Annotated in this window: 53 protein-coding genes and 2 pseudogenes (1 of these 55 cut by a window edge); 31 read left to right on the top strand and 24 right to left on the bottom strand. The window is 73.0% G+C overall.

Annotated features, from left to right (window positions below; genetic code table 11):
• A protein-coding gene (locus ABD331_RS44960; protein WP_344489568.1) for an FRG domain-containing protein crosses the window boundary here: on the top strand, nt 1-482 show its 3' portion. 373 nt of this gene lie to the left of the window's left edge; the window shows 482 of its 855 coding nt (coding positions 374-855); its start codon lies off the left edge, out of view; it ends in the stop codon at nt 480-482.
• Between the two features lie 40 nt (nt 483-522).
• Here the strand turns inward: ABD331_RS44960 and ABD331_RS44955 are convergent, their stop codons facing one another.
• Nucleotides 523-972, bottom strand: coding sequence for a hypothetical protein (locus tag ABD331_RS44955; protein WP_344489565.1), 450 nt, complete (start codon nt 970-972; stop codon nt 523-525).
• A gap of 141 nt (nt 973-1113) precedes the next feature.
• On the opposite strand from ABD331_RS44955, the gene ABD331_RS44950 reads away from it, so the two are divergent.
• Nucleotides 1114-2091, top strand: a complete 978-nt coding sequence (locus ABD331_RS44950) for a GlxA family transcriptional regulator (RefSeq protein ID WP_344489562.1) — start codon at nt 1114-1116, stop codon at nt 2089-2091.
• On the top strand, nt 2088-2699 hold the full coding sequence (locus ABD331_RS44945; RefSeq protein ID WP_344489559.1) for a DJ-1/PfpI family protein: 612 nt from the start codon (nt 2088-2090) through the stop codon (nt 2697-2699). The genes ABD331_RS44950 and ABD331_RS44945 overlap by 4 nt, the downstream gene beginning before the upstream one ends.
• On the opposite strand, the gene ABD331_RS44940 is transcribed toward ABD331_RS44945, so the two are convergent.
• Nucleotides 2700-3131, bottom strand: a complete 432-nt coding sequence (locus ABD331_RS44940; RefSeq protein WP_344489556.1) for a MarR family winged helix-turn-helix transcriptional regulator — start codon at nt 3129-3131, stop codon at nt 2700-2702.
• 29 nt (nt 3132-3160) lie between these two features.
• Between ABD331_RS44940 and ABD331_RS44935 the strand changes: the two genes are divergently transcribed.
• The 3 genes from ABD331_RS44935 (at nt 3161) to ABD331_RS44925 (ending at nt 7245) form a co-directional block, all read left to right on the top strand.
• Nucleotides 3161-3568 carry an NUDIX hydrolase gene (locus ABD331_RS44935; RefSeq protein WP_344489553.1) on the top strand — a complete coding sequence of 136 codons (408 nt, stop codon included), beginning with the start codon at nt 3161-3163 and terminating at the stop codon, nt 3566-3568.
• A gap of 68 nt (nt 3569-3636) precedes the next feature.
• Nucleotides 3637-4455: an SAM-dependent methyltransferase gene (locus ABD331_RS44930; protein WP_344489550.1), complete on the top strand. Its 819-nt coding sequence runs from the start codon at nt 3637-3639 to the stop codon at nt 4453-4455.
• Nucleotides 4456-4545: 90 nt separating this feature from the next.
• Complete coding sequence (locus tag ABD331_RS44925) at nt 4546-7245, top strand: S8 family serine peptidase (protein ID WP_344489547.1); 2700 nt, start codon at nt 4546-4548, stop codon at nt 7243-7245.
• A gap of 49 nt (nt 7246-7294) precedes the next feature.
• Here ABD331_RS44925 and ABD331_RS44920 read toward each other — a convergent pair whose 3' ends face one another.
• Nucleotides 7295-7636, bottom strand: coding sequence for an STAS domain-containing protein (locus ABD331_RS44920; RefSeq protein WP_344489545.1), 342 nt, complete (start codon nt 7634-7636; stop codon nt 7295-7297).
• Between the two features lie 103 nt (nt 7637-7739).
• On the opposite strand from ABD331_RS44920, the gene ABD331_RS44915 reads away from it, so the two are divergent.
• Complete coding sequence (locus ABD331_RS44915) at nt 7740-8219, top strand: MarR family winged helix-turn-helix transcriptional regulator (protein WP_425566205.1); 480 nt, start codon at nt 7740-7742, stop codon at nt 8217-8219.
• A gap of 70 nt (nt 8220-8289) precedes the next feature.
• Here ABD331_RS44915 and ABD331_RS44910 read toward each other — a convergent pair whose 3' ends face one another.
• On the bottom strand, nt 8290-9756 hold the full coding sequence (locus tag ABD331_RS44910; RefSeq protein ID WP_344489539.1) for a serine/threonine-protein kinase: 1467 nt from the start codon (nt 9754-9756) through the stop codon (nt 8290-8292).
• Nucleotides 9757-9848: 92 nt separating this feature from the next.
• Here ABD331_RS44910 and ABD331_RS44905 point away from each other — a divergent pair, with 92 nt between their 5' ends.
• The 3 genes from ABD331_RS44905 to ABD331_RS44895 all read left to right on the top strand — a co-directional run bounded on the left by ABD331_RS44905 (nt 9849) and on the right by ABD331_RS44895 (nt 12118).
• Nucleotides 9849-10580, top strand: a complete 732-nt coding sequence (locus tag ABD331_RS44905) for an FHA domain-containing protein (protein WP_344489536.1) — start codon at nt 9849-9851, stop codon at nt 10578-10580.
• A gap of 102 nt (nt 10581-10682) precedes the next feature.
• A complete protein-coding gene (locus ABD331_RS44900; RefSeq protein WP_344489533.1) occupies nt 10683-11423 on the top strand; it encodes a phosphatase PAP2 family protein in 741 nt (246 codons plus the stop codon).
• An 11-nt stretch (nt 11424-11434) separates the two neighbouring features.
• A complete protein-coding gene (locus ABD331_RS44895) occupies nt 11435-12118 on the top strand; it encodes a phosphatase PAP2 family protein (protein WP_344489529.1) in 684 nt (227 codons plus the stop codon).
• On the opposite strand, the gene ABD331_RS44890 is transcribed toward ABD331_RS44895, so the two are convergent.
• The 4 genes from ABD331_RS44890 to ABD331_RS44875 form a co-directional block, all read right to left on the bottom strand.
• Nucleotides 12119-14344: a xanthine dehydrogenase family protein molybdopterin-binding subunit gene (locus tag ABD331_RS44890; protein WP_344489526.1), complete on the bottom strand. Its 2226-nt coding sequence runs from the start codon at nt 14342-14344 to the stop codon at nt 12119-12121.
• A 40-nt stretch (nt 14345-14384) separates the two neighbouring features.
• Complete coding sequence (locus ABD331_RS44885) at nt 14385-15389, bottom strand: FAD binding domain-containing protein (RefSeq protein ID WP_344489523.1); 1005 nt, start codon at nt 15387-15389, stop codon at nt 14385-14387.
• A 3-nt stretch (nt 15390-15392) separates the two neighbouring features.
• Nucleotides 15393-15872: a (2Fe-2S)-binding protein gene (locus ABD331_RS44880; RefSeq protein WP_344489520.1), complete on the bottom strand. Its 480-nt coding sequence runs from the start codon at nt 15870-15872 to the stop codon at nt 15393-15395.
• Between the two features lie 72 nt (nt 15873-15944).
• Nucleotides 15945-16406 carry a hypothetical protein gene (locus ABD331_RS44875; protein ID WP_344489517.1) on the bottom strand — a complete coding sequence of 154 codons (462 nt, stop codon included), beginning with the start codon at nt 16404-16406 and terminating at the stop codon, nt 15945-15947.
• A 223-nt stretch (nt 16407-16629) separates the two neighbouring features.
• Here ABD331_RS44875 and ABD331_RS44870 point away from each other — a divergent pair, with 223 nt between their 5' ends.
• Genes ABD331_RS44870 through ABD331_RS44860 form a run of 3 tightly spaced genes read left to right on the top strand, consistent with a single transcriptional unit; the run spans nt 16630 to nt 19846 of the window.
• Nucleotides 16630-18300 carry a purple acid phosphatase family protein gene (locus tag ABD331_RS44870; protein ID WP_344489514.1) on the top strand — a complete coding sequence of 557 codons (1671 nt, stop codon included), beginning with the start codon at nt 16630-16632 and terminating at the stop codon, nt 18298-18300.
• A gap of 59 nt (nt 18301-18359) precedes the next feature.
• Nucleotides 18360-19001, top strand: a complete 642-nt coding sequence (locus ABD331_RS44865; protein WP_344489511.1) for a hypothetical protein — start codon at nt 18360-18362, stop codon at nt 18999-19001.
• Nucleotides 18998-19846 carry a nickel/cobalt transporter gene (locus ABD331_RS44860; protein ID WP_344489508.1) on the top strand — a complete coding sequence of 283 codons (849 nt, stop codon included), beginning with the start codon at nt 18998-19000 and terminating at the stop codon, nt 19844-19846. The genes ABD331_RS44865 and ABD331_RS44860 overlap by 4 nt, the downstream gene beginning before the upstream one ends.
• 7 nt (nt 19847-19853) lie before the next feature.
• On the opposite strand, the gene ABD331_RS44855 is transcribed toward ABD331_RS44860, so the two are convergent.
• Nucleotides 19854-20816 (bottom strand): NAD(P)-dependent alcohol dehydrogenase, encoded by a 963-nt coding sequence (locus tag ABD331_RS44855; protein ID WP_344489505.1) that lies wholly within the window; start codon nt 20814-20816, stop codon nt 19854-19856.
• A 20-nt stretch (nt 20817-20836) separates the two neighbouring features.
• Nucleotides 20837-22300 carry an IclR family transcriptional regulator domain-containing protein gene (locus ABD331_RS44850; protein WP_344489500.1) on the bottom strand — a complete coding sequence of 488 codons (1464 nt, stop codon included), beginning with the start codon at nt 22298-22300 and terminating at the stop codon, nt 20837-20839.
• 180 nt (nt 22301-22480) lie between these two features.
• On the opposite strand from ABD331_RS44850, the gene ABD331_RS44845 reads away from it, so the two are divergent.
• Genes ABD331_RS44845 through ABD331_RS44805 form a run of 9 tightly spaced genes read left to right on the top strand, consistent with a single transcriptional unit; the run spans nt 22481 to nt 31099 of the window.
• Nucleotides 22481-23260 (top strand): CoA transferase subunit A, encoded by a 780-nt coding sequence (locus ABD331_RS44845; RefSeq protein ID WP_344489498.1) that lies wholly within the window; start codon nt 22481-22483, stop codon nt 23258-23260.
• Nucleotides 23257-23886: a CoA transferase subunit B gene (locus ABD331_RS44840; RefSeq protein WP_344489494.1), complete on the top strand. Its 630-nt coding sequence runs from the start codon at nt 23257-23259 to the stop codon at nt 23884-23886. Before ABD331_RS44845 ends, ABD331_RS44840 begins: the two co-directional genes overlap by 4 nt.
• Nucleotides 23883-25031 (top strand): thiolase family protein, encoded by a 1149-nt coding sequence (locus ABD331_RS44835; RefSeq protein WP_344489491.1) that lies wholly within the window; start codon nt 23883-23885, stop codon nt 25029-25031. Before ABD331_RS44840 ends, ABD331_RS44835 begins: the two co-directional genes overlap by 4 nt.
• A 4-nt stretch (nt 25032-25035) precedes the next feature.
• On the top strand, nt 25036-25776 hold the full coding sequence (pcaH, locus tag ABD331_RS44830; protein WP_344489488.1) for a protocatechuate 3,4-dioxygenase subunit beta: 741 nt from the start codon (nt 25036-25038) through the stop codon (nt 25774-25776).
• Complete coding sequence (gene pcaG, locus ABD331_RS44825; RefSeq protein ID WP_344489485.1) at nt 25773-26297, top strand: protocatechuate 3,4-dioxygenase subunit alpha; 525 nt, start codon at nt 25773-25775, stop codon at nt 26295-26297. The genes pcaH and pcaG overlap by 4 nt, the downstream gene beginning before the upstream one ends.
• Nucleotides 26284-27831, top strand: coding sequence for a lyase family protein (locus tag ABD331_RS44820; protein ID WP_344489481.1), 1548 nt, complete (start codon nt 26284-26286; stop codon nt 27829-27831). Before pcaG ends, ABD331_RS44820 begins: the two co-directional genes overlap by 14 nt.
• Nucleotides 27831-28925 carry a bifunctional 3-oxoadipate enol-lactonase/4-carboxymuconolactone decarboxylase PcaDC gene (gene pcaDC, locus ABD331_RS44815; RefSeq protein WP_344489478.1) on the top strand — a complete coding sequence of 365 codons (1095 nt, stop codon included), beginning with the start codon at nt 27831-27833 and terminating at the stop codon, nt 28923-28925. The genes ABD331_RS44820 and pcaDC overlap by 1 nt, the downstream gene beginning before the upstream one ends.
• The gene (locus ABD331_RS44810) at nt 28922-30382 is read left to right on the top strand and encodes an aldehyde dehydrogenase family protein (protein WP_344489475.1); all 1461 of its coding nucleotides are present in this window, start codon (nt 28922-28924) and stop codon (nt 30380-30382) included. Before pcaDC ends, ABD331_RS44810 begins: the two co-directional genes overlap by 4 nt.
• Before the next feature lie 42 nt (nt 30383-30424).
• Nucleotides 30425-31099, top strand: a complete 675-nt coding sequence (locus tag ABD331_RS44805; protein ID WP_148437532.1) for a TetR/AcrR family transcriptional regulator — start codon at nt 30425-30427, stop codon at nt 31097-31099.
• Here ABD331_RS44805 and ABD331_RS44800 read toward each other — a convergent pair.
• Both ABD331_RS44800 and ABD331_RS44795 read right to left on the bottom strand, forming a co-directional pair.
• The gene (locus tag ABD331_RS44800; RefSeq protein ID WP_344489468.1) at nt 31077-32198 is read right to left on the bottom strand and encodes an acyltransferase family protein; all 1122 of its coding nucleotides are present in this window, start codon (nt 32196-32198) and stop codon (nt 31077-31079) included. The two genes, ABD331_RS44805 and ABD331_RS44800, sit on opposite strands and share 23 nt — an antisense overlap.
• A 93-nt stretch (nt 32199-32291) precedes the next feature.
• A complete protein-coding gene (locus tag ABD331_RS44795; RefSeq protein ID WP_344489465.1) occupies nt 32292-32864 on the bottom strand; it encodes a TetR family transcriptional regulator in 573 nt (190 codons plus the stop codon).
• A gap of 36 nt (nt 32865-32900) precedes the next feature.
• Here ABD331_RS44795 and ABD331_RS44790 point away from each other — a divergent pair, with 36 nt between their 5' ends.
• Nucleotides 32901-33800, top strand: coding sequence for an SDR family NAD(P)-dependent oxidoreductase (locus ABD331_RS44790; protein WP_344489462.1), 900 nt, complete (start codon nt 32901-32903; stop codon nt 33798-33800).
• Here the strand turns inward: ABD331_RS44790 and ABD331_RS44785 are convergent.
• On the bottom strand, nt 33792-34439 hold the full coding sequence (locus tag ABD331_RS44785) for a hypothetical protein (RefSeq protein ID WP_344489459.1): 648 nt from the start codon (nt 34437-34439) through the stop codon (nt 33792-33794). The genes ABD331_RS44790 and ABD331_RS44785 overlap by 9 nt on opposite strands.
• A 147-nt stretch (nt 34440-34586) precedes the next feature.
• On the opposite strand from ABD331_RS44785, the pseudogene ABD331_RS44780 reads away from it, so the two are divergent.
• The 3 genes and pseudogenes from ABD331_RS44780 to ABD331_RS44770 all read left to right on the top strand — a co-directional run.
• Nucleotides 34587-34703 (top strand): annotated as a pseudogene (locus tag ABD331_RS44780) (helix-turn-helix domain-containing protein); the annotation flags it as partial.
• A gap of 15 nt (nt 34704-34718) precedes the next feature.
• Nucleotides 34719-34955, top strand: a pseudogene (locus tag ABD331_RS44775) (zinc ribbon domain-containing protein); the annotation flags it as partial.
• A 71-nt stretch (nt 34956-35026) separates the two neighbouring features.
• On the top strand, nt 35027-38164 hold the full coding sequence (locus tag ABD331_RS44770; RefSeq protein ID WP_344489456.1) for a helix-turn-helix transcriptional regulator: 3138 nt from the start codon (nt 35027-35029) through the stop codon (nt 38162-38164).
• A 113-nt stretch (nt 38165-38277) separates the two neighbouring features.
• On the opposite strand, the gene ABD331_RS44765 is transcribed toward ABD331_RS44770, so the two are convergent.
• Complete coding sequence (locus ABD331_RS44765) at nt 38278-38772, bottom strand: alpha/beta fold hydrolase (protein WP_344489453.1); 495 nt, start codon at nt 38770-38772, stop codon at nt 38278-38280.
• A 291-nt stretch (nt 38773-39063) separates the two neighbouring features.
• Between ABD331_RS44765 and ABD331_RS44760 the strand changes: the two genes are divergently transcribed.
• The 3 genes from ABD331_RS44760 (at nt 39064) to ABD331_RS44750 (ending at nt 42006) form a co-directional block, all read left to right on the top strand.
• A complete protein-coding gene (locus ABD331_RS44760) occupies nt 39064-40503 on the top strand; it encodes an FAD-dependent monooxygenase (RefSeq protein WP_344489449.1) in 1440 nt (479 codons plus the stop codon).
• A gap of 52 nt (nt 40504-40555) precedes the next feature.
• Entirely contained in the window at nt 40556-41071 is a 516-nt protein-coding gene (locus tag ABD331_RS44755) for a hypothetical protein (RefSeq protein WP_344489446.1), read from the top strand.
• 110 nt (nt 41072-41181) lie between these two features.
• Nucleotides 41182-42006, top strand: coding sequence for a hypothetical protein (locus ABD331_RS44750; protein WP_344489443.1), 825 nt, complete (start codon nt 41182-41184; stop codon nt 42004-42006).
• A gap of 73 nt (nt 42007-42079) precedes the next feature.
• Here ABD331_RS44750 and ABD331_RS44745 read toward each other — a convergent pair whose 3' ends face one another.
• From ABD331_RS44745 to ABD331_RS44700, 10 genes are all read right to left on the bottom strand, one after another.
• The gene (locus tag ABD331_RS44745; protein WP_344489440.1) at nt 42080-42955 is read right to left on the bottom strand and encodes a carbohydrate ABC transporter permease; all 876 of its coding nucleotides are present in this window, start codon (nt 42953-42955) and stop codon (nt 42080-42082) included.
• Nucleotides 42952-43878, bottom strand: coding sequence for a carbohydrate ABC transporter permease (locus ABD331_RS44740; protein ID WP_344489437.1), 927 nt, complete (start codon nt 43876-43878; stop codon nt 42952-42954). Before ABD331_RS44740 ends, ABD331_RS44745 begins: the two co-directional genes overlap by 4 nt.
• 16 nt (nt 43879-43894) lie before the next feature.
• A complete protein-coding gene (locus ABD331_RS44735; RefSeq protein ID WP_344489433.1) occupies nt 43895-45202 on the bottom strand; it encodes an ABC transporter substrate-binding protein in 1308 nt (435 codons plus the stop codon).
• 19 nt (nt 45203-45221) lie between these two features.
• Nucleotides 45222-47459, bottom strand: coding sequence for a glycoside hydrolase family 36 protein (locus ABD331_RS44730; RefSeq protein ID WP_344489430.1), 2238 nt, complete (start codon nt 47457-47459; stop codon nt 45222-45224).
• Nucleotides 47460-47751: 292 nt separating this feature from the next.
• Nucleotides 47752-48807 (bottom strand): LacI family DNA-binding transcriptional regulator, encoded by a 1056-nt coding sequence (locus ABD331_RS44725; protein WP_344489427.1) that lies wholly within the window; start codon nt 48805-48807, stop codon nt 47752-47754.
• 158 nt (nt 48808-48965) lie between these two features.
• A complete protein-coding gene (locus tag ABD331_RS44720; protein WP_344489424.1) occupies nt 48966-50525 on the bottom strand; it encodes an acyl-CoA synthetase in 1560 nt (519 codons plus the stop codon).
• An 11-nt stretch (nt 50526-50536) separates the two neighbouring features.
• Complete coding sequence (locus ABD331_RS44715; RefSeq protein WP_344489421.1) at nt 50537-51871, bottom strand: MFS transporter; 1335 nt, start codon at nt 51869-51871, stop codon at nt 50537-50539.
• Nucleotides 51872-51907: 36 nt separating this feature from the next.
• On the bottom strand, nt 51908-52366 hold the full coding sequence (locus ABD331_RS44710) for a MaoC family dehydratase (protein WP_344489418.1): 459 nt from the start codon (nt 52364-52366) through the stop codon (nt 51908-51910).
• Nucleotides 52363-53235: an amidohydrolase family protein gene (locus ABD331_RS44705; RefSeq protein ID WP_344489415.1), complete on the bottom strand. Its 873-nt coding sequence runs from the start codon at nt 53233-53235 to the stop codon at nt 52363-52365. The genes ABD331_RS44710 and ABD331_RS44705 overlap by 4 nt, the downstream gene beginning before the upstream one ends.
• Nucleotides 53232-54134 (bottom strand): SDR family oxidoreductase, encoded by a 903-nt coding sequence (locus ABD331_RS44700; protein ID WP_344489412.1) that lies wholly within the window; start codon nt 54132-54134, stop codon nt 53232-53234. The genes ABD331_RS44705 and ABD331_RS44700 overlap by 4 nt, the downstream gene beginning before the upstream one ends.
• Before the next feature lie 94 nt (nt 54135-54228).
• On the opposite strand from ABD331_RS44700, the gene ABD331_RS44695 reads away from it, so the two are divergent.
• Both ABD331_RS44695 and ABD331_RS44690 read left to right on the top strand, forming a co-directional pair.
• Complete coding sequence (locus ABD331_RS44695; RefSeq protein WP_344489409.1) at nt 54229-55071, top strand: PaaX family transcriptional regulator; 843 nt, start codon at nt 54229-54231, stop codon at nt 55069-55071.
• Between the two features lie 91 nt (nt 55072-55162).
• Nucleotides 55163-55687 carry a proteasome activator gene (locus tag ABD331_RS44690; protein ID WP_344489406.1) on the top strand — a complete coding sequence of 175 codons (525 nt, stop codon included), beginning with the start codon at nt 55163-55165 and terminating at the stop codon, nt 55685-55687.
• The last annotated feature ends 90 nt before the right edge of the window (nt 55688-55777 follow it).

Below are 55777 nucleotides of genomic sequence, written 5' to 3'. Positions count from 1 at the left end.
GCGCGGCCGCCCACGAGTTGCTGCCCGAGCCGCTCAGCAAGCTGCTGGCCGCCGAGGGCGCGCTGCTGTTCACCACCGAGATGCTCGCCAAGGTCGCGGCCGATCTGCCCTGCCTCGACGAGCTGGGCGGCGACCGGCCGTTCCTGACCTTCTTCGAGCCGCCGTCGCTGGACGAGCGGGTGGTCAACCAGTCGTCGGTGCTGTCGGTGCTCTCCGATCCGAGGTTCCAGCTTGAGCAGTGGCTGGAGGAGCATCCGGGGGCGGCGCGGGCCTGGCTGATCCCGTCCGAGGTCAAGGCCGAGATCAGGCAGCGGCTGGACCAGGCGAACATCACCGAGCGCGTCCTGCTGCCGGGGCTGGACGGGCTGGCCGACTGGCTGCGGCGCTACTACTCGCCCGGCTCGATCGAGGACGGGAGCGCGGGCGCGTCGATGGCGGGCCAGGAGGAACGCCACCGCCAGGACGGCCGCATGGCGGGCTGACACCCCCGGGCCCAGGTCGCGGGGGACGGACCGCGCCAGGTTACGCCCCTTCCGCGGCACCAGGACGCACGATCATCAGCACCACGACGACCGTCCACAACACGTTGTAGATCCCGGCCAGCATGGACAGGGCACGCAGCCGATCACGCTCGCCCGGCGTGGCGAGGGCGTCGCGCTGGCGCGGGTAGATCTGCACGGCCAGCAGCAAGCCCGCCGCCGCGGTGAGGACCATGGCGAGGACGACCCACACCTCGCCGGTACGGCCCTGCACGGAGGCCAGCACGATGCCGGCCGCGGGCACGACCAGCCCGGCGATGCTGTAGCCGCGGGTGATGCGGTGCAGCGCGGCGGCGACGGCGCGGCTGCGCTCCCGGCCGGGGCCGGAGCCGGTGACCGGCACGTATCGCGGGAACAGGCTGGTCGCGATGGCGGAGCCGCCTACGAACACGATGCCGGCGACCACGTGGATGGACAGCAGCAGAGACTCCACGACGTTCTCCCTTCAAAAACCAAACCTTCAGGCGAACTGAAGCTTAACATCAAACCTTCAGGTCACCTGAAGCAGAGGATGGCGCGATCTGTGGGGTAGCGGTCGTTGACGCCATGAGGCGGCGGCCAGCAGGGTGGAGGGGTGAGTCAGCGCCGCATCGTCTTCGTCGTCTACGACGCCTTCCAGTCCCTCGACCTGACCGGCCCCTACGAGGTGTTCCAGCAGGCCGGACGGCGGTCGGGCCGCTACGCGTGCGAGATCGTCGCGCCCGAGCCAGGCCCCGTCCACACGGGCAGCGGCCTGCCCGTGCACGCCGGGCACGGCATCGGCACGCTGCCGCCCGACGGGGTGGACACGCTGGTCGTGGCAGGCGGCAGCGGCGTCTACGCGGCCAGGCAGGATCCGGCGCTGGTCGGCTGGGTAGCCGAGGCGGGCGCCGCGGCCCGGCGGGTGACGTCGGTGTGCACGGGGGCGTTCCTGCTGGCCGCCGCCGGTCTGCTCGACGGCCGCAGGGTCACCACCCATTGGGCCCGCGCGCAGCGGCTGGCCGAGGAGCATCCGGCCGTGACGGTGGACAGCGAGCCGATCTTCATCAGGGACGGGCGCGTGTGGTCCTCGGCGGGCGTCACCGCCGGCATGGACCTCGCCCTCGCGCTCGTGGAGGACGACCTCGGCCAGGAGGTGGCGCTCGACGTGGCCCGCCACCTGGTGCTGTTCTTGCGCAGACCGGGCAACCAGTCACAGTTCAGCGTGGCGCTGTGGTCCGCGCAGCCGTCCACCGACCCGATCCGCGCCGCCGTGGCGGCCATCCACGCCGACCCCGGCGCGCGGCACGACATCCAGGACCTCGCCGCGCACGCCGGGCTCAGCCCGCGCCACCTGCAGCGCCGCTTCACCGCCGAGCTCGGCGTCCCGCCCGGCTCGTACGTCGAGCGGGTCCGCGTCGAGGCGGCCCAGCGCGCGCTGGCGTCCGGCGACGAACCCGTCGAGGTCATCGCCCGCCGCTGCGGCTTCGGCACCGCCGAGACGCTGCGCCGCACGTTCCACCGTCGCGTCGGCGTCGCGCCGTCCGACTACCGCGACCGATTCCACGCCAACGCCCGAGGAGGCGCCACGTGACCACGTACGGACTGCTCATCTTCGACGACGCCGAGGAGCTCGACTTCGCCGGCCCCTGGGAGGTCTTCACCCTGTCGGCGGCGCTGCGCGGCGGCGGCGACAGCGCGGTGCTGATCGCCGAGCGTGCGCCCGCGCCCGTGCGCTGCGCGAAGGGCATGCGGGTGCTGCCCGACCACGGGCTCGACGACCACCCGCCCCTGGACGTGCTGCTCGTGCCCGGCGGCGGAGGCGCCAGGAAGGTGCAGATGCACAACCCCGTCGTCACCGGCTGGGTGGCCGGGGCGGCGGAGCGGGCGAGCTGGGTGATGAGCGTGTGCACCGGCGCGTTCGTGCTGCACGCGGCCGGGCCAGCGCGCGGGCGGCGGGTGGCCACGCACTGGCAGCTCGAGGAGGAGCTGGAGGGGCGGGGGGACGTCACCGTCGTGCGGGACGCCCGGTACGTGGTGGACGGCAAGCTGCTCACCAGCCAGGGGGTCTCGGCCGGGATCGACGCCGCGCTGTGGCTCGTCGGGCGGCTGCACGGCCGCGACCACGCCCGCGCGGTGCGCAGGCAGATGCAGTACGATCCCGCGCCGCCGTACCTGGCGGACGAGCCGATCCTCGCGTGATCAGGAGAACGCGGCCCGGATCGTGTCGCCCACCTGCCGCTGAACCGGGTCGGCGCCTTCTCCGAACAGCCGCTCGTCCACGTCGGCCACCGCCGCCCGCGCCCGCTCCATCAGGCGCGCCCCCTCGGCCGTGACCTCGATGGCCGACGCCGACCCCGCGCGGGCGGTGTTGTCGCGCACCAGCCCGGCCCCGGCCAGCGCCTTCACCGCCGCGTGCACGCTCTGCACGGTGATGCCCGACATCCGCGCCAGATCGCTGAACGAGACGCCGGGCATGGCGGCGATGTGCCCGAGCAGCCCGAGCCGGCTGACCGTGAGGTCGAGCGGGGAGAGGGCGGCGTTGAGCTCGGTCTCGACCTGGCGCGCGAGCGTGAGCACCACGATGGAGGCGCTGGTGGTCGGGGGCGCGGGGCGGTCGTCGTCGGAGCTCACCAGCCAAGTCTCCACTAGGGTCTGGCGTCATGGCGAACGACGGCGGCGTGCGGGAGAAGGTGGCGTGGGTGCTGGTGCGCGATCATCGGGTGCTGATGACGCGCAGCCACGGCCGTGAGGTGTTCTACTTTCCCGGCGGGATGCGGGAGCGGGGCGAGTCCGACAGCCAGACCCTGGTCAGGGAGATCGACGAGGAGCTGCTGACGGCGATCGACGCCGGCTCGATGCGGCATTTCGGGACGTTCGAGGTGCCGGCCGGGCATCCGGAGCACGGGCCGTTCCGGATGATCTGCTACACCGCCGATCACGACGGGCCGCTGACCCCGTCGATGGAGATCGTGGAGGTGGCCTGGCTGGGGTACGCCGACCGCCACCGGGTGTCGTACGTCGACTCGCTGGTCTTCGAGGCGCTCCACGACGGCGGCCTGCTGCGCTGAGAACGGGCACTTCTCCCGTACCAGACTGATCGCTAGGCTGGCGGCACCTCGGTGCAGGGAGACGACGCGTGAGTGCTGTTGAGCCGGACGTGCCCGGTGTTGACCCCACGGTTCCCAGCGTGGCTCGCATGTACGACTACTACCTGGGCGGAAAGGACAACTTCCCCGCGGACCGGGAGGCGGCGGAGAAGATCATCGCGATCGTCCCCGAGGTGCGTGAGACGGCCCGCGACAACCGGGCCTTTCTCGGCAAGGCCGTGCGCGTCATGGCCGAGCAGGGGGTGCGGCAGTTCCTGGACCTCGGCGCCGGACTGCCCACGCAGGAGAACGTGCACCAGGTCGCGCAGCGGATCGTGCCGGATGCCCGCGTCGTCTACGTGGACAATGATCCGATCGTTCTGACGCATGCCCGCGCCCTGCTCGCCGACAACCCGCACACGCTCGCGTTATGGGGTGACATCACCGACCCGGCGGCGCTGCTGAGCGACCCGGAGCTGACCGGGCACCTGGACTTCAGCCGGCCGGTGGGGCTGCTGACGTCGGCGGTGCTGCACTTCGTGCCGGGTGACCAGCAGGCGAGCGACATCGTCAAGACGCTGCGCGCGCCGCTCGCGCCGGGCAGCCACCTGCTCATCTCGCACTTCTACGCGCCCGATACCGACGACCCGAAGGTCAGGGCGGGTCAGCAGGTCTACAGGGCGACGAAGCCGGGCGCGCTGATCGCCCGTTCGCTGCGGCAGATCGGCGCCTACTTCGACGGGCTGAGCCTGCTGGAGCCGGGCCTCGTCCCCGTCAAGTCGTGGCGGCCCGACGCGGAGCTGGACCGGCAGGTCGAGGTGGATCTCGCCGCGCCCGCGCTCGTCGGCGCGGTCGGCCGGGTGCCTTAGGGACTTCCCTAGGTCGCGCCCTGAAGACAGGGCGTGACCGGCTGCATAGTGTCGGCACCTCTCATCTCTCTGTGAAGAAGGTGCCGGGCCATGGCCACTCCCCGTGCGGAAGGCAGCGAGTTCAGCTACGTCGACAAGACCAACGGCCATCTCACGTCCTTCGCCGCCAAACCCGACGAGGCCATGGTGACGTTCGCGCCCCAGGCCCAGGCGGAGATCGACACGCTCAACCGGATCGTCGCCGACCCGGCCCTGCTGTCCGTCAGCCAGGGCTACGACCTGGAGCGGGGCTTCGCCGCCGTCTACGTCAGCCCCACCCGGATGGGCGACGTGGCCGCGCAGGCCGAGGTCACGAACTCGCTCCCGGTCATGATCGACGAGTACGGCGCGTCCAGGTACTTCCTGCCGGACGAGCTCACCGTGCAGTTCCGCCCCGGCGTCGAGGCGGCCCGCGCCGAGGAGATCATCGGGCAGCAGGGCAGCCGCGTCCTGGCGCGTCAGCGCACGCCCGGCTACTACACGGTGGCGGTGCCGGAGGGGCGCGGCCTGTTCGAGGCGATCCGCGAGCTGTCCCGGCTGGACGAGGTGGCCTTCGCCGAGCCCAGCGAGGTGGGCTTCAACAGCAAGCTGCTGTTCATCCCCGGCGACGCGGACTTCGGCAGGCTGTGGGGGATGCGCAACACCGGCCAGACGGTGAACGGCGCCGCCGGGCTCGCGGACGCCGACATCCACGCAGGCGAGGCGTGGGAGATCACCAGGGGCGACCCCGAGGTGATCCTCACCGTCATCGACACCGGCACCGCGATCACCCACCCCGACCTCGCGGCCAACATCCTGCCGCGCGGCGCGGAGGACTGGGACTTCGCCGACGCCGGCGACCCCGTCCCTGAGGACGAGGACGGCCACGGCACGCACGTCGCCGGCACCTGCGCCGCCGTGAACGACGCGGTCGGCGTCGTCGGCGTGGCGCCGCTGTGCCGCGTGATGCCGCTGCGCGTGGACCTCACGACCGGCATGAACCAGAACCGCGCCGACGCGATCAACTACGTGGCCGCCCAGGCCGGCACGCACGCCGAGCGCCGCTACGTCGTCAACTGCAGCTGGCGGATGAACGGCGACCACGCGGGCGTCAGGACCGCCATCCAGAACGCGGTGGCCGCGAACGTCGTCGTGGTCTTCGCGGCGGGCAACGCCGGCACCAACACCGACATCACCCCGCAGTTCCCCGGCGTCTACCCGGACGTGATCGCGGTGGCCGCGCTCGACCAGTCCGACCGCAAGGCCACGTTCTCCAACTTCGGCACCAACGTGGACGTCTCCGCGCCCGGCGTCAACATCTGGTCCACCTTCCCCAACGGCGGCTACGCCTTCCTCGACGGCACCTCGATGGCCTCGCCGCACGTGGCGGGGGTGGCCGCGCTCATCTGGTCGCGCAACCGCAACCTGACGAACCTCCAGGTCCGCCGGATCCTGGAGAGCACCTGCGACAACATCGACGCGACCAACGCCGGCTTCGTCGGCATGCTGGGCGGCGGGCGCGTCAACGCGATGAGCGCGGTCACCTCGCCGCTCATCTTTCCCGCCGTGATCGAGTACACCGCCGACCTGACGGGGGACAGGAAGGCCGACGTGGTCGGCTTCGGCGACGCGGGCATGTACGTCTCCAGGAACCAGGGGAACGGCCACTTCACCGGCCCGGCGCTGGCGATCGGCAACTTCGGCTACGAGGCGGGCGGCTGGCGCGTCGAGCGTCACCCGCGCTTCCTCGCGGACCTGACCGCCGACGGCCGGGCCGACGTGGTCGGGTTCGGCGACGCGGGCGTGTGGGTGTCGCGCAACAACGGCAACGCCACGTTCCAGCCGCCGCAGCTCGTGGTGCAGAACTTCGGGTACGAGGCGGGCGGCTGGCGCGTCGAGCGCCATCCGCGTTTCCTGGCGGACCTGACCGGCGACAGGCGGGCCGACATCGTCGGCTTCGGCTACGGCGGGGTGTGGACGTCCCGCAACAACGGCAACGGCACCTTCCAGGGGCCGCAGCTCGTGGTGCAGAACTTCGGTTACGACGCGGGCGGCTGGCGGGTGGAGCGGCATCCGCGTTTCCTGGCCGACCTGACCGGGGACGGCCGGGCCGACATCGTGGGGTTCGGCTACGCGGGCGTGTGGGTGTCGCTGAACAACGGCAACGGCACGTTCCAGGCGCCGCAGCTCGTCGTCGGCAACTTCGGCTACGACGCCGGCGGCTGGCGGGTCGAACGTCACCCGCGCTTCCTCGCGGACCTCACGGGTGACAAGCGGGCCGACATCGTCGGCTTCGGCGACGGCGGCGTATGGGTGTCGCTCAACAACGGCAACGGCACCTTCCAGGCGCCGCAGCTCGTCGTGCAGAACTTCGGGTACGAGGCGGGCGGCTGGCGCGTCGAACGCCATCCGCGTTTCCTGGCCGACCTGACCGGGGACGGCCGGGCCGACATCATCGGGTTCGGCTACGCCGGAGCCTGGGTGTCGCTGAACAACGGCAACGGCACGTTCCAGGCGCCGCAGCTCGCGGTCGGCAACTTCGGCTACGACGCCGGTGGCTGGCGCGTCGAGCGGCACCCGCGCTTCGTCGCCGACCTCACGGGCGACGCCCAGGCCGACATCCTCGGCTTCGGCCACGCGGGCGCGTGGGTCTCCGTCAACAGCGGCAAGGGCGCCTTCGGCAACCCCGACCTGAGGATCGGCGACTTCGGCTACGGCGCGGGCGGCTGGCGCGTGCACAAGCACCCGCGCCTGGTCGTCGGGCCGCGCTGACCCGGTGGCACCGTCGCGACGGGGCGGGCAGGCCCCGTCGCGACCCGCCTCACGACTTCGCCGTCAGGAGGCAGAACCGTTTGTCCAGCCCCGTCATCCGGAGCAGCCGGGTGATGCGTGGTTGAGCGCCGCTCAGCTTGACCGTGCCACCGGCGGCTTCGGCGGTGTTGGCGGCCCAGATCAGCGTGTTGAGCCCCGATGAGTCGCAGAAGGCGACGTCTTGCAGATCGACGATCACGGACGGCGGCCTGAGGCAGGAAAGCGCCTCGGCCAGCCCGTTGCGGAACTCCTCCTTGGAGGCCAGATCCAGGTCACCAGCAGGACGCAGGACAGCCGCGTCGTCACTCTCGGTGACCACCCAGGAGAAGCCGGTGCGGTCTGCGCTTCTCATTCAACCCCTCCGCTTTGCAACGGTTCGCACACTTATCATTGCATAGTGCAATTGAACTGGGAAGTTACACTCAGGAGCCCCCGGACAACCGACAACAGGGGCCATGGCCGTGGACGACGACGCTGAGGACCTCGACGCGGTCATCACGGCCGTGCTCGCGGGCTCCCGGCTGCTCATCTCCGTCGCCGCCCGGTCACTCGCGGCCGTCGAGGACAAGATCACCCTGCCGCAGTTCAGGATGCTGGTGCTGCTGGCCGGCCACGGCGGCGTCAACCTGGTCACCATGGCCGAGCTGCTCGACGTCAACTCCTCCACGGCCATGCGGATGGCCGACCGCCTCGGCGGCGCCGGGCTGATCGTCAGGGAGGTCAACCCGGACAACCGGCGGGAGAGCATGATGCGGCTGACCAAGGAGGGGCACCGCATCGTGGACGAGGTGATGGCCCGCCGCAGGAAGCAGATCGGCGAGATCGTCTCCCGCCTGTCCGCCACCCAGCGCCAGGCGCTGATCTCGGCCATGAACGCCTTCAACGAGGCGGGCGGCGAGTCCGCCGCGAGCCTGCCGCAGTGGCCCGGAGTCTGAGCCGCCCCCCTGAGCCGCCCCCCTGAGCCGCCCCCCTGAGCCGCCCCCCTGAGCCGCCCCCCTGAGCGCCTCAGGCGGGCCGGTAGTCGCGCAGGTAGCGGGAGACCTGGTCGGTGTAGCCGCGCCACTTCGCCGGGATGCCGTTCGCCCTCTTCAACGGCTCCACCCCGCTGCGGTAGAGCGCGGCCAGCTTCAGCGCGGGGTCGCCGGGCAGCCGCTCGATCTGCGGGCCCAGGCCGCACAGGAAACGGCCCATGGACACGATCGACAGCTCCGCGTCGAACGGGGGAGCGGGCTTCGGGCTCTGCAGGCCGCCCGGCTGCCAGTGCCACAGCACCTCGGGGGTCCACCTGGCGATGCCGTACTCGTTGCGGACGCTGTCGGACAGCAGCGGGTCGTAGCCGGACTCCGCCTTGAGCATCGCGGCGATCAGGGCGGGGCTCAGGCCCGGCTCCTCGCAGTACGTGCCCGCCTGCACGATCAGCGGGCGGTACTGGTCGGGGATGTCGGAGTCCTCGCGCAGCCATCGGGCGGTGGTGGTCTGGGGTGGTTTCAGGGTGGTGGTGGGGGCCGGGGTGCCGTCGGAGGGGCGGATGAGGGTGACGGCCGCGGTGGCGACCACCGCGACGGTCACGGCGGCGCCACCCGCGAGCACCGCACGCCGCTTGTTGCGGACGGCCCGCCCACCGGGCTCCGCAGGGTCGTCGCCCGCGGGGAGCGGTGGCGCGTCCGGCGCAGGTGGCGGCGGGGCGGGGGTGGGGGAGGTCAGGGCGGCGGCGTACGCGGCCGCGTCCTCCCACCGTCTCTCGCGATCAGGATCCAGCGCCCGCATCACCGCCACGTCCACCGCCTCAGGCACCCCGCCCCGCAACGCGCTCGGCGGCACCCGCTGCTCGGGCTTGCCCGGCACCTCCCCCGTGAGCAGGTGATACGTCAACGCCCCCAGCCCGTGCACGTCCGCCCGCGCGTCCGGCGCACCGTCGAAGTAGAGCTGCTCGGGAGCCTGGTACCCGGGCGACCCGGCAGGCAGCGTCATCCCGCTCAGATGGTCGGTGAACCGGGCGATCCCCAGGTCGGCCACCATCACCCGCTCCCCGCCCTCGGGCCGCGAGCAGAACAGCACGTTCGACGGCTTCAGGTCACGGTGGACGACCCCGATGCTGTGCAGCACGGCGACGCCCTGGCAGATCTCGCCCACCAGGCCGAGCGCCTCGGCCACGCTCATGGGCGTCCCCCGGAGCCGGTCCAGCAGGGTGCCCCTGTCGGCGTACGTCATCACGAAGTACGGGCGCCCGTCGTCCAGCTCGCCGAGGTCGAAGACCTGCACGAGCAGGTGGGAGTCGGCGCGGCGCAGCAGCCGCGCCTCCTGGAGGAACCGCTCGCGCACGTCGGCCTGCCTGGACCAGTTGTCGGCGAGGATCTTGACCGCGACCCACGAGTGCAACTCTTCGTCGCGGGCGAGGTAGACGGAGGCGAAACCGCCGACGCCGATGAGCTGCTCGATCCGGTAGCGGCCTGCGTGGGATGGAGCCGTCATTCAGCTCATGATGGTCGATGACCTTGGTTTCGTCCACGCGTCCTGGTAGCTGCCAGGTTCCCCGGACGGCCCCGCTGCCCTCAGGATGGGGTATGCCCCACAGCACGATCCTGATCCAGCTCGCCGCCGCGCCGACGGACGACCGGCCGTACTCGCGGGAGCTCGCGCCGGGCGAGCAGGTGTCGTTCGGGCGGGGGACGCCAGGCTCGCCCGTGGATCTCGTGCTGGACGACCCCGCCGTGTCCCGCCGGGCCGGACGGATCGCCGCGGTGGGCGACTACTGGCTGCTGACCAACCTGAGCACGTCCAAGACGTACGTGGTGGAGAACCCGGAGGGCGGCGGCGAGTTCGTCAAGGTGCCGCCGGGGCGGATGGGGGCGCCGATCCCGTTCGAGTTCTCCCGGGTGTCGCTGCCGGCCGTGGACGGGACGGTCTCGTTCCTGGTGTTCGCGCCGCAGCACATCCACGTGCCGCCGGGGAACGCGGACGGCGGCCCCGTCACGCAGGTCGCCTACCCGCTCGACCAGAACGCGAAGTACTTCCGCATCCTGGTCGCCCTGTGCGAGCCGCGCCTGCGCGACCCCTCCACCTCGCGCATCCCCACCATCCCCGAGATCATCGAACGGCTGCCGGACCTCGGGCTCAGCCGCACCGCCGCCGGCTTCCACATCGGTTACCTCGCGGAGAAGAAGCTGCACGTCAAGAGCCCGCAGAGCGGGGAGGGCAAGGCCGACTGGCAGCGGCACGCGCTGGTGTCGCTGGCGCTGAAGTTCGACCTGGTCACCAGTGATCATCTCGCTCTGCTTCCGTTCCCCCGCCGCTGACCTGCCCGTTCAGCGGCTCCGAGACGTCCCGAGCCGGTCCTTCGCGACGGGGGCCTGCCCCGATCAGGAATCAACGCGTTCTGTTGGGGTAGCCGAGCGCGGATGCGCAACGAGGGAATGCGGAGTGGCCGGCTCGGGGCCCGCGGCCTGGGGCCGCGGCTGACCCTGGCCGGCCTCGCCGCGTGGCTCATCCTGATCCCGTTCAGCCTGCTGCTGCTGGTGGCCAAGATGCCCCTCAACGACCTGGACGCGGGGGTCGCCGCCGAGCTGCACGCGTACGCGCTCGCCAACCCCGGCGTGACCAGGGTGCTCATCGTGTGGACCGACGTCTTCGGGCCGTGGCCGTGGCGGATCGCCGTCATCGCGTGCGCCCTGTGGCTGCTGCACAAGGGCGCCACCAGGGTGGCCGCCTGGGCGGTCACCACCATCACCGTGGGCGGGCTGCTCGGGCTGGCGATCAAGGTGATCGTCGACCGGGCCAGGCCGATGCTGCCCGACCCCGTCGCGCTGGCCCCCGGCGACAGCTTCCCGTCCGGTCACACGGTCAACGCGACGCTCGGCGCGGGCATCATCGTGCTGATCCTGCTGCCCGTGCTGCCCCGCTGGGGGCGGCGGGTGGCCTGGGCGGTGGCCGCCTTCCTGGCGCTGTCCGTCGGATACACCAGGATCGCGCTCGGCGTGCACTGGATGAGCGACGTGGTCGCGGGGCTGGTGCTGGGGGTGGCGACGATCGCCGCGACGGCGGCGGCATTCGAGACGTGGCGGCGGGGCCAGGGCCGCAGGCCCTCCTCGCCGGTGGCAGAAGGAGTCGAGCCCGAGTCGGTACGGGCGCTTCGTGAGTGAAGGGGTGCTTCGTGAGTAAGACCGAGGATCTGAAGTATTACGGGCTGACGCTGTTATCGCCGATGCTGCTGATGGCGGCGGTCACGTACGGCGCGGGTCAGGCGGTCCTGGCCTGGCCCACCGGCGAGGCGGAGCTGAGCCGCGACCTGGCCGCAGCCCGCGACCCGGCCTGGAACACCGCCACCGACCTGGGCAGCAGCCTGTCCGACACGCCCTACATCGTGGCGCTCACGGCGGTGGTCGCGATCGTCTTCAGGCTCTGGTTCCACCGGTGGCGCGAGTCGATCTTCCTCATCGCCGCCGTGTGGAGCCAGTCGCTGGTGTTCCTGGCCACCACCGAGGTCGTCGGACGGCACCGCCCGCCCGTCAAGCACCTCGACCCGGCGCCGCCCACCTCCAGCTTCCCGTCCGGGCACGTCAGCGCGGCGGTCGCGTTCTACTGCGGGGTCGCGGTCGTGCTCACCACGCGCGTGCGCAGCACGGCGGCGCGGGTGGCGATCTGGACGCCCGCGGTCGCCGCGCCCCTGATGGTCGGCTTCTCGCGGCTCTACCGCGGCATGCACTTCCTGACCGACGTCATGTGGGGGCTGCTGCTCGGCGCGGCCTGCGTGGTGATGGCCGCCTGGTCGATCCTGTACCGCCGCGCCAGGACGAGCCCGTCCCATCCCGCCAGAACGGCGGTCCGCGCCGGGTGACTAGAGCAGGTCCTCGACGCGGATCGGCAGGCGGCGCGGGCGGCGGCCGGTGGCGTGGAAGACGGCGTTCGCGATGGCAGGGGCGACCCCCACCAGGGCCACCTCTCCCAGCGTCTTGACGCCCATCGGGTTGAGCGTGAAGTCCGGCTCGCCGATGAAGTCCACCTCGATCCGGCCCACGTCCGCGTTGACCGGGATCACGTAGTCGGCCAGGTCGGCGTTGACGAAGCCGCCGTAGCGGGGATCGACCTCGCTGTGCTCGCTCAGCGCCGCGCCGATGCCCCACACCACCGCGCCGCGCACCTGCGCGTCCGCGGTGACGGGGCTGGCCACCCGGCCGCAGTCGGCCACGCTGACCACCCGCGAGACGCGCACGCGCGGCGCGGCCGGGTCCACCCGCACCTCGGCGAAGTGCGCGATGAAGCTGAACGCGACGTGCCCGGGAAAGTCGGGGCCCGCGGGGGCGACCAGGCCCGCGCGCATGCGGTCGATCGCCGCGGGCGGCTGGCCGGGGCCCCGCGTGACGGCCTCGGCCACCACCTCCTCCGCGCCGGACGCCCTCACGGCCGCCGCCACGTCCACGGGGCCCTCCGGCGGCGCCTTCAGGCGTTCGCGCAGCTCCCGCAGGGCGGCGTGGACCGCGAGCAGCGAGCTGTTGGTGCCCCACGCGCCCGCCGTCAGATGGTGCGGCACGACCCGCGTGTCTCCGACGACGGCGCGTACGCGATCGGCGCCGATGCCCAGATCGCCCGCGACGGCCCGGACCAGGGCGGTCGTGATGCCCTGCCCCATCTCGTGCCCGCCCACCTCCACCCGCACCCCGCCGTCCGCGCCCGCACGCAGGCGGGCCAGCACCGGCACCGTCATCACCGGGTACGCCCCCGCCGCCACCCCCCAGCCCACCGCCGCCCCGTCCGGCGCGCGCATCGAGCCGGGATCCGGCGAGCGGCCCGCCCAGCCGAACAGCTCCGCGCCCCGCCGCAGGCACGCCGCCAGATGACGGGACGTGAACGGCTTGCCCGTGACCGGATCCGCGACCGCGTCGTTGGCCAGGCGCAGCTCCACCGGATCCCGCCCCGCCGCGCAGGCCAGCTCGTCCACCGCCGACTCCAGCGCGAACGCCGCCGGATGCTCGAACGGCGCGCGCATGTAGCCGGGCGTCTGCGTGTCGGTCCTGACGTGGCGCTGGCGGCCCCGGAAGTTCCTGATGTCGTACAGGCGGGAGGTGATCTCCGTGTACGTGGCGGGCAGCAGGTCGTGGCGGGACGCCTGCTGGTCCACCTCGTGGATCGCGGCCAGCAGCCGCCCCGAACGGTCGGCGCCGAGCCGGACGCGATGCCTGCTCACCGGGCGGAAACTGGCCGCGTGGAAGGTGTGCGCGCGGGGCAGCACCAGCTTCACCGGACGGCCGAGCCGCCGGGCCGCCACCGCCAGGGGCGCGAGATGCGGCTGCAACGAGTTCTTCTGGCCGAACGCGCCGCCCACGTACGGGGCGACGACCTCGACGTTCTCCGGGGCGATGCCGAGCTGGCGGGCCAGGCCGCCGCGCAGCGCCCCGACGCTCTGCGAGCCCTCGTGGACCACCAGCGTGTCGCCCCGCCACTCCGCCACCCCGCCGATCAGCTCCATCGGCACCTGGTGCTGCGGGCCCGCCTCGTAGACGGCGTCCACGCGCAGCGGGCTGCGCTCGTACGCGCCGTCGGCGTCGCCCACGACGACGTCGGCCAGGAACGGCAGCGGCAGGGCCTCCTCCTGGAGCACCGTCTCCGTGCCGTCCGCGTCCAGCTCCACCGCGAACGGCTCCGTCTCGTACGTGGCCCGCACCCGCGCGGCGGCCTCGGTGGCGGCGACCAGCGTGTCCGCCACGACCAGCGCGATCGGCTGGCCTCGGTAGGCGACGTGGTCGTCCAGGAGCGGTTGGAGGCTCTGGAAGGCGTAGCCGTCGGCCATGAGGTAGCCGGCGGGGGCGATGCCCAGGTGGTCGAGGTGCGACAGGACGAGCAGGACGCCGGGGACGGCGGTGGCTTCGGCGGTGTCCAGGGCGGTGACGCGGCCTTTGCCGACGGTCGCGACGACCGGCATGGCGTAGGCGGTGCCGGGCGGCGTGTGGTCGGCGCCGTAGCGGGCCTGGCCGGTCACCTTCTCCCGCGCGCCGACCCGGCGCGTCCCCGCGTCGCTCACCTGCTCCCACCGGGCACTGACCCGGGACGTTTCTGCGTCGGTCATCGCTCGGCCCGCTCTCCGGCGCGTGGTCTTCTGATGCCGCTCATCGCTCGGCCCGCTCTCCGGCGATCCGCAGCGCCTCGGCGACGGTGCGGATGCCCAGCTCGATCCGGAACGCGTTGTGCGCGCCCGGGCGCGCGCCGGCGAACGCGGACTCCCCGGCCCGCCGCGCGCTGCGCTTGTCCAGCACCGCCCCCACCAGCTCCCGCTCGGCGGAGTGGCAGCGCCAGGGCCGGGTGGCGACGCCGCCCACGGCGACGCGGCACTCCCGCACCGTCCCGCCCTCGCCCAGCGCGACGGCCACCGCCGCCGAGGCCAGCGCGAACGCGTACGACTCCCGGTCCCTGACCTTGTGATACGTCGATCCGCGGCCGGCGGCGGTGACCGGCACGCGGATGCGGGTGATGATCTCGTCCCAGGCCAGCGTGTGCTCCTGGTCCGGCCTGTCCCCCGGCTCGACGTGCAGGGCGGCGAGGGGCAGCGTGCGCGGGCCGCGCGGCCCCGTCACGTCCACCTCGGCGTCGAACGCGATCAGCGCGACCGCCCAGTCACCCGGATAGGTGGCGATGCACGCGTCGCTGCCGCCGAGCAGGGCGTGCCCGCGGTCCAGGCCGCCGATCGCCGCGCAGCCGCTGCCTGGCTGCCGCTTGTTGCACGGGAACGGAGGGCCGCCGCGGAAGTAGGCGCAGCGGGTGCGCTGGAGCAGGTTGCCGCCTACGGTGGCCACGTTGCGCAACTGCTGGGAGGCGGCCTTGGCCAGCGACTCCGTGAGCGCCGGGTAGTCGCGGCGGAGCATCGGGTCGGCCGCCACGTCGGCCATCAGCGCGCCGGCGCCGAACGACAGCTCCCTCGATCCGGCCGTGTCGATGCCGGTCAGCTCGGGGAGCGCGCGGATGTCCACGACGGCCCTCGGGGTCTCGATGTCCAGTTTCATCAGGTCGTACAGGGTGGTGCCGCCGGCCAGCAGCCTGGTGCCGGGGCCGGACTCGGACAGGGCGCGGACGGCGTCGTCCAGGGTGGCCGGCGCCGTGTAGGAGAACGGGCGCACGCCTCAACCCTCCGGCCGTCCGGCGGCGGCGCGGATCGCGGCCAGGATGCCCGTGTACGCGCCGCACCGGCACAGGTTCCCGCTCATGTGCTCGCGGATCTCGTCGTCGTCACCGGCGTTGCCCTCGGCGACGCAGGCCAGCCCCGACATCACCTGCCCGGGCGTGCAGTACCCGCACTGCAGCGCGTCGTGATCCACGAACGCCTGCTGGAGCGGATGCAGCCCGCCGTCGGCCCCCGCCACCCCTTCGATCGTGCGCACCGACCGGCGATGCGCCTGCACGGCGGGGAGCAGGCAGGACACGACGCGCCGCCCGTCCACGTGGACCGTGCAGGCCCCGCACTGCCCGTGATCGCAGCCCTTCTTCGCCCCGGTCAGACCCAGCCGCTCGCGCAGGACGTCGAGCAGCGACTCCCGCGGGTCCAGGTCCAGGCGGACGTTCTGACCGTTGACCGTGAGCTCGGTCGCTACCTCCGAGGTCATATGCGCAACGCTAGTACCGAACGTCGCCTTTATCCCCATATGGCCGGATAAGGAAGGGTCAAGAATGGCTGGTCAGGGCAACACCGACCCCGTGAGACGCCCGGTGCGGCGGTGGACGGCGCACATGACGTCGCGGTCGCCGTCCGCCCACGTCTCGGCGGTCGGCATGATCGGGTAGTAGGGCAGATCGGCGCGCTCCCGCCCCCACAACTCGGCGTAGCGCTCGCCGCAGCTCCGCCAGGCGAACGCCGACAGCGCCGCCCGGTCGTACGGGCCGTCGGGGGCGTGGGTGAAGCCGTACGACTGGTTGTCGGCCCCGCCGGCGCACGGCGTGTAGACCACGATCCGCTCGCCCGCCCCCTGCGAGTACGTCGGGTCACTGAAGCACTCGCCGCCCTCGATCAGCAGGATCCCGGTCGTCTCCGCCGTGATGAACGCCTCCGTCTTGGTCACCGGCTGCACGGGCGGCACCACGAACAGCGTGCCGAGCGCGGCCACGGCGGGCAGCAGGCTCCAGCGGCGGGTCGCCGCCATCCGTTCACCTCCCGCTCACGCGCACGATCATCCGGCGGCGATCGTAGGCGGCGGGCGGGAAACGGCGGGCCAACGGCCGATGACGCCCGCATTGCCGATCGTGAATTCATCTCGCGGACAGTCTTGGGACAGATGAGCGTCAGCGATGCCTGGGTGAATGCGCTGGCGCCCATCTCGCGCTCGCGGATGGGCGAGCACCGCTTCTCGATGGAGTGAACAAGAAGTGAATCAGCCCATGAAGCCGCGCTTCCCCGGCTCACGGCAGACGAAGCTCGCGGCGGCCGGCGCCGGCGTGCTGCTGGTCGGCGGGTTAGCCTTCGGCCCCGCGGCCGTCGGCGCGGCGGCGCCGCCCGTCTACCCGGCCGCCGAGGTCCACAAGCCGACCCCGATCCCCGACCGCGTCATCCTCATTCCCACCACCACGCCGGCCACCAGCCAGCGCGTGTCGTGGCGCGCCGAGGCCGCCGCCGACGTCGCCCAGGCGCAGATCCTGGTGGCGCCGCGCGCGCTCGGCGACGTCAAGCCGGCCGCGGGCGCCGTCGCCACCGTCCAGGCGCTGGCCAGCACCCCGGTCAACACCACGCTCGGGTACGCCTCCACGTACCACACCGCCGAGTTCACCGGCCTCCAGCCGAACACCCGCTACACCTACCGCGTCGGCGACGGCACGAACTGGAGCGCGTGGACCGACTTCACCACCGCCGCGGCGGGCTTCGAGCCGTTCTCGTTCGTCTACTACGGCGACGCGCAGAACTACCTCGACTCCGCCGTGCCGCGCGTCTTCCGCCAGGCGTTCGCCGACCGGCCGCAGGCCAAGGCGATCGTCAACGCCGGCGACCTCATCGACTCCGCCAACAGCGAGGAGCAGTGGGGCCAGTGGTTCAAGGCGGGCGGCTTCATCGACGGCCAGGTCAACAACATCTCGGTGCCGGGCAACCACGAGTACAGCGGCGGCCTGTCCACGTTCTGGCGGCCGCAGTTCCCGTATCCGGACAACGGCCCCGGTAACGCCGAGCTGAAGCAGACCGTCTACACCCTCGACTACCAGGGCGTCCGCTTCATCGGCCTGGACACCAACTACCAGAGCAACGCCACCCTGATGGCCGCCCAGACGGCGTGGCTGGAGAACCTGCTCAAGGACAACCCGAACAAGTGGACCGTGGTGACCTTCCACCACCCCGTCTACTCGACCACGGGCACCCGCAACAACCCGAACGTCCGCGCCCAGTGGGCGCCGCTGTTCGAGAAGTACGGCGTGGACCTGGTGCTGCAGGGCCACGACCACTCCTACGGGCGCGGCAACCCGGTCTCGGCGCGCAAGTCGGCGACCGTGCACAACGGCGTCGCCTACGTCGTGTCCGTCTCCGGCGGCAAGATGTACGCGCTCAACGGCGGCGAGAACTGGACGGGCAACGGCGCCGAGGTGCGCAGCACCGCCCAGAACACGCAGCTCTACCAGCTCATCGACGTCACCGCCGACACCGTCACCTTCGAGGCCCGCTACGCCAACGGCGAGCACCACGACGGGTTCGTGATCCGGAAGAACAAGCAGGGCGAGCGCACCGTCAACGACCTGCGCACCCCGGAGAACACCGTCGGCGAGCAGGTCACCGTCGACAAGACGTCGGTGCGGCGGCTGGAGACCGTCCAGGTCGGCGCCTACGGGTACGACCCGGGGGAGAAGGTCGCGATCTGGTGGCGCGAGAGGGGCGGCGACACGGCGCGCCACGGGCGCGACGGCACGCTGATCGGCTACGAGAAGGCCGATGAGCTGGGCCGGGTCGAGGAGACCGTCCGGGTGCCCGCCCTCGTGAAGAAGGGCGGGGTGTACGAGGTGTATCTGGACAGCGAGAACCAGCAGATCACCAGCCCTGCCGTCACCGTGACCAAGTGATCCACCCCGGGTGGGGCGCTGTCCCGGCCCCACCCGGGTTCCAGCACAGGAGTTTCCCCTTGACCTTCCCGCTCCCGGCACGCCGCCTGTGCGTGCTGCTCATCGCCGCCGCCCTGCTCCTCGTGCCCGCGCGCGCGGCCTCGGCGCATCCCTTCGGCCCGCCGTCCACGGCCAGGGTCGGCGCCGACGGCAACCGGGTGACCCTCGCCTGGCTGCCCGCCGAGGACGACTGGGTGGCGCTCGGCCGTTCGGTCGGCGTGTTCGAAGCCGCCGACACCTCCATGACCGGCGAGCAGAAACTGGCGGGCTCCGCCGCCGTCCGCGACTACCTGCTGGCCCGCGTCGGCGTCACCCAGGCGGGCCGGCCCTGCGCGGCGCGGCTCGCCCCGCTGGAGCGGCTGCTCGCCGAGGGCGCCCGCTTCAGCTTCGAGTGCCCGGACCCGGTCGTGGACGTGGACGTGCGCGTCGGCGCGCTGACGGACCTGCACGAGGCGTACCGCACGATGCTCACCGCCGAGACGCCCGCCGAGCCCGCCAAGGCGCTGCTCACGGCGGAGGCCGACACCCGCAGGCTGCGCTTCGACCCGGCGGCGACCGGCGGCACGTCGCTGGTGGTGCCCGCCGTCGCGCTGGTGGCCGTGCTCGGCCTGCTGGCCGCCCTCCTCCTGCGCCGCCGGCGCTCCTCGGACGTGCCCGCATGAGCGGCGTCACCGGACCCGACAACTACCTGATCGGGCTGTTCGACGGGGCGGGCGCGTTCTGGCTCGCGCTGGTCGTCGCCCTCGGGGTGGGCGCGCTGCACGCGGTCGCGCCTGGGCACGGCAAGAGCGTGACGGCCGCGTACCTGATCGGCACGCACGGGCGCTACCGCGACGCGCTGCGGCTGGGGGTGGTCGTGGCGCTGATGCACACGGTGTCGGTGCTGGCGCTCGCGCTGGCGTGGGTCGGGCTGAGCAGCGCGGCGGCCGTCGGCACTGCGGCTGTCACGGCTTGGCTGCAGGTGGTGGCGGGGGTGGTGGTGATCGGCGTGGGGGCGCACCTGACGTACCGGCACTTCCGCAACCGCAGGACGCACGCGCACGGGCAGGAGCACGCGCACGCGCACGCGGGCGGGCAGGAGCACGGGCACGGGCACGGGCACGGTCATGGCCACGGACACGGTCATGGCCACGGACACGGTCATGGCCACGGGCATGGTCATGGGCAGGTGGATGACCCGTGGTCGGCGCGCGGGCTCACCGCGCTGGCGCTCTCCGGCGGGCTGGTCCCGTCGCCGTCGGCGTTCATCGTGCTGGTCAGCGGCCTGCTCACCGGCCGGTCCCTGGACGCGGTCGTGCTGGTGCTGGCGTTCGGCGCCGGGATGGCCGTCACGCTGACCGCCGTCGGCGTCGTGACCGTGCGCGGGGCGGCGGTGCTGAGCAGTCACGCGCCCCGCGTGCGCCTGCTGCGATCGGTCGCGGCCTGGACGCCCGCGCTGGCGGGCGTCGCCGTGGCGATCGGCGGCTGCCTGTACCTGGCCACCGCCGTCACAGCCCTGGCGCCATGAGAGGGCGTCAGATGGTGATCACCACGTTCCCCGTCTTCTGGCCTGTCTCGACGTAACGGTAGGCGTCCACGATCTCGTCCAGCGGATAGTGCCGGTCGATGACGGGCCGGAACGCGCCGGACTCCATCAGCTCCTTGAGCCGCCGCGCCAGCTCCGCGTCATGCCGGGGATAGGGGAAGCGGACCCGCCTGCCGCCGAACAGCGGGGTGACGGCCGTCAGCGCCAGGTTCTGCCATAACGGCCCCACGTCGGAGGCGATGAAGGTGCCGCGCGGCTTCAGCAGCCGCCGGCACCGCCCGAACGTGCTCTTGCCCACCGCGTCGATGACGACGTCGTAGCGCTGCTCGTCCGCCGTGAAGTCCGTGACCGTGTAGTCGACCACCCTGTCCGCGCCCAGGCGGCTGACCAGGTCGAGGTGCTTCGTGGCGCAGACGGCGGTGACGTTCGCGCCGGCGTTCTTCAGCAGTTGCACCGCCGCCGACCCGATGGCCCCGGTGGCGCCGTACACGAGGACGTCCTGCCCGGCGCGGACCTTCGCCGACGTGATCAGCGACAGCGCGTAGTGCGCGCCCTCCGTGCCCGGCACGGCCTCCTCGTACGTCAGCCCCTCCGGCAGCGTCGCCAGCGTGCCGCCCTGCGGGATCACCAGGTATTCGGCGTGCGCCCCGAACCGGGGGTCGTTGTACCCGAACACCTGGTCGCCCGGCTTGAACGCGGTGACGCCGCCGCCGACCGCCTCGACGTCGCCCGCGAACTCCGTGCCGAGCACGGGTGCGCGGCGCGGCCTGACGAGCCCCGTGAAGAACCGCCAGATGAACGGCTGGGCGGCCCGCATCGCGCAGTCCGTGCGGTTGACGGTCGTCGCTCGCACCCTGACGAGCACGTCGCCGTCCTTGACGGCCGGCATGCCGACCTCTGAGACGCTTACCACTTCCGGCGGGCCGTATCTGGCGCGCACTGCGGCCTTCATGCCCGGAGTCTAGCCACCGATCAGCCGTCGATCGCGGCGTGCACGTGCACGAGATCCGCCTCCATGCGCGCCGCCGTCTCCCTCAGCGCGGGCAGGACGTCGCGCAGGAGCGTGGCGTTGGAGGCGCGGCCGGCGTGGGTGGCCACGTTCACCGCCGCGACCGTGCGGCCCGACCGGTCGCGGACCGGGACCGCGATGGACCGCACCCCCTCCTCCAGCTCCTGGTCCACCAGGGCGTACCCGTCGGCGGCGGCCTGTCGCAGCAGGGCGCGCAGCTCGGCCGCGGAGGTGACGGTCCTGGACGACAGGCGCCTCGGCGCGATGGCGGCCAGCCGCTCCTCGGGCAGCTCGGCCAGCAGCACCCGGCCCATGGAGGTGGCGTACGCGGGGAACCGGGTGCCGACCGTGATGTTGATGCTCATCAGGCTGACCGTCTGCACCCTGGCCACGTACACGACGTCGTCGCCCGACAGCACCGCCACCGACGCGGACTCCTTCACGCGCGCCACCAGGTCGGCCAGGTGCGGCTGCACGACCTCGCCGAACGTCAGCCCGGAAAGTTGCGCGTACCCCAGCTCCAGCACCCTCGGCAGCAGCGCGAACCGTGCCCCGTCGGCACCCGCGTAGCCGAGGCTCTCCAGCGTCTGCACCGCCCGGCGCACCGTCGCCCTCGGCAGGCCCGTGACCTTGGCGCAGTCGGCGAGGGTCAGGCCGCCGCGCGCCGTGCCGAGCGCCACCATGACGGCCAGGCCGCGCGCCAGCGACTGCAGGAACCCCATGCCCAGCTCCTGCTTGGCGCCGCGCGACCGATCGACCCCGGCGGGCGCGGCCGGCATCGGCGGGGCGCCGGCCAGCGTCGCCTCCATCTCGGCCACGGTCTTGCGCAGCCCGGCCAGGCAGTGGTCGCGCAGCTCCGCCACGGTGTGCCTGCTGGTGTGGCTGACGACGCTGACCACGCACACGGCCCGCCCCCGCGCGTCGCGCACCGGCATGGCCACCGCGATCAGCCCCGGCTCGATGAGCTGGTCGTCCTCGGCCCAGGCCGCCTCCGGTTCGAGCAGCGCCAGCCCGGCCGCGCACCGGTCGGCGGGCAGCAGGTCGCCGACCCGGAAGGTGACCGACATGGTGCGCCGCCGGGTGCACTGGACGACGAAGCGCACCCCGTCGCCGTCCCGCACGGCCAGCGACACGGACTCGTCCAGCTCGTCCGCCAGCCGCCCGGCCGCCGGAGCGAGGGCGTCACGCAGGCCGCCGGCCGCGAGGTAGGCCTCGCCCAGCTCCATCAGGCGCGGCGCGGGCGACACGTCGCGGCCCTCCGCCCGTACGTAGCCGAGATGCGCGAGCGTGCCCAGCACGCGGTCCACGGTGGATCTGGCCAGGCCGGTGGCGCGGACCAGATCCGTCGCCCGGACGGGCCGGCGGGGGCCGGCGGTCAGCGCGCGCAGCACGGCCAGCCCGCGCTCCAGGGTTCCGGCCCCTTCCATCGGCTCCTCCTCCAAGCGGCGACGCAGCTCCGCACCTCGTCCGACACCACCGGCGCCCTGTCCGGCGCGTCACCTGACACGGCCGGCGGGACCTTTGACAGCCCGTCCCCCGATACAGATACTGGAACAGCATAGTGAACTTAAGTTCGCAGAGCGAACACCTCGGAGGAACGGAGCGTCGTGCGCAAGGACAAGGTGGTCGCCACGGCCACGGAGGCGCTGGCCGGCGTGCACGACGGCGCGTCGTTCGCCGTCGGCGGCTTCGGCCTCAGCGGCATCCCCAACGTGCTGATCCAGGCCCTCTACGACACCGGCGCCACCGGCCTCGGCGTCGTCTCCAACAACTGCGGCGTCGACGGCGGCGGCCTGGGCATCCTGCTCGCGGCCGGCCGCATCGCGCACGTCACGGCCTCCTACATCGGTGACAACAAGGAGTTCGCCCGCCAGTACCTGGCCGGCGAGCTGGAGGTGGAGCTCACGCCGCAGGGCAGCCTCGCCGAGCGGCTGCGCGCAGGCGGCAGCGGCATCCCCGCGTTCTACACGCCCGCCGGCGTCGGCACGCCCATCGCCGACGGCGGCCTGCCGCTGCGCCACAACCCCGACGGCTCCATCGCGGTCGCCTCGCCGCCGAAGGAGGTGCGCGAGTTCGACGGCCGCGAGTACGTGCTCGAACACGGCATCCGCACGGACTTCGCGCTCGTCCGGGCCGCCAAGGGCGACCGCTTCGGCAACCTCGTCTTCAACAAGTCGAGCAGGAACTTCAACCCGCTCGCCGCCATGGCGGGGCGCGTCACGATCGCCGAGGTCGAGGAGCTGACCGAGCTGGACCCGGACGAGGTGCACCTGCCGGGCGTCTTCGTCCAGCGCGTGCTCGTCCTGACCCCCGAGCAGGCAGCCGACAAGGGCATCGAACGGCGTACGATTTCTGCACCTCCGGCACAAGGGACCATCACCGAATGAGCTGGACCCGTGACGAGATGGTCGCGCGAGCGGCGGCCGAGCTGCGCGACGGCGACTACGTCAACCTGGGCATCGGCCTGCCCACCCGCATCCCCTCCTTCCTGCCGCAGGGCGTGGACGTGGTCCTGCACTCCGAGAACGGCGTCCTCGGCGTCGGCCCGTACCCGAAGGCCGAGGACGTCGACCCCGACCTGATCAACGCCGGCAAGGAGACGGTCACCGTCCTGCCGGGCGCGTCGTTCTTCGACTCCTCGCTGTCGTTCGGCATGATCCGCGGCGGTCACATCGACGTGGCCGTGCTCGGCGCGATGCAGGTCTCCGCGCGCGGCGACCTGGCCAACTGGATGGTCCCCGGCAAGCTGGTCAAGGGCATGGGCGGCGCCATGGACCTGGTGCACGGCGCCCGCAAGGTCATCGTGATCACCGACCACAACGCCAAGGACGGCTCCCCGAAGCTGGTCGCCCAGTGCTCGCTGCCGCTGACGGGCAAGGAGTGCGTGCACCGCGTCATCACCGACCTCGGCGTCTTCGACACCACCGAGCGCGGCTTCGCGCTCGTCGAGAGCGCACCCGGCGTGCGCCTCGACGAGGTGCGCGAGCGCACCGGCGCGGAGGTGATCGCATGAAGGACGTCTACGTCGTCGACGCCGTACGCACCCCGTTCGGCCGCTACGGCGGAGCCCTGTCGAAGATCAGGCCCGACGACCTGGCCGCGCACGTCGTCAGGGCGCTGGCAGAACGCAACGGCCTGGAGGCCGCCGACGAGGTCGTGCTCGGCAACGCCAACGGCGCCGGCGAGGAGAACCGCAACGTCGCCCGCATGGCCGCGATCCTCGCCGGCCTGCCCGTCACCACGCCCGGCGTGACGGTCAACCGCCTGTGCGGCTCCGGCATGGAGGCCGTCATCCACGCCTACCGCGCCATCGCGGTCGGCGACGCCTCCACGGTGATCGCGGGCGGCGTCGAGTCGATGACCCGCGCCCCCTGGGTGCTGCCCAAGCCGGAGAAGGCGTTCCCGGCCGGCGGCCAGGAGCTGGTCTCCACCACGCTCGGCTGGCGGCTGGTCAACCCCGCCATGCCCGCCGAGCACACGGTCGCCCTCGGCGAGGGGGCCGAGCTGATCGCCGACAAGCACCGGATCACCCGGGCCGAGCAGGACGCGTACGCGCTGGCCAGCCACCAGAAGGCGGCCAAGGCGTCGTTCGAGCGCGAGATCGTCCCGATCGCCGGCGTCAGCGCCGACGAGGGCATCCGCCGCGACTCCTCCCTGGAGGCGCTGGCCAAGCTCAAGCCCGCGTTCCGCAAGGACGGCGGCACCGTCACCGCAGGCAACTCCTCCCCGCTGAACGACGGAGCCGCCGCCCTGCTGCTCACCGACGAGGCCGGCCTGCGCGGGCGCGAGCCCCTGGCCAGGATCGTCGCCAGCGGCGTCAGCGCGCTGGAGCCCCGCTACTTCGGGCTCGGCCCCGTCGAGGCGGCCGGCAAGGCGCTGGCCAAGGCGGGCAAGCGGTTCGGCGACCTCGACACCGCCGAGCTGAACGAGGCGTTCGCCGCCCAGGTGCTCGGCTGCCTGGCCGAGCTGCCCGACCTCGACCCCGCGATCGTCAACCCCGACGGCGGCGCGATCGCCATCGGACACCCGCTCGGAGCCTCGGGCGCCCGCGTCACCGGCGCGGTCGCGCACCGGCTGGCCGCCGCCGGCTCCGGCACCGGTCTCGCCTGTCTCTGCATCGGCGTCGGCCAAGGGCTGGCCGTCGTACTCGAAAGGTAGCGTGATGTCCGAACCCCTCAAGCAGGCCGACATCGATCAGGAGATCGCGGCACACGCCGGCCGGCAGGGCGACCACCCCTCCCGCGACTACGCCCCCTACCGCAGCACCCTGCTCCGCCACCCCCAGCAGCCGCTCGTCGCGATCAAGGACCCTGAGGCGATCGAGCTGTCGGGGCCGGTGTTCGGCGTCAGCGACGTGACCCCGTTCGACAACGACCTCACCAAGCAGCACCTGAGCGAGCCGCTGGGCGAGCGCATCACCGTGCGCGGGCGCGTACTCGACCGCCAGGGCCGGCCCGTGCGCGGGCAGCTCGTCGAGATCTGGCAGGCCAACGCCTCCGGACGCTACCTGCACCAGCGCGACGACCACCCCGCGCCGCTCGACCCCAACTTCTCCGGCGTCGGCCGCTGCCTCACCGACGACGACGGCAACTACCTGTTCACCACGATCAAGCCAGGCCCGTACCCGTGGCGCAACCACCTCAACGCCTGGCGGCCCGCGCACATCCACTTCTCGCTCTTCGGCACCTCGTTCACCCAGCGCCTGGTCACCCAGATGTACTTCCCCGGCGACCCGCTGTTCCCGTACGACCCGATCATGCAGTCGGTCACCGACGAGCGCGCCAGGGAGCGGCTGGTCGCCACGTACGTGCACGACCTGTCCGAGCCCGAGTACTCGCTCGGCTACCGGTGGGACATCGTGCTCGACGGGCCGGCCGCGACCTGGATGGAGGAAGGCCGATGAACCCCACCCCCTCGCAGACCGTCGGCCCGTTCTACGGGTACGCGCTGCCGTTCCCCGGCGGCGGCGACATCGCCACCGGCGGCATCGCCGTGCACGGCTACGTCTACGACGGCGCCGGCGAGCCCGTGCCGGACGCGCTGCTGGAGTTCTGGCAGGCCGACGAGAACGGCTCCCGCGCCGGAGCGCCCGGCACCATGCGCCGCGACCCCACCAACGGGGCCGTCCTCGGGCGCGACGGCGTGCGCTTCACCGGGTTCGGGCGCGTGGCCACCGACTACGACGGGCACTGGGCGCTGCGTACGGTCGTGCCGCAGAACGGGTACATCAGCGTGTGCGTCTTCGCCCGCGGGCTGCTGCACCACCTGTACACGCGGATCTACCTGGGGCAGGACGGGTTCCTCGACTCGCTCGCGCCGGAGCGGCGGCAGACGCTGGTGGCGGTGGAGGAGCGCGAGGGGGTTCATCGGTTCGACATTCATCTGCAGGGCGAGAAGGAGACGGTCTTCCTTGACTTCGGCTGATCCCGAGCCGCCGTCCGGCGACACGCCGGACGTCGGCGGCTCGCCGCCGTCCGGGCATGCGGCGGGTGTCGGCGGCTCGCCGCCGTCCGGGCATGCGGCGGGTGTCGGTGCCTCGCCGCCGTCGGGCCATGCGGCGGGCGTCGGTGGCTCGCCGTCCGGGCAGGTGGCGCTCGCGGGTGCGGGGGCCGATCTCGGGTTGTTGTCGCCCATGCGGGGCGCGGCCGAGGCGACCGGCGATCTCGCCGTGCTGCAGGCCATGCTGGACGCCGAGGCCGCCCTGACCCGTGCCCAGGCGGCCCTCGGCCTCGCCCCCGCCGAGGCGGCGGACGCCGTGTCGTCGGCCGCCGCCCGCGCCGAGGCGTTCGACCTGCCCGGCCTCGTGGCGCGCGCCCGCTCCGGCGGCAACCCGGTCATCCCCCTGGTCCAGGACCTGCGCGACGCGGTCGGCCTGCCCCATGGCGAGTACGTCCACCGGGGCGCCACCAGCCAGGACATCCTCGACACCGCCCTCATGCTCGTCGCCCACCGCACCCTGGCCCCTGTGCTGGCCGACCTCGACCGGGTGATCGACGGGCTCACCGCGCTGGCGTCCGCGCACCGCGACACCCCGATGGCGGCCAGGACGCTCACCCAGCAGGCCGTCCCCACGACGTTCGGGCTCAAGGCGGCGGGCTGGCGCAAGCTGGCCACCGACGCCCGCACCCGCCTCACCACCGCCCACACCACCCTCCCCGCCCAGCTCGGCGGCGCCGCCGGCACCCTCGCCGCCTTCCAACCCCCCTCGAACGCGCTGCCCGCGACTCCGGACGCGCCACCCGCCACCTCGGACGTCCCGCCCGTCACCTCGGACGCGCTGGCCTGCGCTACAGATGCGCTGCCCGAGGCCACGGATGCGTCAGCCTCGGCCACGCACGCGCCGCCCTCCACCGCGCAGGCGCCGCCTTCCAAGACCGACGCGTGGGCGCCCGCTGAGGAGGCGCGTGAGGCGGCCGTGGCGGTGGCGTTGCGTTTGCCTGGACGGTTCGCCGACGAGCTGGGCCTGGCCGAGCCGATCCTGCCCTGGCACGTCCTGCGCACCCCCATCGCGGACCTGGCCGGAGCACTGGCGTTCACCGCCGGCGCCCTCGGCAAGCTGGCCGCCGACGTCCTGGTCCTGTCACGCACGGAGATAGGCGAGCTGTCCGAGGGCGTGGGCGGCGGCTCCTCCTCGATGCCGCACAAGCACAACCCGGTCAGAGCCACGATGATCGCCACCACCGCCCGCCAGGTCCCCCCGCTCGCCGCGACCCTGTACGCGTCCCTCGCCGCTGAGGACGAACGCCCGTCGGGAGCCTGGCACGCGGAGTGGCAGCCGCTGCGCGAAGCGCTCCGCCTGGTGTCGGGGGCGGCCCGCGACGCTGCCGAGCTGGTCGCGGACCTGCGCGTGGACCCGGACCGCATGCGCGCCAACCTGACCGTCAAGGGCGATCCAGGCCCGGCCCCGGCCCTCGTGGACCGCGTACTCGACCCCCACCAAGACAAGGCCCCGCACTGATGCCGCTGCACTACCGCCTGGACGGCCCCGTCCAGGGAGAGCCGCTCGTCCTCGCCCCGTCGCTGGGCACGTCCACCCGCCTGTGGGACGCCCAGGTGCCCGCGCTGGCCCGCACGTTCCGGGTGCTCAGGTTCGACCTGCCCGGCCACGGCGACTCGCCCGCCCCGCCGGTGGGCACCATGGACGACCTGGCCGCCCTGGTCCTGGAGGCGGCGGGCGCCGAGGGCATGGACACCTTCCACTTCGCGGGCGTCTCGATCGGCGGCGCGATCGGCGCCACGCTGGCGGCCCGCCACCCGGGGAGGCTGCGTTCCCTGGCCATGATCTGCTCCAGCGCCAGGTTCGGCGAGCCGGAGTCGTGGCACGACAGGGCGAGGCTGGTCCGGGCGGAGGGCACCGCGCCGCTGCTGGAGGCGACCGCCCGCCGCTGGTTCGCCGGGCCCCCGCACCAGGCGCTGCTGGACGACCTGGCCGCCGCCGACCCAGCCGGTTACGCCGCGTGCTGCGACGCCCTGGCGGGCTACGACCTGCGCGCCGACCTGCCGAAGATCGCCGTCCCGACGCTGGTGGTGGCGGGGCGAGAGGATCCCGCGACGCCTCCGGCGCACGCCAGGGAGCTGGCCGACGGCATCCGGGACGCCACGCTGGTCGAGCTGCCGGGCGCCGCCCATCTGGCGCCCGCCGACCAGCCGGAGCGGGTCACCCAGGCGCTGCTCGCGCACCTGCCCGCGCTGCCCGGCATGCGGGTGCGGCGCGAGGTGCTCGGCGACGCCCACGTGGACCGCGCCGTGGCCCGCACCACGCCGTTCACCAGGGACTTCCAGGATCTGATCACGCGCTACGCCTGGGGCGAGATCTGGACCCGTCCCGGCCTCGACCGCCGTACGCGTAGCTGCATCACGCTCACGGCGCTCGTCGCCCACGGGCATCTGGAAGAGCTGGCCATGCACGTACGCGCCGCACTCCGCAACGGGCTCACGCCGGACGAGATCGGCGAGGTCCTGCTGCAGAGCGCCATCTACTGCGGAGTCCCCGCCGCCAACGCCGCGTTCGCCGTCGCCCAGCGCGTCCTGACCGAGGAGAACCCTTCATGAGCATCACCCGCGACCTGCTGATCGACGGCAAGTCCGTGCCCGCCCGCTCCGGGCGTACCACCGGGGACGTCAGCCCGGTCACCGGCGAGGTGTACGCCACGGTGGCCGCCGCCGGCGTCGAGGACGTCACGTTCGCGGTGGACGCCGCCGAGGCCGCGTTCGAGAGCTGGCGGGCCGTCAGCCCGTTCGCCCGCCGGACGATCTTCCTGAGGGCGGCCGACCTGCTGGAGGAGCGGCGCGAGCAGGCCATCGAGCTGATGGCGGGCGAGGTCGGCGGCACCCGCCCGTGGGCCGCCTTCAACGTGGGGCTGGCCGCGAACATCCTGCGCGAGTCCGCCGCCGCGATCACCGCGCCGGCGGGCGAGGTGCTCACGGCGCAGGAGGAGGGCGCGCTCGGCCTGGCGGTACGCGAGCCGGTCGGCGTCGTGGCCGCGTTCTCGCCGTGGAACGCTCCATTGATCCTCGGCGTCCGCTCGGTGGCCGCCGCCCTGGCCGCCGGCAACACGGTCGTCATGAAGCCCAGCGAGGACGCGCCGATCGCGTGCGGCCTGTTCGTCGCCGACCTGCTGCACGACGCGGGGCTGCCCGCGGGCGTCCTGAACGTGGTCACCAACGACCCCGCCGACGCCGCCGAGGTGGCGGAGGCGCTGATCGCCGACCCCCGGGTCCGCGCCGTCAACTTCACCGGCTCCACGAACGTCGGACGCGTCATCGGCACGCACGCCGCCCGGCACCTCAAGCCCGCTCTGCTGGAGCTGGGCGGCAAGAACGCGATCATCGTGCTGGACGACGCCGACGTGGACTACGCGGTGGACGCGGCCGCGTTCGGCGTGTTCATGAACGCGGGCCAGATCTGCATGTCCGGCGACCGCGTGCTGGTGCACGAGTCGCTGGCGGGGGAGTTCACCCGGAAGTTCACCGCCAAGGTGAGCGCGCTGCCCGCCGGCGACCCGTCCGACCCGGCCACCGTGATCGGCCCGCTGGTCGGCCCCGCCGCCGCCCGCCGCGTGGCCGCCCTGGTCGCGGACGCGGTCGCGAAGGGCGCCACCGTGCTGACCGGCGGCGGCGAGCCGCGCGGCGCATTCCACCCCGCGACCGTGCTGACGGACGTGCCGCAGGACGCGGAGCTGTACCACGCGGAGGCGTTCGGGCCGCTGTGCGTGATCTCCACGTTCGCCACCGACGACGAGGCCGTGGCGCTGGCCAACGACACCGACCACGGGCTGACCGCCGGGATCATCACCGAGAACGGCACCCACGGCCTGCGGGTGGCGCGCCGGCTGCGTACCGGCATCGCGCACATCAACGACCAGTCGGTGGGCGACGAGCCGCAGGCGCCGTTCGGCGGCTTCAAGTCCTCCGGGTACGGCCGCTTCGGCGGGCGCTGGGCCGTGGACGCCTTCACCAGCACCCGCTGGATCACGCTGGCGACCCAGCAGGCGCACTATCCGTTCTGAGCCTGTCGTCGTGCGGGCCGCCGGCCAGCCTATGATGAGCCAATGACCTCGCCCCCCGCCACCTCCGAACGCCAGCGGGACGCCGACCGTACCAAGGCGGAGATCCTTGAGGTGGCGCAGCGCGAGTTCGCCCGCTACGGCTACGCGGGTGCGCGCGTGGACGAGATCGCGGCCCGCATGCGCACCACCAAGCGCATGATCTACTACTACTTCGGCAGCAAGGAGCGGCTCTACGTCGCCGTGCTGGAGAAGGCGTACGCCGAGGTGCGCGAGGTGGAGCGCACCGTCGACGTCGAGCACCTGGCGCCGGTCGAGGCCATCCGCACACTGGCCGAGCTGACCTTCGACCACCACGACGCGCACCGCGAGTTCATCCAGCTCGTCGCGATCGAGAACATCCACCAGGCCGAGCACATCCGCAAGTCCGAGGTGCTGGGCAACCTCGGCACGCCCGTGCTCGACCTGATCTCCCGCATCCTCGACGCGGGGCAGGAGTCGGGCGACTTCGTCACCGAGGCCGACGCCATCGACGTGCACATGATGATCAGCGCGTTCTGCTTCTTCCGGGTGGCGAACCAGCACACGTTCGGCGCGCTGTTCGGGCGCGACATGACCGCGGCCGAGCATCGGGCCAGGCAGCGGCGGATGGTCGGCGAGATGGTCGTCGGCTACCTGTGCGGCAGGGGCGCCGCGCCTAACGCCCCTGGGCCTGCCTGACCAGGCGCTTGCCCAGCCGCTGGCCGGGCGTCTCGATCAGGTGGTAGGTCAGGGCGCTGAGCGCGATCACGGCCGGCCCGAACAGCGCCAGGCTCGGCAGCAGGTGCAGCAGGATCGGGTGCAGCAGGTAGACGGAGAAGCTGATCAGCCCGAGCCACGCCAGCCAGCGCGGGAACGACCGGGCGCGCAGCGCGTACGCCAGCCCGAACGCGCCGAAGGCCAGCACCATCGCCGCCGCCCACGTCGGGTCGCCCTTGGCGGGGAGCCCGCAGGCCAGCACCACGGCCGCGGTGACCCCGGCGGCCCGCCACGGGATCGTCCCCTGCTCGGCCCGGTAGATCGCCGTCCCGGTGAACATCACGGCCAGGATGATCACCCCCTGCCAGGTGCCGCCCCGGCTGCCCAGCACCACCAGCGCCAGGCCGAGCAGCCCGCCCGCCACCGCCGCCACCGTGCGCGCCCACTCCGAGGCCAGCACGGTCACCGCGATCGCGGCGAGCACGGCCAGGGCCAGCGCGGCGGCGGCCAGGTCGGCCCGGCCGCCGATCGTCGCCTTCGGCAGCAGCAGGCCCAGCGGGACGGCCGCGACGGCCAGGGTGACGGCGATGCCCGCCGACCTGCGGGCCTGGCGGGTGGCGAACAGCGCCACGCTCATCAGGTAGAACGCCATCTCGTACGAGAGCGTCCAGGTCACGCTGATCAGCGCGGGGAGGTTGAGCAGTTCCTGCAGCATGGTCACGTTGCCCAGCGCGACCAGCGGCCAGGGGCGGTCGCCCAGGCCCGGCGGGGCGGGCAGCAGGCCTGTCGCGGTGAGCAGCAGCGCCAGGCAGGACGCGGCCAGCAGGAGCGGCAGCAGGCGGAACGCGCGGCCGGTCCAGAAGGCGCGCAGGTCGCCCCTGCGTTCCAGGGAGGCGGGGATGATGTAGCCGCTGACCAGGAAGAACACCAGAACCCCGAACGAGCCCAGGTCCACGCGGCGGTCGATCCCGGCCCAGACAGCCGGGATGAACGTCCAGCCGGCGTGGTGCATGGTGACGGCCAGCGCTGCCGGTCCCCGCAGGGCGTCCAGCCAGGCCAGCCGGGCGGGGGCCGCGAACATCTGCCGCAGTCTAGGGCATTAAGGACACCCCTCAGCTCGGCATCTGCGGCGTGAGGTTCGGCATCCACGGCGTGAGGTTCGGCGTCCGGCCGGTCAGGGGGTGGCGGCGGCCGGGCGCAGGCGGGTGAAGGCGGTGTCCACGAGCTCCATGTGATCACCTTCAGGCCCCGCGCGCAGCCACTCGCGGGAGGCGCACTCGACGGCGGCCCCGGCGGCGGTCGTCAGCAGATCGACGGTGAAGGGATCCAGCCCGGTGCGCACGGCCAGGGCGGCGGCGATGCTGCCGCGTACCTCCTCGCGCTTCTGTTGGAATCGGGCCCGCAGCGAGGGCGTGCGCTCGATCAGCCGGAGGGTGGCCTGGCTCTCGGCGTCGATGCGCGCCACCCACTCGCGCAGCACCGCGTGCAGCGACTCCCACGGCGGCTCGTCCGTGGGCCTGGCGGCGAGCTGCTCGGCGATGTCGTCGCCCATCACCTGGACCCCGCCGAACACGGCGTCCTCCTTGGCCGGGAAGTACCGGAAGAAGCTGCGCTTGGAGACCCCGGCGGCGCGGGCGATGTCGTCCACCGTGACCTCGTCGAAGCCCCGCGCCGTGAACAGCTCCAGCGCCACCGCCGCCAGCTCCGCCTGCACGGCCCGTCGCGCGCGTTCTCTCAACCCCGCCATGCGTCTGAGTGTATTGGCTGGCATATAGTGCTGCTTATGACATCGAGTGACAGAAATGGCAGCGTCGCCCTCGTCACGGGCGGCACCGGCGGGATCGGCATGGAGACCGCCCGCGGCCTGGCCCGCGACGGCGCGTCGGTGATCGTCGCCGGGCTCGACCCGGAGCGGGGCGCGCGGGCGGCGCAGGACCTCAGGAACAGCGCCGGGCACGACCGCGTGCACGCCGTCCCGGCCGACGTCACGCGCCTCGACGGGATGCGCCGGCTCGCCGCCGAGGTCGCCGGGCGCTACGACCGGCTCGACGTGCTGGTGAACAACGTCGGCGTCAACCCGCCCGAGCGCCAGGTGACCGCCGACGGCGTGGAGAAGATGTTCGCCGCGCACGTGCTGGCGCCCTTCACCCTCACCCACCTGCTGCTGCCGCTGCTCCAGCGCGCCCCCGCCGCCCGCGTCGTCAACCTCACCGGCGGCATCCCGGGCGGCCCCATCGACACCGGCGATCTGCAGGGTGAACGCCGGTACCTCGGCTGGACGTTCAGCCACTACAACCACACCAAGACCATGACCATGGCGATGACCTGCCGCCTGGCCGAGGCGCTGCGCGGCTCCTCCGGGGTGACGGCGAACGTGGTCTACCCCGGGCACGGCCACACCCCGATGAACCGGGTCACGCCCATCCGGGCGTTCCCGATCCTCTACCGGCCGGTCGCGCCGCTGGTGCTGAAGGTCGTCGCGCCGCTGTTCCTGTCCGACCTCACGCGGTCGGCGCGATCCAGCGTGTACGCGGCCACCAGCGCCGAGCTGGACGGGGTGAGCGGGGTTTACGTGGACGACAGGTGCCGGCGCAAGCCGATGCCCGCGTCGGCGCTCGACCCCGGGGCCCAGGAGGCTGTCTGGGAGCTGTGTGCGCGGCTGGCGGGGGGCTTGTCAGGGTGAGGACGTGGGCAGGAGGTCCGTGAGTCGGGCCGCCGCCCTTCGGTAGCCGTCGGAGAAGGCGGAGTCGAAGCCCTCCTGGCCCAGCAGGTCACGCAACGCCGCAGGCGTCCCGATCGGCACGCCCGCGTCGTGCGTGGCGGTGGGCGCGCTGGCGTCGTGCGTCGGGGCGGGCGCGTTGGCGTCCTGCGTCGCGGCAGGCGCGCCCGCGTCGTGTGTTGCGGCAGGCGTGCCAGCGTCGTGCGGGCCGGGGGCGGGCGAGCCCTCCGGGGCGAGGCGTTCGGCGGCGCCGAGCAGCGTGGCGGCGCGTTCGAAGTGGCCGACCGCGTGGTCGGCGTCGGCCAGCAGGCGCAGCCCCGCCGCCGTGATGCGGGTGTCGCCCAGCCCCGCCGCGAGCCGCACACCGTCCGCAAGGTGCCGCCGCGCCAGGTCGGGCTCACCCGCGAAGGCCGCCGCACGCCCCAGCCCGAGCAGGCAGCGGGCTGCGCAACGCAGGTCGCCGATCCGCCGGAACTCGGGCAGAAGCGCCCCGAACCGGGCACCCGCGACCGAGTGCTCGCCCAGGTGCTGGTCGTAGGTGGCGCGGTAGACCTCGGCGTGCAGCCGCTCATGGTCGTTGCCGCTCGCCCCGGCCAGCCGCACCGCCTCGGCCAGCCAGCCCGTCGACCAGCAGGTGGACGTGGTGGTGCTCGCCGTCGAACCACCAGATGAGCGTGGAGCATGAATACGCAGGGTCTGCCTGCTCTGATATCGCCGTACTCGGCCGTTACCCAGCCGTAGGGTGATCGGGTGCAGTTGCGGTACAACTACCGGATCGACCCGACCCCCGCCCAGCGGATCGCGCTGGGCCAGGCGTTCGGGTGCGCCCGGACGGTGTTCAACGACGCACTGCGCATGCGCAACGACGCCCATGAGAACGGGTTTCCGTCCTCCAAGCTGTGTTCGGCGTGTGGCGCCGTAGCCGAGGCGATGCCTCTGCAGGTCCGGGAGTGGACCTGCGCGTGTGGCGTGGTGCACGACCGCGACATCAACGCGGCGATCAACATCCTGGCCGCCGGACGGGCGGACAGGTTAAACGCCTGTGGAGGGCCGGTCAGACCATCCTTCGGGATGGCACAGCCCCGCGAAACAGGAAGCCACGGCAGCGCCGCCGTGTAAAGGGCGGCACAGGCCGAATCTTCGGGCTTCAGCCCGGAGAGCGCGTCAATGACCGGTCGTACGATCAGGGCATGCTGCATGGCCGGGAGCGGGAGTGCGCTCTCATCGCGCGGCTGCTCGACGGCGCTCGCGAACGGCGCAGCGCCGTCCTGGTCGTGCGGGGAGAGGCGGGCATCGGCAAGTCCGCGCTGCTCGACTACGCCGCCGCGCGGGCCGGCGGCATGCGGGTGCTGCGGGGCGGCGGCGTCGAGTCCGAGGCCGAGCTTCCGTACGCCGCCGCGCACCAGCTCCTGCACTCCGTCGCGGACCGCGCCGCCGCCATCCCGCCGGGGCAGGCCGCGGCGCTGCGGGGGGCGTTCGGGATGGGGGATCCCGTCGAGGGGGATCGGTTCCTGGTGTCGGTGGCGGTGCTGAGCCTGCTGTCGGAGGTGGCGGAGGAGCGGCCGCTGCTGTGCCTGGTCGATGACGCTCACTGGCTGGACGGGGCCTCCGCCGACGCGCTGGCGTTCGTGGCCAGGCGGCTGGAGGCGGAGGGGGTGGTGCTGCTGTTCGCGGTACGCGACGAGGAACCGGGCCCCGGCCCGGCCGTCACCGGGCCCTCGTCCACGCGCACGGCGGCCCCCGGTCCGCCTCTGTCCCCGCCTCTGCCGGCTCCCGGTCCGCCCCCGCCCCCACCTCCGCCGGCGGTTCAAGGTTCATGGGCGGCCCCTCGCTCGCTGGCGGGGCTGCCCGAGCTGCGGTTACGCGGCTTGGACGCCGACGCCGCCCAGGCCCTGCTGGCCGAACGCACCTCCGTGGCGCTCGCCCCCGACGTCGCCGCCCTGCTCGTGGACAGCACCGCCGGCAACCCGCTCGGCCTCCTCGAACTTCCCGGCTCCCTCTCACCCGACCAGCTCGCCGGCACCCGGCCACTGCCCGCCCGCCTACCCGTCGGCGAGGTGGTCGAGCAGGTGTTCCTGGCCAGGGTGCGCCGCCTGCGCGGCCCGGCACAGACCCTGCTGCTGATCGCCGCCGCCGAGGAGAGCGGCGACGTCGGCCTCCTCCTCAGGGCCGCCCGGTCGCTCGACCTGCCCCCCGACGCGCTCGACGAGGCGGAACAAGCCGGTCTCGTACGGGTCGAGGGCGCCGTCCTGTCCTTCCGCCACCCGCTCGTCCGCTCCGCCGTCTACCGGGGCGCGACGTTCCTGCAACGCCAGGCCGTGGAGCAGGCCCTGGCGGCGGCGCTCGCGGACGGGGACGCCGACCGGCGCGCCTGGCACCTCGCCGCCGCCGCGACCGGTCCCGACGAGACGGTGGCCAGTGCGCTGGAGGCGTCCGCCGAACGCGCCACCCGCCGCGGCGGGCACGCCTCCGCCGCCACCGCCCTGCGCCGCGCGGCCGAGCTGACGGTACGCGCCGACCTCCGCGCGCGCCGCCTCACCCTCGCCGCCGAGACGGCCTGGCTGGCCGGCCAGCCCGACCGCGCCCGCACCCTCCTGGACGAGGCCGCCCACCACACCTCCGACCCCCGGCTCCGTGCCCGGGGGGAGCACGTGCGGGGGGCGATCGAGGGGCTCTGTGGCCGGCCGGACATCGCTTACGTGATGCTCATGGCAGGCGCCGAACTCGCAACCACCCCAGCCCCGCCAGACCCGGCCCGGGGTGGCGTCGAGCTGGGCGCATCGGCGGACCCGACCCGGGGTGGCGTCGAGCAGGTGTCTCTGCCGGGCTCGGCGCAACGCGGTGGTGAGGCGCTGAGGGCGGAGGCTGAGCCTGCGGTCCCGCCGAAACCACCCCAGGGCGGCGCTGTACCGGACCCCGAAAGCGCCGCACTGGGCGAGGGCGCACTGGACCCCGAGAGCACCGCGTCGGGCGGGGCCGCGCTGGACCCCGGGCAGGCCGCACGCATGCTGATCGAAGCAGGCCGCCTGGCCTTCACCGCCGCCGACCTGCCCAGGCTGGCCGAGGCGGGGCGGCGGCTGGCCGGGCTGCCCCCGATCGAGGAGGCCGTCACCGCGGGCGGCAAGCTGATGATCGGGCTGACCGCCCTGCTGGCAGGCGACACCGAGCAGGCCGCCACGCTCCTGCGCGAGGGAAGGGCCCTGGCCCGCGACTCGGCCGACCCGCAGAGCCTCACCATGGCGGCGGGCGCCGCGATGTTCGTCGGCGAGGACGCGACAGCGCTGGACCTGTTCACCGCCGCCGCCGTACGGGCCAGGACGGCCGGCGCGGTCAGCGTGCTGCCGCTGGTGCTCGCCCCCCTCGGCGCCCTGCAGATGTGGACGGGCCGCTTCGCCGCCGCCCGCGCCACCGCCACCGAAGGGCTGCGGCTGTCGCTCGACACGGGACAGGACAACACGGCCGCGCACCACCGCGCCGTGCTCGCCTGGATCGCCGCCGTGCAGGGCCGCGCCGAGGAGTGCCGTACGGAGGCGGACGCCGCGTTGGCCCGCGCCATCGGCCAGCGCCTCGGCCCGCCGGCCGGCATCGCGGCGTGGGCGCTGGCCCTGCTCGACCTGGGGGAGGGACGGACGGGGGAGGCGTTCGACCGGCTGGCGGCGCTCGCGGACGCCGCTCCCGGCGAGGGACACCCCATCGTGAAGATCTTCGCCGCCGCCGATCTCGTCGAGGTCGCCGTACGCGCGGACCGCCCCGAACGCGCCGCGGACGCCCTCGACCTGCTGCGCCGCTGGGCGGAACCGGCCAGGTCCCCGTGGGCGCACGCGCTGGTGGCCCGCTGCCGCGGCCTCGTCGAGAACACCGGGGCGGACGACGCCGACGCGCACTTCGCCGAGGCCCTGTCGTTGCACGCGCGGGCCGGCCGACCGTTCGACACCGCCAGGACGGCGCTGCTGTTCGGCGAGGCGCTGCGCCGGCGCCGGCGGCGGGCCGAGGCGCGGCGTCACCTGCGGGCGGCGCGCGAGACGTTCGAACGGCTGGACGCCGCGCCCTGGGCGGGGCTCGCGCGGGTGGAGCTGCAGGCCACCGGTGAGACGGCGCGCAAACGCGACCCCAGCACGGTTGCCGACCTGACCCCTCAGGAGACGCAGATCGCGCGCATGGTCAGTGAGGGCGGGACGAACCGGGAGATCGCGGCGCACCTGTTCCTCAGCCCGCGCACCGTCGACTACCACCTGCACAAGGTGTTCGTGAAGCTGGGGCTGTCGTCCAGGGCCGAGCTGGTGCGCCTCTCCCTGGAACAGCCCGGCCTCCTCGGCGGCGAGCACTGAGCGGTCGGCGGTTCTCGGCCGTGCGCTGAGCGGCTCTCGGCGGTGCGCTGGGCGGTCACCGGCCTTCGGCGGTGCGCTGGGCGGCCAGCGGTCCTCGGCGGTGCGCTGGGCGATCAGCGGCTCCTTGTCGTGCACAGGAAGGCCGCCAGTTCCTCCGCGACCCGGCAGGGTGCGCCGGACAGCACCAGCACCGGGCAGGCGACACCATCCAGCCGCCGGTCGAGCCTGCCGCACACCGCGACCCGGCTGATCCGGTGCGGCATGTCGAGCGCCGCACGGAGCGCGATCCCGCCGCCCAGCGACACCCCGGCGAGGGCGGCCCGGTCGATGGCGCAGGCGTCGAGGAACGCACGCAGCCAGGCCGCGTAGCCGGTGAGCGTGGGCACGGTACCGCCCGGGGGAGTGCCGCCGAAGCCCGGGAGGTCGGGGGCCGTCACCCGGGCGTGCCCGGCCAGGATCGTCCACACCGGCTCCCAAGCCTGCCTGGCGCCGCCCGATCCGCCGCCCCGCCTGCCGCCGTGCAGGAGCACCAGCTCGGCGCCCGAGCCCGCGCGGTAGGCGCGGACCAGGGAGCCGGCCACGGGAACCACCGTCTCGTCATGCCGCACCGGACGACTCTGCGCCCGCCCGCCGGCGGCTCGCATCCGTAGTTCCACCAGTCCACCACCCCGCACCGGCCCAGCAGTGGCCCAGCACCGGCCCAGAACCGCCCCCGCACCGCCCCGCACCGGCCGCGCACCGGCCCCGCACAGGCCCCGTACCGGCCTCGGCACCGGCGCTAACCCTGCCCCCGCGCCGCCCCACACCAGCGACCCCGACTGTGCACTTCACCGATTCGACGCCCCCGCCCCTCGAAGCATGGTGGTGACGTCCACACCCCGGAGGGAATGTGATCCCCGATGACCGAGACCGATGTGATCGTCGTAGGCGCCGGCCCCACCGGCCTCATGCTGGCGTGTGAGCTGGCCCTGGCCGGCGTCCGCTGCCGGCTCCTGGAGCGCCGCGCGGAGCAGCCCAACATCACCCGCGCGTTCGCCGTGCACGCCCGCACCCTGGAGCTCCTGGACGCCAGGGGCCTGGCCGACGACCTGCTGGCCAAGGGCGTCCCCGTGGACAGCGTGGCCCCGGCCCCCGGCGCCACGCTGGATCTGCGCAGGCTCGCGACCAGGTACCCGATGGTGCTGATCGTCCCGCAGAGCGGCACGGAGCACCTGCTGGAGGAGCGCGCCCGCGAGCTGGGCGTGCAGATCGTGCGCGGCGCCGAGGTCGTGGGGCTGCGGCAGGACGACGGGCGGGTGATCGTGGACCTGGCGGACGGGAGCACGGAGACGGCGAGTTACGTCGTCGGCTGCGACGGCGCCCACAGCAAGGTGCGCGGCCTGGTCGGCATCGACTTCGCCGGCAAGCAGTACGCGACGCACATCCTGCTCGCCGACGTCCGCGCGACCGAGCCGCCGTCGGACGCGCTGTTCGCGAAGGCGAGCGGGGAGGGCGTGGTCCTCATGATCCCGTTCGGGGACGGCTGGTTCCGCGCGATCGCCTGGGACCGGCTGCGCGAGCAGGTGCCGCTGGACGTGCCGCTGCCGATGGAGGAGATGCGTGACGCCTTCGTGCGCATCGCCGGCACCGATTTCGGCATGCGGGAGCAGCGGTGGAGCACGCGCTTCCTGAGCGAGCGGCGGCAGGCGGAGCGGTACAGGGCCGGGCGGGTGTTCCTGGCGGGCGACTCGGCCCACGTGCATTCGCCGCTGGGCGGCCAGGGCATGAACACGGGCATCGGCGACGCGATGAACCTCGGCTGGAAGCTGGCCGCCGTGGTGCGGGGCCGGGCGCCGGAGAGCCTGCTCGGCAGCTACGAGCGCGAGCGGCACCGGGTGGGCGCCCAGGTGCTCACGCTGACCGACGCCTTCAACCGCCTGGTGCTGGGCCGCTCGGCGATCCGCCGCGCGTTCCGCACGCTGACGCTGCGGCTGGCCCTGCGGTTCGGCCGCTCCCGCACGTTCCTGGCCGGGCGGCTGACGGGGCTGGGCATCCGGTATCCGGCCGCGTCCCGCCGCGCCCACCCGTGGACGGGCCGCCGCATGCCCGATCTGCGGTGTGTGGACGGCCGGGTGTACGAGCTGCTCAGGGACGGCCGTCACCTGCTGGTGGACGCGGGGGCGAAGGGGGGAGCGGCCAGGGGAGACGTCAAGGTCGCCCGGTACACCGGCCCCGCCGTGCCCGGGATGCCCGCCGTGGTCCTGGTCCGCCCTGACGGCTACGTCGCCTGGGCGGGCGACGATATCCCTATGACTTACCAGGTTTCGGACGAGAGCCCCTTTACCCTATCTTTGCCGTGACCATGCGTCACGAAGGAGATGTTCTGTGAAGAGGCTTCTCGAAGGAACCGCCATGCGCACCGGAGTCGTGGCCGCGGTCGCTCTGGCGGGCGGGCTGCTGACCTCGTCCCCGGCCGGGGCCACCACCGTGACCGGGGGCAGTGTCGCCACGACGGTGACGCTGTCGGCCGAGTCGGCGCTGGCCCGTCCGCGCAACGGCACGATCCTCTACGACCGCATCAGCGGCGGCCAGGGGAGGCTCAAGATCAAGAACGGCCTGTCGACGGACGGGGTCGTCGCCCTGGTCAGAGGCAAGACCAAGGCGATCAGCATCTACGTCCGCGCCAAGTCGACCGCGACCATCAACGACGTCAGGGACGGCACGTACCGGATCTACTTCACCACCGGCACCCGCTTCAACGTGTCCAAGGGCAGGTTCACGCGGAACGCCGTCTACCAGCGCTTCAACGACAAGCTGAAGTACAGGACGACCGCCACCAGGATCCCGGGCTGGTCCCTGACCCTCAACCCGGTCCGCGGCGGCAACGCCGGGACCAGCCGGGTCAACCCGAAGGACTTCCCCGCCTGATCCGCGCGCCCGGGGCCCCTGGAGCAGCCTCCGGGGGCCTCCGGCTTGACTGGCGATCTTCCATGCACCAGATTGTTCGCGTCTTTCCGGACCGTTCCCAAGGAAAACCAATGAAGCGAACCATCGTCGGTGTCGCCGTGGTCGCAGGCGTGGTGCAGCTCACCGCCATGCCCGCGCAGGCCGCATCAGACCCGGTCAGGGCCCTGCAGGCCGAGTTAGCGCCGGGCCGGGCCGTCAACCTCCAGGCGACGGCGAAGATCACCTACCCGGGCGACCGGGTCGTCACGTCCGCCGTGGACGGCACGTTCGGGTTCGGCTCGCGCGGCCCCGTGGCCTCCGACCTGGGCCAGACCGTGCAGTACAGCGAGAAGCTGCTGCGCGAGATGAAGAAGTCCAGCCCCAAGGAGACGGAGGGGCTGCAGGCGGGCCCCGTCCGGCTGATCTCCTCGGGCAGCGTGAGCTACGTCTCCGGCGCGGTGGTCGACCAGGCGCTGCTGACCGCGGACGCGAGCCACGTGCGCTACAGCGGCGTGAAGCAGCCGCCGAGCAACCTGCTCGTCGAGGTCCTGGACCCGGCCACGCTGAAGGCGCTGGTGGCGGCCCGCACGTCCTGGAAGGACGGCATCCTCAAGGGCGCCATCAAGCCGGCCAAGCTCGCCGCGGTCTCGGCCCCGTTCGCCTCGCGTTACGGGACGCGCTTCAAGACCGGCAAGATCTCGTACGTGCTGTACTTCGGGGAGAAGGGCCTGGTGCGGCGGGTGGCGGTCAAGGCCACGCTGCCCGTGTCCAAGACCACGGTGCAGGTCGAGTCGGACACCCGGTTCACCGACTGGGGCCGCGAGGTCACCGTGGGCATGCCGCTGCGGGGCGACACGATCGACCGCGGCGAGGTCAAGGACGACGTGCCCGCCGGCGTTCCCGGCATCTGGAACTGACGACGGCACCGCGCGCCGGCCGGCGTCGATCGGAGCAGGCCGGCTACGCCGGCCTGGTCACCCAGGAACACCTTCACTTCACGGCGCCGCCGGTGATGCCGGAGATGATCCTGCGCTGCGCGATCGCGAAGACGATCAGCAGCGGCAGGCTCATCAGGATGATGTAGGCGAAGATCAGGTGCCAGTTGTTGAGGTAGAGCCCGGCGTTGGCCACCTGGAACAGGTTCAGCGGCAACGTGTCCAGCCGCCCGCCCACCACGAAGAACGCGTAGAAGACGTCGTTCCACACGTACAGGCAGATGAGGATGGTCGCGGTGGCCAGCACCGGCCGCAGCAGCGGCAGGATCACCGAGAAGAACACCCGCACGGGCCCGGCGCCGTCCATGCGGGCCGCCTCCTCCAGCGACAGCGGCACCGTACGCACGAAGCCCGTCACGAAGAAGATCACCGTGGACAGGTAGATGCCGACGTACACCCCGATCATGCCGACCGGGCTGCCCGCCAGGCCGAGCTGACGCAGCAGGAGCACGATGGTGACCACGGCGGGCGGCAGCACGATCCCGCTGATCGCCAGCGCGTACAGCACCGCGTTCAGCCGCGAGGCGCGGCGGGCCAGGATCCACGAGGCCATCGAGCCGAACGTGAGCACCAGCAGCACCGACGGCGCCACCACCAGCAGGCTGCCGAGGAACGCCATGGGCACCTCGCCCTGCTGCCAGACCTGTGCCAGGTTCTCCCACAGTTGCCAGCGCGACGGCGGAGACAGGTTCGGCGACAGGGCCTCGCCCTGCGACTTGGCGGCCGTGACGACGACCAGCCACAGCGGCACCCCCATGACGGAGACGACCAGCGCGACGACCGCGAACGGGCGCAGCCGCGCGGCCAGCCCCCGCCGCACCGGCGACGGGGCCCGGCGGCGGGCCGTGGAACCAAAGGCGGGGACCGTCACAGGATCTCCTCCCTTCTGCGCAGCACGCGGATGACGGGGAAGGCCAGCAGCGCGACCATCAGGAACAGCACCAGGCTCATCGCCGTGGCCTGGGCGAACAGCCCCTGGCCGAAGGTGCGGTAGATGAAGATGTTGAGGATCTCGGTGCTGCGGGCCGGGCCGCCGCCGGTCAGCGCCTGCACGATGTCGAAGCCGTTCATCGAGCCGAGCAGCGCCGTGGCCACGTTGAAGGTGACGGCCGGGGCCAGCAGCGGGAACCGGACCGACCAGAACGCCTGCCACGGCGTGGCGCCGTCGATGCGGGCGGCCTCGGTCACGTCCTCGGGGATCGTCTTGAGCCCGGCCAGGTAGATGAGCATCGACAGGCCCATCCACTTCCAGGCGTGGATGATCGCGGCCAGCACGAGCGTCCACGTGGTGCTGCCCAGCCAGGCGATCTCCACCTGCTGCCCGGTCAGCGCCGAGAGCAGGTCGTTGAGGCTGCCGTCCGGCTTGAGCAGGGCCTGGAAGAGGTAGCCGACGGCCAGCGCCGACATCAGCACCGGGATCAGGAAGGCCAGGCGGGCGGCGCGGTTGAGAAAGGTGTCCTTCTCCAGCAGCACGGCCAGGCCGAAGCCGAACAGGTTCTGGAACAGCGCCACCAGCGCGGCGTAGATCACCGTGATGCGCAGCGCGCTGAACAGCGTGCCGTCCGACAGCAGGTTGGCGAAGTTGTCGAAGCCCGCCGGGCGGATCTCGCTCTTGAAGCTGGACCAGTCGGTGAAGGCGTAGACGAAGTTGAACAGGGTCGGCAGGAAGAAGAAGACGAACAGGATCGCGAACGCGGGCAGGAGGAACCACATCGGGTGCGTCCTGCCGCGCGCCACGGCGGGGGCCGGCGCCCGCCGGGCGGCTCCGGTGGGGCGGGCGAGCGTCTGCTGCACGAGGTGACTCCCGCCGTCAGAAACCGGTGGCGCCGGCGGCCTTGGCCAGCTGGGCGAACTGCTTCTGGGTGGCCGCCGCCACCTGCTCCGGCGTCAGGCTGCCGGTGATCATGTCCGCCAGGTTCAGGTACAGGTCGGGGTTGGCCACGGCCAGCGCCTGCATCGACCCGACCGACCGGCCGAGCGAGGCGTGCACGTCCAGCAGCGCCTGCGGCACGCCGTCCGGCGTCGGCACGTCCGTACGCAGCGACACCGTCTTGCGGTCGGCCACGAAGGCGGCGTAACCCGGCCCCATCCAGTACGCCAGGAGCTGCCGCGCCGCCTGCTCCCGCTCGGCGTCCCCGGTGCGGAAGGCCACCAGCGCGTTCGACTGGTCGGGAATGAACGTGCCCACGTTCCCCGACGGCGAGATCGGGAAGAAGCCGATCTTCTCATCCAGCTCCGCCGTGCCCGCCTTGGCCTGGAGCTGGCCGAAGAACGAGTTCACCTGCATCGCCATGGCCGCCTTGCCGGACAGCAGCGCCTCGCCCTGGTCCTCGAACGTCGCGGTCTTGAGGTCGGAGTTGAACAACCCCTCGTCGATCAGCGCCTTGTACTTCTTGATGGCGTTCAGGATCGTCTGGTCCTCGAACGTCTCCTTGCCCGTGTTGACCCGCTCCCACAGCCCGTCCTTGGCGGCGTCGGCGAGCTGCACCTGCACCCACCACTGGGTGGCCCACTTGTCGCCGGCCATCTCGAAGAACGGGGTGACACCCTCGCCCTTGAGCGCGCGGGCCGTCTCGACCAGCTCGTCGAAGCTCTTCGGCGGCTCCTTGACGTGCTGCTTGTTGTAGTAGACGCCCTCCACCGCCGGGCTGGTGACCAGCGCCGCGTAACGGGTCTTGTCGAGCAGGCCCGTCATGTCGCGCAGCTCGGGCGACATGCTCTCGATCCAGGGCGCGCCGTCGAGCGGCTGCAGGTTGGCGCGGGCGTTCAGCGCGGTCAGCATGGACGCCGTCGGCTGCCAGAAGGCCAGGTCGGGCTTGTCGCCGGTGGCCACCTTCGTCTGCACGCCCTGCTCGTACGGGTCGGGGATCGTGACGACCTCCACCTTGGCGCCGGTGGCCTGGGAGAACGCGTCGATCACGGCCTTGGGCACGGTGTTGCTGTTCTGGGCGGCCCAGATAGTGAGCGACACCCCGTCCAGGCGGGCGGTAGGGGACGGCCAGGCGGCGGGCGAACCGCCGGTGGCAGGGGCCGCGGCGGGCCCCGCCGAGGGGTCGCTGCAGGCCGTGACGGCCAGGACGAGGGCCGACGCGGCGGCGACACGCTGTGCGAGCTTCACGGTTCGGCTTCCTTACGTTTCAGAGGGGACGGAGGTGCAGGACGCGGGCGCTGGGCGCGGGAACGGTGGCGGTGACGGTCAGCTCGGCGGCCCCCGGGTTCCACGAGCAGGCCCACCCGTCCGCAGCCGCCGGGTAGGCGATCTCGGCGGCGAGGTCACGTCCGGCCAGGTGAGGCAGGTACAGCACGGTCGTGTCGCCCGCTCCCGGACGGCGCCAGATCGCCAGGTGCGTGGCCTCGTCCGCACGCAGGCCGAGGGCTAGCCACGGGTCGTCCCAGCCGGGCAGGCCGAGCGGCCAGCACGGGGTGGCGCGCAGCAGGGCGGCGCGCAGGCTCTTGTGCAGCCGGACGCCCTCCTCGACCAGGGCGAGCTGCTCCGGCGTCATCCTCGGCAGGTCGCCCGACAGGTAGAGGCGGCCCAGGATGCCCGTGCACATCGTGAAGGCGATCTCCTCGGCCGTCATGCCGGGCTGCGGGTAGGCCCAGTTGGCGGCCTGCTCGGGCAGCATCGACAGCGGCGCGGCGACCGCGATCGGCGGGTAACGCAGGAAGTCCTGCTGGTCACTGGTCGACTGCAACTGCAGGCGCGACAGCATCGCGTAGTCCATGCGCATCGCGCCCGAGCCGCAGTTCTCCAGCACCAGGTGCGGGTGGCGGTCCAGGACGGACTCCAGCCAGGCCAGATGGGCCCGGTTGTGGGCCAGCAGACCGGCGCCGACGCTGGTGGCGTCCACGTCGGTGCCCGCGCCGGGGTTGATGTTGTAGTCGAGCTTGAAGTAGCCGACGCCCAGCTCCTCGACCAGCCGGTCCACCACCTGGTCCAGGTGCGCCACCGCCGCCGGGTGGCGCAGGTCGAGATGGTGGCGGCCGTGCTCGGCCAGGCGCACGCCGCCCCGCTGGAGGAACGCCGCATCAGGCAGCTTCTCCGCCATCGGGCTGCGCACGCCGATCACCTCGGGCTCCAGCCACAGGCCTGGCGTCATGCCGTGGCTCGCGATGCGGGCCAGGACCTCCTCCAGGCCGTGCGGGAACCGGGTCTGGGAGGGCAGCCACTCGCCGACGCTGTCCCACCAGTCGCCGCCGTCGTCGTACCAGCCGGCGTCCACGCAGAACACCTGCGCGCCCGCTGCCGCCGCGGCGTCGATCAGGGGGAGGAGTTTGGCCGTGGTCGGGTCGCCCATCAGGGTGTTCATGTAGTCGTTGAAGACGAGCGGCAGGGCGGCGCGGTCGGGGTGCGGGCGCACCAGGGCGCGGCGGTAAGCGGTCAGCGCGGCCACGGCCCCCTCCACGCCTGCTGCGCCCGCTGCGCCTGCCACACTTGCTGCGCCTGCTGCTCTTCCTGCGCTTTTTGCGTCTGCTGCGCCTTCCGCGTTCTTCGCGCGGTCGCGGGCAGCTCCGGCGTCGGCCGAGTCGCCGTTTCGGGTCCCGTCCCAGACGGCGATCGCGACGGGAACGGTGGTGAAGGACTCGCCGGGGGCGAGCAGTTCGTTCCACTGGTGGTCGAGGTCGGTGGGGCCGGACAGGGCGACGTACGCGCCGTCCAGCCGCTCGCCCGTCTCCCACCGCCACGGCCCGTTGTGCTCGATCTGCCACAACCACGTGCGGCCGGTGGCGCGGTCGGTCAGCCCGCCCATGGGCACGTGCCGGCCGCTCGACCAGGTGCCCTGGCTGGTCAGCGCGAACGTGCCCTTGCCGTGCTGGCCGTGCTCGCGCAGGTCCAGGTCGGGGACGTGGCCGGCGAGCGGGCGCCTGGCCCAGCGGCTCTCGCCGAGCCACTCGCTGTCGGCGTACAGGAGGTCGAGGTCGCTCACCCGCTCGGTGGGGAAGACCGCGGCGAACGAGGTGACGGCCAGCAGCGGCACCGGGTTCTCGCCCGAGTTCGTCACCCGGACCTGCGTCTGAACCGCCGGCACGCCGTCGGGGGAGCGCATGGTCACCTCGGCGTCCAGGCCCGACGCCTCGTCGCGCAGCCGGATCCGCAGCTCGTGCCAGCCGTCCGCGCTCGACTGCTCGCAGCCCGCGTACCGCAGCCGGCGGCCCACCGCCGTGTCCGACAGCCGCTGGGATGCCCTGGCCCGGCCCTCGCCCGGCACCAGCACCTCCACCAGCGGCTGGTCCACCAACGGCTGGGCCGGTGCGGCGGGCGGCGCTCCCGCCGACAGCTCGCGCAACGACACCGGGCGGTCGGGGTGGATCTCCACGACGGCGGTGAGGCCGGTGTGCCCCCAGCGCACGGTCTCGACGACGTCAGCAGGCATCAAGATCTCGCTTTCCTCAGCCAGCCATGTGACCGGTCACATGCTTGCGCCTCAGTGTGAGCGGTCACACGCCCAGGAGGGAAGCCCTCTTTGCGGGATCGTTACACGCGGGTTTCGACGACAGGACGGCTTGGAGCGGCGCGCTCGTCAACGGAGGCAGGAGGTGAGGGGGCGGTCAGCGCGGCGGTGGCGAGCCGGGTGGCGGCGGCGCTGGAGTACGGGCGCGGGTGTGATGGCGGCGGCGTGGAGGGTGGGGCGGGCGTTGTGGCGGCGGCGTGCTGATCTCGGGCGGTCAGCGGGGTGGGGGTGCGGTGGATTCGCGTAGGACGAGGGTCGGCGGGGTGAGCGCGGGCTCGGGTTGCGCGCCGCCCGTCAGCTCCGCCACCGCCGCGTGGAAGCACGCCCGGCCCAGCCCCGCGAAGTCCATCCGCACCGTGGTCAGCGCGGGCGTCCAGTACGCCGACCCGGGGATGTCGTCGAAGCCGACGATGCTCACGTCCCCCGGCACGTCCTTGCCCGCGTCGTACAGCGCCCTGCGCACCCCCTGCGCGATGTCGTCGTTGCCGCACAGGATGGCGGTGACGTCCGGCGCGGAGGCGAGCCGCTGCCCGGCCGCGTACGCCGACCGGATGTCCCACCCGCACCCGATCAGCTCGGGGATCCCGGCGCCCGCCGCCCGCAGCGCGTCCCGCCACCCGGCCAGCCGCCCGCCCGGCACGGCGCCCTCGCCCTCGGAGGGGATGGCGACGTGGTGCACGGTGCGGTGGCCGAGGCCGAGCAGGTGCTGGGTGGCGTCGGCGGCGGCGCGGCGCTCGTCGAGCGCGATGGCGACGCGGCCCCGGTCGGGCGCGGCCGGCTCGGCGGCTGCCACGGCCGGGACGTGCTCGGGCAGCGCCTCCAGCACCGCGACGCCGAGCGGGTCGAACGCGATCACCACCACCCCGCCCGCGCTGGCGTCGCCCACGTAGTCGACGGTCTGCTTCACCTCGGCGGGCTCGGCCGACTCCACGACCCTGATGCCCATGGCCATGCCCTCGGCCCTGGCGGCCTCCTCCAGCCCCTGCAGCGTGGCCGCGTAGCCGTACAGGACGGTGTTGGAGGTGACCACGGTGATGCCGCGGGCGCGGCCGAGGCTCAGGGCGCGCGCCGTGCGGCTGGGGCGGAAGCCGAGGCTCTCGATCGCCGCCAGCACCGCCGTGCGGGTCTCGGGGCGTACCCGCGGCGACTCGTTGAGCACGCGCGAGACGGTCTGGTACGACACTCCCGCGGCGGCGGCGACGTCCCGGATGCTGGGTGCGGCCGCGCCGCGAGCGGCGGGGCGGGGCGCGCGTCGAGGAGTCGCAGTCACGATCACATCGTAGGGCGGCAGTCGGAGGGACGAGGTTACCGGGCGCTCAGGCAGGTGGACGGCCGACGCCAACGGGCGCCCAGACGGGTGGACGGCCGACGCCAACGGGCGCTCAGGAGGGTGGATGGCCGATGCGAACAGGCGGGTGGACGGCGGCGTCAGCGGGCGGCCCGCGCACGCAGCTCCGGTTTGCGGATCTTGCCTGAGCCGGTGCGCGGCAGCTCGTCCACCACCTCGAAGTAGCGCGGGATCTTGTACTTGGCCAGCCGCCCGAGGAGGAAGCCGCGCAGCGCCTCACCGCTGAGGCCGGTCCCGGCGCGCGGGATGACGAACGCGTGCCCGACCTCGCCCCAGGTCCCGTCCGGTACGCCGACCACCGCGGCCTCCGCCACGCCCGGATGCTCGGCCAGCACCCCCTCCACCTCGGCCGGGTACACGTTCTCTCCCCCGGAGATGAACATGTCCTTGGCCCGGTCCACGATGTGCAGGTGCCCGTCGGCGTCCCGGGTGGCGATGTCGCCGGAGCGGAACCAGCCGCCCTCGACGAAGGCCGCCTGGGTGGCCGCCGGGTTGTTCCAGTAGCCGGGAGTGACGTTCGGCCCCTGGATGAGGACCTCGCCAGGCTCGCCGGGGGCGGTGTCGGTGAGGTCGGGGCGGACGACGCGCACGTTCGCGAAGAAGACCGGCACCCCGGCGGAGCCCGCCTTGCGCAGGCTCTGGCTCGGCTCCAGGAACGTCGCCCCCGGGGAGGTCTCGGTGAGGCCGTACCCCTGGCAGAACACCAGCCCGCGCTCCTGGTAGGTGCGGATCAGCGCCGGCGGCACGGGCGCGCCGCCCGCCATCAGGGTGCGCACCGACGACAGGTCGGCGCCCGCCCAGCGGGGCGAGCGGGCGAGCGCGGCGAACATGGTGGTGACGCCGAACATCCAGGTGACGCGGTGCTCGGCGATGAGGTCGTAGCAGCGGTCCACGTCCCAGGACGGCATGATGACCGAGCGGCCGCCCTTGAGGAACGTGGGCAGCAGCGTCTGGTTCAGCGCGGCCACGTGGAAGAGCGGGGCGCTGACCAGGGTCACCTCGTCGCTGCGCAGGTCCGCGCCGACGAGCATGTTGTAGCTGTTCCAGACCAGGTTGCCGTGGGTGAGGACGGCGCCCTTGGGGCGTCCTGTGGTGCCGGAGGTGTAGAGGATCAGGGCCGGGTCGTCGAGGGTGACCGGCACGTCGATCGGGCCGTCCACGTCGGCTTGCGTGCCCCGGTTCTCGGACGCGCGCTCGCCCGGGTCGGCTTCCGCGAGCCAGTCGTCGTACGCGTGCTCGCCCGGCGCGGGGTCGGCGAGCGCCACGACGGTCGGGGGCGTGTGCTGGAGCGCCCGGACGACGGCGGCGCACTCGGGTGCGTACACGAGCGCGCCGGCCCCCGAGTCGGCCAGCATGTACGCGATCTCGGGCGCCGCCAGCCGGAAGTTCAGCGGGACGAACACGGCCCCCAGCACGTGCGCGGCGAACAGGGTCTCGGCGAAGGCGAGATGGTTGGGCCCCAGGTAGGCGACCCGGTCCCCGGCCGCCACCCCGGCCAGCCGCAGCCGGGCGGCCAGCCGGGTGGTGCGCTCGTGCACGCCGGCGTAGGTGAGGCTGCGCTCGCCGAAGACGAACGCCGTGTGGTCGGGGGTCATGAGGGCGCGGCGGGCGGGCCAGCCGCCCAGTCCGGCGTTGCGCATGAGGGTTGCTCCTAGCGGGGGACGCTGGGCTCTGCGGCGGTGGAGGTGGCGGCCAGGTCGGTACGGCTCGTCTCCCGCAGCGCCGCCGTGCACACCACGGTCAGCAGGCAGAACCCGGCGATGACGGCGGAGATCAGCCCGGTGCCGCCCCCTCCCGAGGAGGCCTGGATCTGGGCGAACAGCAGCGGGCCCAGCCCCGCGCCGAGCCCGGCGATCTGGTAGCCGAGCGAGGCGCCGGTGTAGCGGCTGCGGGTGGCGAACAGTTCGGTGTAGAGGGCGGCGAGCGGCCCGTACGTCATGGGGTGGATGACCGACTGGCCGAGCACGAGGGCGAGCGTGAGCAGCGCGACGCTGCCGGAGTCGGCCAGCGGGAAGATCGCGAACGCGTACGCGGCGGCGGCGACCGCGCCGGCCAGCACGATGGGGCGGCGGCCGACCCGGTCCGACAGCGCTGACCAGCCGACGATGCCGAGGACCGCGAGCCCCGACGACAGGGTCAGCCCGTTGAGCACCTGCTGCCGGGCGAACCCGGCCTGCACCCCGTACGAGACGAGGAACGTGGTGAGGGTGCCCTGCAGCACGAACGGCGACAGCCCGACCCCGATGCTGAGCAGCAGCGTCCTGGGATGGTTGCGCAACACGTCCAGCAGCGGCGCCGAGCGCGGCGACCCACTCGGCGTCCCACTCGACGCCGCGTCCGCCGTGGCAGCGGCGAAGACGGGCGTCTCCTCCACCCTGGCCCGCACGAACAGGCCGATCGCCAGCAGCACGACGCTCAGCAGGAACGGGATCCGCCACCCCCAGCTCAGGAACGCCTGCTCGTCCATCATCGCGGCGCTCCCGTTGAGCGCCGCCGTGGACAGCAGCATGCCGAACGGCGCCCCCGCGTTGGTGAAGCTGGCCCACAGGCCGCGGCGGCCCGTCGCGTGCTCGGCCGACATGAGCACCGCGCCGCCCCACTCGCCGCCGACCGCGATGCCCTGCGCCACGCGCAGCAGCACCAGCGCGATGGGGGCGAGGCTGCCGATCTGCTCGTACGTCGGCAGCACGCCGATCAGGGTGCTGGCCACGCCCATGAGGGTCATGGTCAGCACCAGCATGCGCTTGCGGCCGAGCCGGTCGCCGAAGTGGCCGAAGATGACGCCGCCGAGCGGCCGCGCCAGGTAGCCGGTGGCGAACGTGCCCAGGCTGGCGACGGTGGCGGCCAGCGGGCTCAAGGAGGAGAAGAAGACCTTGCCGAACACCAGGGCGGAGGCGGTGGCGTACAGGAGGAAGTCGTAGTACTCGATGACGCTGCCGAGGAAGCTGGAGGCCACGGCGCGGCGCAACTGGGTGGGGTTGGACATGCGTGATCCCGTTCGTGGGGGGAGGGGGAAGGGGAGTCAGGCGTAGTGGCGGTAGATGGCGCGAGCGACGCAGGCGGGCTTGGGCTCGCCGTCGATCTCGACGGTGAAGTCCATGTGGGTCTGGACGCCGTCGCCTGGCACGTCCTCGACCTCGGCGACGCGGCCGGCCAGGCGGATCCTGGCGCCGACCTTGACGGGGGCGGGGAAGCGCACCTTGTCCAGGCCGTAGTTGACGCCCATCTTGACGCCCCGGATCTCCAGCAGCTCGTTGAAGAGCGGGATGACCAGGGCGAGCGTGAGGTAGCCGTGCGCGATCGGGCCGCCGAAGGGGCCGTCCTTGGCGCGCTCAGCGTCCACGTGGATCCACTGGTGGTCGTCGGTGGCGTCGGCGAAGGTGTTCACCCGCTCCTGGCCGATCTCCAGCCAGCCGGTGTGGCCGAGGTCCTGGCCGGCCAGGGCCTTGATCTCGGCCAGGCCGTTCGCGGTGATGGTCATTTCGCACTCTCCTTGAGTCCGAGCAGGCGGGCGGCGTTGTCCTTGAGGATCTTGGGGCGGACCTCGGGCTTGATGTCGAGGGCGGCGAAGTCCTTGAGCCAGCGGTCCGGCGTGATCACCGGGTAGTCGGAGCCGAACAGCACCTTGTCCTTGAGCAGAGTGTTGGCGTAGCGGACGAGCTGGGGCGGGAAGTACTTCGGCGACCAGCCGGACAGGTCGATGTGGACCGACGGCTTGTGGGTGGCGACGGCCAGGGCCTCGTCCTGCCAGGGGAACGACGGATGAGCCAGGATGATCTTCAGGTGCGGGAAGTCCACGGCGACGTCGTCCACCAGCATCGGGTTGGAGTGCCGCAGCCGCACCCCGGCCCCGCCCGGCACGCCCGCGCCGATGCCGGTCTGCCCGGTGTGGAACAACGCGATCGCGCCCAGCTCCTCGATCACCTCGTACAGCGGGTAGGCGAGCCGGTCGTTCGGGTCGAAGCCCTGGATGCTGGGGTGGAACTTGAAGCCCTTCACCCCGTGCTCGGCGACCAGGCGGCGCGCCTCGCGGGCGCCCGCCCGGCCCTTGTGCGGATCGACGCTGGCGAACGGGATCAGCACGTCGGCGTGCGCGGCGCAGCTCTCGGCGATCTCCTCGTTGGCGATGCGCGGATGGCCGGTGGCGTGCTCGGCGTCCACGGTGAACACCACCGCCGCCATCTTCCGCTCGCGGTAGTAGGCGGCCATCTGGTCGATCGTGGGGCGCTCGTGCGCGCCGAAGTACTCCGCCGACGCGCCGAACAGCTCGGGGCTCAGGGACGTGTGCCCGTCCCTGGAGACCTCGGCGTGGGTGTGCACGTCGATCGCGGTCAGCTCGTCGAGGTTCATGGCGCGGGCACCTGGGGCGCGGGGATGCCGTACGTCTCGGGCTCGAACTCGCCCCACGCGCCGGCGATCGCGTCGGCGCTCCAGCCGCCGTCGGCGTAGGCGACCGCCTTCTCGGCCGGGTGCGACCAGAGGGTGAGCTTGTCGCCGCCGATGCCGATGGCCTGCCCGGTCACCTCGGCGGACGCGCCGGAGGCGAGGTAGACGATCAGCCCGGCCACGTCCTCGACCGTGCCCATGCCCTCGCCCTTGCGCAGCCAGGCGGGCAGCGGGGCGCCGGTGCGCTCGGCCTCCTCCAGCACCGGCGCGAACGCGGGGATGGTCTTGGTCATCTCGGTGGCGGCCACCGGCACCACCGCGTTCACCGTGATGCCCGCCCTGGCCAGCTCCATCGCCCAGGTGCGGGCCATCGCCACGATGCCGGCCTTGGCGGCGGCGTAGTTGGTCTGGCCGAAGTTGCCGCGCTGCCCGGCGGGGGAGGAGATGAGGATCAGCCGGCCGCCGTCGCCCTGCTCGCGCATCCGTACGGCGGCGGCCCTGGCGCAGTTGAACGTGCCGCGCAGGTGCACGTCGATGACGGTGTCGAAGTCGTCGTCGGTCATCTTCCACAACACCCGGTCACGCAGCACCCCGGCGTTGGTGACCATGACGTCCAGCCGGCCGAACTCCGTCACCGCCGTGGCCACCAGGCGTTCGGCCACCTCCGTGCCGCCGACCGCGCCCGGCGCGGCGACGGCCCGGCCGCCCGCCTTCCTGATCGCCCCGGCCGCCTCCTCGGCGGTCGCGGCGTCCACGTCGTTGACCACGACGGCCGCACCGGCCGCCGCCAGCGCCTCGGCGTAGGCGCGGCCGAGACCGCGACCGGCACCCGTGACCACAGCCACTTTTCCTGACAAATCCATACACGTCACCTCGTGTCGCGCTTCGAACGTGGGGCAAACTTGCGACTTGCGTCAAAGTTTTGCCCAATAACTCGAATCCGTCTACCCTCGGCTTGTGACTTTCCGCGAGGGAGACGACCTGCCTCACGCCCCGTCCACACGTCCCCAGTCGCTGATGTTCAGCTTCCTCGGCGTCTACGTGCTGGGCCGCGACGTCGCCGTGTACTCCGGCAGCGTCATCGACGTGTTCGCCCGCCTCGGCGTGACCGAGGAGGCCGTGCGCTCCACGCTCACCCGCATGGCCAAACGAGGGCTGCTGACGCGGCACCGTTCAGGACGCAAGACCTACTTCGGGCTCACCCCGCACGCCACCGCCGTCCTGGAGGACGGGCGGCGGCGCATGTGGGAGACCGGCGCCGTCAACCGCGACTGGGACGGCGCCTGGACCATGGTCGGCTTCTCCCTGCCCGACGACCGCCGCGCCACCCGCCACGACCTGCGCTCCCAGCTCATCTGGGCGGGGTTCGGGCTGCTGCAGAGCGGCATGTGGATCGCTCCCGGCGTCAAGGACGTGCGCGCCATCGTCGCCGGCCTCGGGCTGCGCGAACACGTCACCGTCCTCACCGCCCGCGCCGCCGAGCCGACCGAGTCGGCCGACCTCGTCCGCAAGGCCTTCGACACCGGGCAGATCGCCGCCCGCTACCACGCCTTCCTCGACCGCTGGGACACCCCCGACCCCCAGGCCGCCCTCCCCGACGACCTGGCGCGCCAGCTTCTGCTGCACACCGACTGGCTGCAACTCGTCCGCCAGGACCCGCACCTGCCCGCCGAACACCTGCCGCCCGACTGGCCCGCCATCCGGGCCGAGCAGGTCATCCGCGCCCTCGCCGGCGCCTACGAACAGCCCGCCCGCGACCTCGCCGCCAAGGTCCTGGACGAGCTGCCGCTGCCGCCTTGATCGCGTAGCGAGGGCGTGAGCAGCGCGAACGTGGGCAGGAGGGCGTCATGACCGCGCTTTCGAGCGATCCGCGACCGCTTAGGACGTCGAGATGACACCAGCACCCGGACCGCACCAGCCGGACGTACCTCCGGGCCCCGGCGTGCCTCCCGGCCCGCGCCCACCCTCATCCACCGGCCCTGCCGGCGCGCCCTCGTCCGACGGCTCCGTCCCGTCGGCGGAATCCGCCGTGGAGGCCGAGATCGGGCGGGTCAAGGAGCCCGCGCGGCTGCTGCGCGTCAGCACCATGGCCCGGTCGCTGCTCGACGAGGCGCGCGGCATGACTCTGGACGAGCACGCCCGCGACCAGTTGCAGCACATCCACGCCCGGGTCGTCGAAGAGATCGGTGACTCCGTGGCTCCTGAGCTGCGGGAGGAGCTGGAGCGGCTGCTGCCGTCCGCCTCCTCCGGCACCCTCACCCAGTCCGAGATCCGGATCGCGCAGAGCCAGCTCGTGGGGTGGCTGGAAGGCGTCTTCCAGGGCATCCGGGTCGGGCTCACCCTCCAGCAGTCCCGCCCGGACCTCCCCGGCGCCCGCCCCCCGACCGGCGGGCCAGGCAGCGGCCCGTACCTATGACCGCCTGACCGCCCGCCACCCGCCTGCACGCGCGGCGCAGGCCGCCGCCCGCCTGACCGCGCGCCGCCCGAGGCCGCCCGCCTGACCGCG

The organism is Nonomuraea monospora, assembly GCF_039531895.1.
Lineage (GTDB): Bacteria > Actinomycetota > Actinomycetes > Streptosporangiales > Streptosporangiaceae > Nonomuraea > Nonomuraea monospora.
This window is presented reverse-complemented; position numbering and strand designations above follow the sequence as displayed.

Bases quoted from the DNA above. Each gene is read 5' to 3' on its own strand.
- ABD331_RS44810 (WP_344489475.1), top strand. From the start codon at position 28,922: ATGAGCATCACCCGCGACCTGCTGATCGACGGCAAGTCCGTGCCCGCC.
- ABD331_RS44750 (WP_344489443.1), top strand. From the start codon at position 41,182: ATGAAGCGAACCATCGTCGGTGTCGCCGTGGTCGCAGGCGTGGTGCAG.
- ABD331_RS44905 (WP_344489536.1), top strand. From the start codon at position 9,849: ATGCCCCACAGCACGATCCTGATCCAGCTCGCCGCCGCGCCGACGGAC.
- ABD331_RS44915 (WP_425566205.1), top strand. From the start codon at position 7,740: ATGGCCGTGGACGACGACGCTGAGGACCTCGACGCGGTCATCACGGCC.
- pcaH (WP_344489488.1), top strand. From the start codon at position 25,036: ATGTCCGAACCCCTCAAGCAGGCCGACATCGATCAGGAGATCGCGGCA.
- ABD331_RS44705 (WP_344489415.1), bottom strand. From the start codon at position 53,235: ATGAACCTCGACGAGCTGACCGCGATCGACGTGCACACCCACGCCGAG.
- ABD331_RS44875 (WP_344489517.1), bottom strand. From the start codon at position 16,406: ATGGCGGCGACCCGCCGCTGGAGCCTGCTGCCCGCCGTGGCCGCGCTC.
- ABD331_RS44720 (WP_344489424.1), bottom strand. From the start codon at position 50,525: ATGCGCAACGCCGGACTGGGCGGCTGGCCCGCCCGCCGCGCCCTCATG.
- ABD331_RS44925 (WP_344489547.1), top strand. From the start codon at position 4,546: ATGGCCACTCCCCGTGCGGAAGGCAGCGAGTTCAGCTACGTCGACAAG.
- ABD331_RS44835 (WP_344489491.1), top strand. From the start codon at position 23,883: ATGAAGGACGTCTACGTCGTCGACGCCGTACGCACCCCGTTCGGCCGC.
- ABD331_RS44920 (WP_344489545.1), bottom strand. From the start codon at position 7,636: ATGAGAAGCGCAGACCGCACCGGCTTCTCCTGGGTGGTCACCGAGAGT.
- ABD331_RS44900 (WP_344489533.1), top strand. From the start codon at position 10,683: ATGCGCAACGAGGGAATGCGGAGTGGCCGGCTCGGGGCCCGCGGCCTG.
- ABD331_RS44860 (WP_344489508.1), top strand. From the start codon at position 18,998: ATGAGCGGCGTCACCGGACCCGACAACTACCTGATCGGGCTGTTCGAC.
- ABD331_RS44690 (WP_344489406.1), top strand. From the start codon at position 55,163: ATGACACCAGCACCCGGACCGCACCAGCCGGACGTACCTCCGGGCCCC.
- ABD331_RS44880 (WP_344489520.1), bottom strand. From the start codon at position 15,872: ATGACCTCGGAGGTAGCGACCGAGCTCACGGTCAACGGTCAGAACGTC.
- ABD331_RS44910 (WP_344489539.1), bottom strand. From the start codon at position 9,756: ATGACGGCTCCATCCCACGCAGGCCGCTACCGGATCGAGCAGCTCATC.
- pcaDC (WP_344489478.1), top strand. From the start codon at position 27,831: ATGCCGCTGCACTACCGCCTGGACGGCCCCGTCCAGGGAGAGCCGCTC.
- ABD331_RS44730 (WP_344489430.1), bottom strand. From the start codon at position 47,459: ATGCCTGCTGACGTCGTCGAGACCGTGCGCTGGGGGCACACCGGCCTC.
- pcaG (WP_344489485.1), top strand. From the start codon at position 25,773: ATGAACCCCACCCCCTCGCAGACCGTCGGCCCGTTCTACGGGTACGCG.
- ABD331_RS44935 (WP_344489553.1), top strand. From the start codon at position 3,161: ATGGCGAACGACGGCGGCGTGCGGGAGAAGGTGGCGTGGGTGCTGGTG.
- ABD331_RS44850 (WP_344489500.1), bottom strand. From the start codon at position 22,300: ATGGAAGGGGCCGGAACCCTGGAGCGCGGGCTGGCCGTGCTGCGCGCG.
- ABD331_RS44755 (WP_344489446.1), top strand. From the start codon at position 40,556: ATGCGCACCGGAGTCGTGGCCGCGGTCGCTCTGGCGGGCGGGCTGCTG.
- ABD331_RS44795 (WP_344489465.1), bottom strand. From the start codon at position 32,864: ATGGCGGGGTTGAGAGAACGCGCGCGACGGGCCGTGCAGGCGGAGCTG.
- ABD331_RS44760 (WP_344489449.1), top strand. From the start codon at position 39,064: ATGACCGAGACCGATGTGATCGTCGTAGGCGCCGGCCCCACCGGCCTC.
- ABD331_RS44800 (WP_344489468.1), bottom strand. From the start codon at position 32,198: ATGTTCGCGGCCCCCGCCCGGCTGGCCTGGCTGGACGCCCTGCGGGGA.
- ABD331_RS44700 (WP_344489412.1), bottom strand. From the start codon at position 54,134: ATGGATTTGTCAGGAAAAGTGGCTGTGGTCACGGGTGCCGGTCGCGGT.
- ABD331_RS44770 (WP_344489456.1), top strand. From the start codon at position 35,027: ATGCTGCATGGCCGGGAGCGGGAGTGCGCTCTCATCGCGCGGCTGCTC.
- ABD331_RS44715 (WP_344489421.1), bottom strand. From the start codon at position 51,871: ATGTCCAACCCCACCCAGTTGCGCCGCGCCGTGGCCTCCAGCTTCCTC.
- ABD331_RS44790 (WP_344489462.1), top strand. From the start codon at position 32,901: ATGACATCGAGTGACAGAAATGGCAGCGTCGCCCTCGTCACGGGCGGC.
- ABD331_RS44855 (WP_344489505.1), bottom strand. From the start codon at position 20,816: ATGAAGGCCGCAGTGCGCGCCAGATACGGCCCGCCGGAAGTGGTAAGC.
- ABD331_RS44805 (WP_148437532.1), top strand. From the start codon at position 30,425: ATGACCTCGCCCCCCGCCACCTCCGAACGCCAGCGGGACGCCGACCGT.
- ABD331_RS44840 (WP_344489494.1), top strand. From the start codon at position 23,257: ATGAGCTGGACCCGTGACGAGATGGTCGCGCGAGCGGCGGCCGAGCTG.
- ABD331_RS44710 (WP_344489418.1), bottom strand. From the start codon at position 52,366: ATGACCATCACCGCGAACGGCCTGGCCGAGATCAAGGCCCTGGCCGGC.
- ABD331_RS44890 (WP_344489526.1), bottom strand. From the start codon at position 14,344: ATGACCGACGCAGAAACGTCCCGGGTCAGTGCCCGGTGGGAGCAGGTG.